Origin of the sequence: Flavobacterium sp. 316, from assembly GCF_000967805.1 — a bacterium.
In the GTDB taxonomy this organism is placed as follows: domain Bacteria; phylum Bacteroidota; class Bacteroidia; order Flavobacteriales; family Flavobacteriaceae; genus Flavobacterium; species Flavobacterium sediminilitoris.
Genome location: NZ_JYGZ01000005.1, coordinates 127,834 through 173,370, shown reverse-complemented (window position 1 = coordinate 173,370; position 45,537 = coordinate 127,834). Strand labels below are relative to the sequence as shown.

The 45,537-nt window shown below is 29.4% G+C and carries 36 protein-coding genes and 1 pseudogene; 19 read left to right on the top strand and 18 right to left on the bottom strand.

The annotated features are described in order from the left end of the window. Nucleotides 1-301 precede the first annotated feature (301 nt). The 8 genes from SY27_RS11870 to SY27_RS11835 all read left to right on the top strand — a co-directional run bounded on the left by SY27_RS11870 (nucleotide 302) and on the right by SY27_RS11835 (nucleotide 8,611). Nucleotides 302-1,027, top strand: coding sequence for a metallophosphoesterase family protein (locus SY27_RS11870; protein ID WP_045970560.1), 726 nt, complete (start codon nucleotides 302-304; stop codon nucleotides 1,025-1,027). Nucleotides 1,028-1,062: 35 nt separating this feature from the next. Continuing rightward, the gene (locus SY27_RS11865) at nucleotides 1,063-1,554 is read left to right on the top strand and encodes a DUF6646 family protein (protein WP_045970558.1); all 492 of its coding nucleotides are present in this window, start codon (nucleotides 1,063-1,065) and stop codon (nucleotides 1,552-1,554) included. A 2-nt stretch (nucleotides 1,555-1,556) separates the two neighbouring features. Continuing rightward, nucleotides 1,557-2,129, top strand: a complete 573-nt coding sequence (locus tag SY27_RS11860; RefSeq protein ID WP_045970556.1) for an alkylphosphonate utilization protein — start codon at nucleotides 1,557-1,559, stop codon at nucleotides 2,127-2,129. Nucleotides 2,130-2,436: 307 nt separating this feature from the next. Continuing rightward, nucleotides 2,437-4,461, top strand: coding sequence for a hypothetical protein (locus SY27_RS11855; protein WP_045970554.1), 2,025 nt, complete (start codon nucleotides 2,437-2,439; stop codon nucleotides 4,459-4,461). 50 nt (nucleotides 4,462-4,511) lie between these two features. Beyond that, nucleotides 4,512-4,940, top strand: a complete 429-nt coding sequence (locus SY27_RS11850; RefSeq protein ID WP_045970552.1) for a hypothetical protein — start codon at nucleotides 4,512-4,514, stop codon at nucleotides 4,938-4,940. 21 nt (nucleotides 4,941-4,961) lie between these two features. After that, nucleotides 4,962-7,106 (top strand): hypothetical protein, encoded by a 2,145-nt coding sequence (locus tag SY27_RS11845; protein WP_045970550.1) that lies wholly within the window; start codon nucleotides 4,962-4,964, stop codon nucleotides 7,104-7,106. Nucleotides 7,107-7,115: 9 nt separating this feature from the next. Next, a complete protein-coding gene (locus SY27_RS11840) occupies nucleotides 7,116-7,781 on the top strand; it encodes a hypothetical protein (protein WP_045970548.1) in 666 nt (221 codons plus the stop codon). Nucleotides 7,782-7,792: 11 nt separating this feature from the next. Beyond that, the gene (locus SY27_RS11835) at nucleotides 7,793-8,611 is read left to right on the top strand and encodes an N-acetylmuramidase family protein (protein WP_045970546.1); all 819 of its coding nucleotides are present in this window, start codon (nucleotides 7,793-7,795) and stop codon (nucleotides 8,609-8,611) included. Here the strand turns inward: SY27_RS11835 and SY27_RS19105 are convergent. The 5 genes and pseudogenes from SY27_RS19105 to SY27_RS11815 all read right to left on the bottom strand — a co-directional run. After that, nucleotides 8,593-8,835, bottom strand: a pseudogene (locus tag SY27_RS19105) (IS1 family transposase); the annotation flags it as partial. The gene SY27_RS11835 and the pseudogene SY27_RS19105 overlap by 19 nt on opposite strands. A gap of 30 nt (nucleotides 8,836-8,865) precedes the next feature. After that, a complete protein-coding gene (locus SY27_RS19100) occupies nucleotides 8,866-9,222 on the bottom strand; it encodes an IS1 transposase (protein WP_052705310.1) in 357 nt (118 codons plus the stop codon). A 255-nt stretch (nucleotides 9,223-9,477) separates the two neighbouring features. After that, nucleotides 9,478-11,031 (bottom strand): aldehyde dehydrogenase family protein, encoded by a 1,554-nt coding sequence (locus SY27_RS11825; protein ID WP_045970544.1) that lies wholly within the window; start codon nucleotides 11,029-11,031, stop codon nucleotides 9,478-9,480. 98 nt (nucleotides 11,032-11,129) lie between these two features. After that, complete coding sequence (locus tag SY27_RS11820; protein ID WP_045970542.1) at nucleotides 11,130-11,660, bottom strand: 3-hydroxyanthranilate 3,4-dioxygenase; 531 nt, start codon at nucleotides 11,658-11,660, stop codon at nucleotides 11,130-11,132. A 103-nt stretch (nucleotides 11,661-11,763) separates the two neighbouring features. Continuing rightward, nucleotides 11,764-12,870: an endonuclease gene (locus tag SY27_RS11815; RefSeq protein WP_045970540.1), complete on the bottom strand. Its 1,107-nt coding sequence runs from the start codon at nucleotides 12,868-12,870 to the stop codon at nucleotides 11,764-11,766. Between the two features lie 139 nt (nucleotides 12,871-13,009). Between SY27_RS11815 and SY27_RS11810 the strand changes: the two genes are divergently transcribed. The 4 genes from SY27_RS11810 to hflX all read left to right on the top strand — a co-directional run bounded on the left by SY27_RS11810 (nucleotide 13,010) and on the right by hflX (nucleotide 19,147). Beyond that, a complete protein-coding gene (locus SY27_RS11810; protein ID WP_045970537.1) occupies nucleotides 13,010-15,859 on the top strand; it encodes a TonB-dependent receptor in 2,850 nt (949 codons plus the stop codon). Between the two features lie 11 nt (nucleotides 15,860-15,870). Beyond that, nucleotides 15,871-16,503: a choice-of-anchor J domain-containing protein gene (locus SY27_RS11805; RefSeq protein ID WP_045970536.1), complete on the top strand. Its 633-nt coding sequence runs from the start codon at nucleotides 15,871-15,873 to the stop codon at nucleotides 16,501-16,503. Between the two features lie 3 nt (nucleotides 16,504-16,506). Next, complete coding sequence (locus tag SY27_RS11800) at nucleotides 16,507-17,820, top strand: DUF5689 domain-containing protein (protein WP_045970534.1); 1,314 nt, start codon at nucleotides 16,507-16,509, stop codon at nucleotides 17,818-17,820. A gap of 103 nt (nucleotides 17,821-17,923) precedes the next feature. After that, the gene (gene hflX / locus SY27_RS11795) at nucleotides 17,924-19,147 is read left to right on the top strand and encodes a GTPase HflX (RefSeq protein WP_045970532.1); all 1,224 of its coding nucleotides are present in this window, start codon (nucleotides 17,924-17,926) and stop codon (nucleotides 19,145-19,147) included. A gap of 48 nt (nucleotides 19,148-19,195) precedes the next feature. Here hflX and SY27_RS11790 read toward each other — a convergent pair whose 3' ends face one another. The 12 genes from SY27_RS11790 to SY27_RS11735 all read right to left on the bottom strand — a co-directional run bounded on the left by SY27_RS11790 (nucleotide 19,196) and on the right by SY27_RS11735 (nucleotide 29,801). Continuing rightward, nucleotides 19,196-20,107, bottom strand: a complete 912-nt coding sequence (locus SY27_RS11790; protein WP_045970530.1) for a DUF3078 domain-containing protein — start codon at nucleotides 20,105-20,107, stop codon at nucleotides 19,196-19,198. A gap of 89 nt (nucleotides 20,108-20,196) precedes the next feature. After that, entirely contained in the window at nucleotides 20,197-20,709 is a 513-nt protein-coding gene (locus SY27_RS11785; protein WP_045970528.1) for a DUF2480 family protein, read from the bottom strand. 8 nt (nucleotides 20,710-20,717) lie between these two features. After that, entirely contained in the window at nucleotides 20,718-22,553 is a 1,836-nt protein-coding gene (locus tag SY27_RS11780) for an ABC transporter ATP-binding protein (RefSeq protein WP_045970526.1), read from the bottom strand. Between the two features lie 76 nt (nucleotides 22,554-22,629). Next, complete coding sequence (locus SY27_RS11775) at nucleotides 22,630-22,953, bottom strand: SUF system Fe-S cluster assembly protein (RefSeq protein ID WP_045970524.1); 324 nt, start codon at nucleotides 22,951-22,953, stop codon at nucleotides 22,630-22,632. Between the two features lie 56 nt (nucleotides 22,954-23,009). Beyond that, entirely contained in the window at nucleotides 23,010-23,429 is a 420-nt protein-coding gene (locus SY27_RS11770) for a SufE family protein (protein WP_045970522.1), read from the bottom strand. Between the two features lie 2 nt (nucleotides 23,430-23,431). Beyond that, on the bottom strand, nucleotides 23,432-23,941 hold the full coding sequence (locus SY27_RS11765) for a hypothetical protein (RefSeq protein ID WP_052705308.1): 510 nt from the start codon (nucleotides 23,939-23,941) through the stop codon (nucleotides 23,432-23,434). Nucleotides 23,942-23,959: 18 nt separating this feature from the next. After that, a complete protein-coding gene (locus SY27_RS11760; RefSeq protein WP_045970520.1) occupies nucleotides 23,960-25,180 on the bottom strand; it encodes an aminotransferase class V-fold PLP-dependent enzyme in 1,221 nt (406 codons plus the stop codon). Between the two features lie 149 nt (nucleotides 25,181-25,329). Then, entirely contained in the window at nucleotides 25,330-26,646 is a 1,317-nt protein-coding gene (gene sufD / locus SY27_RS11755; RefSeq protein ID WP_045970518.1) for a Fe-S cluster assembly protein SufD, read from the bottom strand. Nucleotides 26,647-26,768: 122 nt separating this feature from the next. Continuing rightward, nucleotides 26,769-27,518: a Fe-S cluster assembly ATPase SufC gene (gene sufC / locus SY27_RS11750; protein ID WP_045970517.1), complete on the bottom strand. Its 750-nt coding sequence runs from the start codon at nucleotides 27,516-27,518 to the stop codon at nucleotides 26,769-26,771. Between the two features lie 10 nt (nucleotides 27,519-27,528). Next, on the bottom strand, nucleotides 27,529-28,014 hold the full coding sequence (locus SY27_RS11745; protein WP_045970515.1) for a flavodoxin family protein: 486 nt from the start codon (nucleotides 28,012-28,014) through the stop codon (nucleotides 27,529-27,531). Beyond that, nucleotides 28,014-29,462, bottom strand: coding sequence for a Fe-S cluster assembly protein SufB (sufB, locus tag SY27_RS11740; RefSeq protein WP_045970513.1), 1,449 nt, complete (start codon nucleotides 29,460-29,462; stop codon nucleotides 28,014-28,016). The genes SY27_RS11745 and sufB overlap by 1 nt, the downstream gene beginning before the upstream one ends. A 9-nt stretch (nucleotides 29,463-29,471) precedes the next feature. Next, a complete protein-coding gene (locus SY27_RS11735) occupies nucleotides 29,472-29,801 on the bottom strand; it encodes an iron-sulfur cluster assembly accessory protein (RefSeq protein ID WP_045970510.1) in 330 nt (109 codons plus the stop codon). 164 nt (nucleotides 29,802-29,965) lie between these two features. On the opposite strand from SY27_RS11735, the gene SY27_RS11730 reads away from it, so the two are divergent. The 3 genes from SY27_RS11730 to SY27_RS11720 all read left to right on the top strand — a co-directional run bounded on the left by SY27_RS11730 (nucleotide 29,966) and on the right by SY27_RS11720 (nucleotide 34,457). Further along, nucleotides 29,966-30,826, top strand: coding sequence for an MBL fold metallo-hydrolase (locus tag SY27_RS11730; RefSeq protein WP_045970508.1), 861 nt, complete (start codon nucleotides 29,966-29,968; stop codon nucleotides 30,824-30,826). Nucleotides 30,827-30,904: 78 nt separating this feature from the next. After that, nucleotides 30,905-32,497, top strand: coding sequence for a S8 family peptidase (locus SY27_RS11725; protein WP_045970506.1), 1,593 nt, complete (start codon nucleotides 30,905-30,907; stop codon nucleotides 32,495-32,497). 76 nt (nucleotides 32,498-32,573) lie between these two features. Continuing rightward, nucleotides 32,574-34,457, top strand: coding sequence for a M1 family metallopeptidase (locus SY27_RS11720; RefSeq protein ID WP_045970504.1), 1,884 nt, complete (start codon nucleotides 32,574-32,576; stop codon nucleotides 34,455-34,457). Between the two features lie 58 nt (nucleotides 34,458-34,515). On the opposite strand, the gene SY27_RS11715 is transcribed toward SY27_RS11720, so the two are convergent. Continuing rightward, nucleotides 34,516-35,214 carry a helix-turn-helix transcriptional regulator gene (locus SY27_RS11715; RefSeq protein WP_045970502.1) on the bottom strand — a complete coding sequence of 233 codons (699 nt, stop codon included), beginning with the start codon at nucleotides 35,212-35,214 and terminating at the stop codon, nucleotides 34,516-34,518. A 186-nt stretch (nucleotides 35,215-35,400) separates the two neighbouring features. Between SY27_RS11715 and SY27_RS11710 the strand changes: the two genes are divergently transcribed. From SY27_RS11710 to SY27_RS11695, 4 genes are all read left to right on the top strand, one after another. Next, entirely contained in the window at nucleotides 35,401-37,521 is a 2,121-nt protein-coding gene (locus SY27_RS11710) for a tetratricopeptide repeat-containing sensor histidine kinase (RefSeq protein ID WP_045970500.1), read from the top strand. Nucleotides 37,522-37,536: 15 nt separating this feature from the next. Continuing rightward, a complete protein-coding gene (locus SY27_RS11705; protein ID WP_045970498.1) occupies nucleotides 37,537-38,178 on the top strand; it encodes a response regulator transcription factor in 642 nt (213 codons plus the stop codon). Nucleotides 38,179-38,932: 754 nt separating this feature from the next. Beyond that, nucleotides 38,933-42,862: a hypothetical protein gene (locus tag SY27_RS18700; RefSeq protein WP_152640757.1), complete on the top strand. Its 3,930-nt coding sequence runs from the start codon at nucleotides 38,933-38,935 to the stop codon at nucleotides 42,860-42,862. A 55-nt stretch (nucleotides 42,863-42,917) separates the two neighbouring features. Continuing rightward, the gene (locus SY27_RS11695) at nucleotides 42,918-45,491 is read left to right on the top strand and encodes a hypothetical protein (RefSeq protein WP_235270965.1); all 2,574 of its coding nucleotides are present in this window, start codon (nucleotides 42,918-42,920) and stop codon (nucleotides 45,489-45,491) included. Nucleotides 45,492-45,537: the final 46 nt, after the last annotated feature.

Below are 45,537 nucleotides of genomic sequence, written 5' to 3'. Positions count from 1 at the left end.
CTATTTGCTGATCATACTCGTCTGTTGTACATGATGTCATTAAAATGGAAAATCCAAATAACATTCCGATAAATAAAATAGCTTTTTTCATAATACTAAAAATTTAAGTTTGTTTATATCATTTTTTTTATTACTTTCTACACTTATTTCAGTTTTTACAAAGTGAAGTAATTTGTAACACCTTATTTTTGCTATTTCAAAAATAAGGTGTTACAAGTTCTAAATTTTACAACAATTCTGCCGATTTTGTTAAAGTTTAAAAACGCATAAAATACTGAATATTAAATATTTAAATAAAAAAATGCAAAAATTCGTTATTGGGGACATCCATGGAGGTCTAAAAGCTTTAATCCAAGTACTAAAAAAAATAAAAATTTCAGAAAAGGATTTATTAATTTTTTTAGGTGATTATGTAGATGGTTGGAGCGAATCTCCAGAAGTAATTAATTACTTAATTACACTAAAAAATAAATATAATTGTATTTTTATAAAAGGAAATCATGATGATTTACTTTTAAACTATTTAAAAACAAAAAGCTTTAATAAAGAATGGCTTATTCATGGAGGATCATCAACAATTAAAGCTTATGAAAAAATCAATCAAGATATTATAAACAAACATATCTCATTTTTAGAATCTCTCAAAGAGTATTTCATTGACGAAGACAATAGATTGTATATTCATGCAGGTTTCACAAATCAAAAAGGAGTAGAGTATGAATATTTTAAACCTTCATTTTACTGGGATAGAACATTATGGGAAACAGCTATTTCATTAAATCCAAATATTTCTTTTGATGACATTTTATATCCTAATAGATTAAAGATATACAAAGAAATCTATATTGGACACACTCCTGTTACAAAAATCAACAAAACAACTCCACACCAAGCCTCATCTGTATGGAATGTAGATACAGGCGCTGCTTTTACTGGTTCACTCTCTATTTTAAATGTAGATACTAAAGAATTTTGGCAAAGTGATTCCCTACCATTGTTATATCCTAATGAAAAGGGAAGAAATTAAGTTATATTTTTATATTTGTATAAAATTTATTAATCATGAAAAAAATTTTATTTCTAACTATATTATTTTCTAGTATAGTAAATGCGCAAGTTTTTACAGGAAAAGGAGATCAAAAATTTCAAGTTGGTGCTAATTTTCAAAACAAAGGAACTGGAATAATTGCAACTTTCGATAAAGGAATTGGAAAAAACATGTCCTTTGGCTTCACTTCATCTTATCTATTAGGGATTGAAGAAGTATTAGGTGAAAAACCTAATTTCGATGATCGTTTTGATATAAGAGCAAGATTTAGCGCAAATATTGCTGACATATTCAATATTGAAGAAAAATTAGACTTCTATCCTGGTTTAAATATTGGAATAAAGAATTTTGGAGCCCATTTAGGTGCTCGTTATTTTTTCTCAGAAGGATTTGGAATTTATTCTGAAATACAATTTCCAATAGCACAATATGACAATGATCCTGTAGGATTTGAAAAATATAATAATCAATTTAACTTCTCAATTGGAGCAAGTTTCAACTTATAAATATGAGCGTAATAGAAAAAAAATTAAAAGACAGAAGCAATTCAAAATGTGAATTATGCAGTAATGAATATGATTTAAGCGTTTTTAACGTAGCTCCTAATACTGAAGAAAATTTAGACCAATCTATATTAGCCTGTAAAGTTTGCATTGACCAAATTGAAAATCCAGAAAATACTGACGTTAATCATTGGAGATGTTTAAATGACAGTATGTGGAATGAAAATCTTCCTGTTCAAATTATTTCTTGGAGAATGCATGCTAGATTAAAAAATCATGACATGTTAGATATGATGTATTTAGATGAAGAAGCACTAGAATGGGCAAAAGCTACAGGTGAAGGAGAGGAAGAAGAGGGAAAAATCATACACAAAGACTCTAACGGAAATATTCTTCAAGATGGAGATTCAGTCGTTTTAATTAAAGATTTAGATGTAAAAGGAGCAACATTTACTGCAAAACGTGGAGCTGCTGTCCATAATATCAAATTAGTTTGGGACAATGCAGAACAAATTGAAGGACGTGTAGAAAATCAACATATCGTTATTTTAACACAATATGTCAAGAAGACAAAATAATACATCATTCTTACTATAAAAAAAGGATTCGCAATGCGAATCCTTTTTTTATACCCTTACTTTAAAAAGGGTATTTCCCCATACTTTCACTCTTTTTTCACTTTCAATCATCCTGAAAAAAACTCAAAAAAATCAGGTAATATGCTCTTTTACAAGATTTTAATTAATCTCAATTTTACAAAGTTTTAAAAATCAAATCATAACAACTAAGAAAAAGATATTGATTTATTAATTCCAAAAAAATTAAGTAAAAGGCGAAATCCGAAAAGCCTTAATAGAGTAGGAAAAACCACAAAATTATATAATTATGGCAAAAGTAACACCTCTAGGTTATCCTCATTCAGGAGCAGGAAGAGTAGAAATCTTATTAGAAAACGAAGATGGCGCCAATTTTTCATTATTGTTTTCTCCAGATCCAAACAACATCTTATTAAGAGAGAGTGGACAAGCAATGCAGTTTTATTACTACCCAAAAGAACCAAGACTAGCTAAAGAGCCAGGGAAAGATGGAAAATTTAAATTCTCAATGCAAGTTTTTAAATCCGAAGGTGATTCATCAACTGTTATTGGAGCAGAAGGATTAGAAGAAGAAGCAGGAGCTTATACATCGTTAACCACAACGATAGATGTACCTGAAGCATTATTAAAAAAAGCAATTGACAAACTAAAAACACACTTACATAAAGAATATCAAAACAATAGAGAATCCAAGCTTTTAGGTCTTTTCTCTTATAAAAAAGGAGTAGATAGAGATTTTGATGAAACCAATGTAAGACCTATCCAATTAGTTGAAAACAATATTTCAATGCACGTTGTAGGAGAAAAATCACCAAATAACCCTTTTGGCGGTGCAAATCCTTGGACATTTAATATTCAAGGAGAAGGAGCTGGTACAACATTCGGTTTAGGAGAAAATGCCTTTTCAATTTTAATGGGAAGAAACAGTGCTTCAATAGTTAAAGATGCTTTACAAAACGGAACTAATAACCTAGTTGTAGAAAACCGAATTAAATATAAAGCTTATTTACCTACTACAATAATCAAAACTACAGTAAATGCGAAAAGAGTTCACACATACTTTTCAGCTAAAGCATCTGTAGGATGGAGCGGTGTAAATTTAGATTGGGAAAGTGAATATGAAAAAATCATAACAGATGGAGGAATTGTATCTGAAATTATAACAGATAACCAATTTACAAATGAAGAAAGAAAGCAATTTGAACATGAGCTAATAACAAAACAAAGAGAATTTGCTTTTCAATTACTCCAAAAAGAAATTTTTGACAAGCCAGAAAAAGAATTCACTCCTGCCAAAGATGCTGAAAGACCAAGTTCTTTTTGGAGAATTCTATTTGGTGGTGCAAGTGTAGGTGTAAGCTTAAAACATGGAAAACAAATTAGACAAGTTAACTTCACAGACGAAATTAAATTTTCTGCTATTGAAGTTATGGACTCTAAAATAAGTGGAAACTTAACACCGTTAACTTCGAAATCTGGAGCAGCCGCAAAAGAAGATTTAAAAAATTATATCACAGAAGTTCGTCTAGATGAAGATTTCCAAAAAGTTCAAGTAATTGCTTCTCTAAATGGAGGATTAATAAAACTAGACAAAGAAGGAGATATTCTAAATGATAGTCCAGTAAGTCAAGTATCTATTGAAGTAGGTTATCCAGATTCAAAAGGAAATACTGTATGGAAAAGTTCAGGAAGAATGATTGCTCCAGAAGGAAGTCCTTATGTAAAAACAACCTCAAAATCAGGTAAAGAAATCGATGCTATTTTTCCCGCTACATGGGTTGACAAATCAAAAGAGAAAAATGCTTTTGTATTTGATTTTGTAAAAAACAGTACTCCTAGCAAAATTAAAGTACGTCAAAATGTAATGTATGAAAAAGATAAAAGAATAAAACTAAAAGACACTGTTAATGAATATGAATTTGACGGAACTAAAGTATTCATTCCTCTTCCTATCCAAAACATGATTAATTATACTTTATCTACAGAACAATTACTTCAATGTGATACACTTGAAGTTACTTTAAAAGTAGATAAAATGTCAACTAAAAAATTCAAATTTACTTCTGAGAATTTTGAAGATTTAATTCCGTATCGTTCTTGGTATGAGATGGATTACACTATAAAACCTACAAAATACAAGATAAAATACACTTGTAAAGGAAAAATAGGTTCAAAATCTAAAAAAGTATCTGTTTCAACTAACTACATTGAATTAGACTATCAAGAAGGAGACGTTTTATTTGAAATCCCATCAGGAACTGATGCTCAAAATAAAGATATCGAAAAAATTAGAGCTGCATTTTTAGATGAATAATATAAACCTACAAAAGGGGAAAATTTCCCCTTTTGTTTAATACAAAAATTATGACAACAGATTATCCATTTAAAAAAATTCAAGTTAAAGTTTCATTAAAAGAAAACAATGATCCTTCTGCTCAAATTGTATCTATTGAAGTAGGTTATCCAGATTCAAATGGAAACTATTCTTGGAAAAGCTCTAGTAGATTATTAGATAATAAAAGTCTACTTTTTCTGAAAACAAAAAGCAAGAGTGGAAACGAAATAGATTCAATAGTTCCAAGTACTTGGTATGATATAAGTGATAAATCAAAATCTTTTGTTTTTGACTTTGTAAAAAATGAAATTCCTAGCAAAATTAAAATTAGAGAACAAATTATTTCAGTTAAAAACACAAACGAAATAAAAGAATATGACCTATTAGAAACAGATGAAACATTTTCTATTTCTAATTTAGAAATTACAATTTCTGAAAAAGTGATTGGTACAGATTAACAAATTAGCACAAAAACAATTATGCCAGATTTAAAAACACTAAAATTACAAGGAACTAAATTAGTTCCTGTAAATAGATTCAATCTTGAAGCATCAAAACCTAGTACATCATTCAAAGGAACTAAAGCTTCAAATTTCAAAGTTATAAGACACCCTATTATTAATTCTATACAAATAAAACCATTAATAATTAGACCGTTAATGACTAAAGAATATTTTCCTATTATCGAAAATAGTCAATCTATTAGAGAAAACTCAACCTTTAAAGATTTTACAGATTCCAAAATCAACTTATACTTTCCTGAAATAGAAGTTATTCCAAACAACAATACTCTTTTTTATTATGAAAACATACTAGATAGCAAAGGTCAAAATAGTGATTTAATAGGTCGAATAACTTTAAAATATATTGAAAAAAACAAACCATCAACTCCTACACAACAAAACATTGCATTAAATTTAAAGCAAGTCGTACTAAATCTAAAAGTTAGTGATCGAGTTATAACAATAAATGGAAATGTTGATACTGTTAAAAAAGAAATTACATTTCACTTAATAGGTGAGGCTGTAAAAATTGCCTTTTCTAATTTAGTAACTGATATTGATCGATTTAAATGTAATCTAGACTTATTTTTCGATTTCAAAGGATATTCTAAATTTAAAAGAAACTTCATTTTTGCTAAAGATTTCAAATTCAACAGACAGCTTCTTAACCTAAAACCCACAGAAAAGAGCAATATAAAAAGAAAAATGATTATTGAAGCTCCTCTTATTGTAAGAAAAGGTACTGCCAAAAACAATATTAAAAATGACATCAGAGCCATTCAAGTTGAAAAAAAACTTACTGCAAAGAATGAAAAAATAACACCTGATTTTGTAAAAAGTACTTTCCTTCTTAAAGTAAATAAAACTATCAATTATCCATTACCTAATGATCCTTCAAAAAGCCTTTATAAAACTATTGGCGGTGGATTTATTAATCATCCTTTTAACCTAAATGAAGATTTTTCTCAATATCAACAAATTTTTGTTCCAGGTGTAAATTTTGACAGTCTTTCCATTTATAAATCGACTACAACAGCGAATGAATTTTTATTAATACCTAAAAAATATCACATTAGTAGAGATACTGACACCATGAAACCATGTATTGAAACTATTTTTCACGCGTATGAAGAAGGAACAGGTTTAACAGAAGACATTTCTAAAATTAATTTTCAGTTTGCAATTGGTCCTAATTTATCTGAATTTGACTTAGCAAAACTCAAAATTGATCTCAAAAAAAATAACTTTCTTGATGGAAACAGCATTAATTATTTAACCGATGTTCGATTTATTTATCCTAATGAAATTAATTCTGAATATGAAATTAATGGAAATCATTTATTACAAAATGCAGAAATAACAGTAGATGGAAAACATTTTTTAATTTCTCTTAATACAGAAAATCTTAATGAAGCTAGTATTCTTATAAATGCAATTAACAACTCTATTTCTCAATATGCCAATATAAATTTTAAACATAAAGAGATTAAAGACACTGCTGTAATTGATATAAATTTAGAAAAAACAATAGGTGAGATAATTGAAATCATTTTTGACGAAGAATCAAAAAAAATAAACCTCACAAATGTTTCCATTTCACAATGTAAATTAAATTCTGTTTTAACAATTGATAGCAATAATAACATTCATTATAATAGTTCTCTTTTTTCCAACTATCCCTTGTTAGACGGAGGACAGTCAGTTGAATTACTTCATACTCAATTAAACTCTAATCTTACGTCAAAACCACTTAAAGATGTTTATTTTGATTTTGAGAGCATTGAAAATATTAGCGACGAATTTAGTCAAATAGTCTCTTCGTCTACAAATTACAATAGATACATACAAGTTCAAATTCAAAAACAAGAAACCGATATTAATAAAATACAAATAAAACTAACTGTTAACGACACAGGAAGTGTATTCATTATTGAAAAACTAAAAGATGACTTTAGAAAACCTATCCTTTTTAATTTTATTATTAAAAACAGTACTTCTTTAAACACAACTATCGGATATGAAGTAAATTATTTTGATATAGACAATAACATCATCTCATCAAAAAATTTTGGTTTTGATTTTTCAACCTCTTCCACAATCTATATACCAAATCACAATTAATTTAACATCATGCAAAAAAGTATAGAAACAAGATGGTTATTAAATTTTAATGAATTTAAAACTATAGAACATTGGTTTAAACAAAAAGAGACTTCTTTTAAGAATAAAGATCTATTTCCAAGACAAGATTACTATTTAAAATTAGTTAAAAGTACAAATCTTGGTATAAAAATAAGAGAACCCAAATTAGTTAACAACGAGCAAAAATCAAAACTAGAAGTTAAACTTTTAATCCAAGATAATGGAATCTATAAATTTAACAATAACAACCATGGTAATGTAAACACATGGCTAAAGTATAGCTTTGAAACAATCGGAAATGAAATTGAAACAGCTAGAATACTCAATCTTTTTACAAACCAAAACACACAAGAACCTTGGATTAAAATAGATAAAGATAGAATTCTAGTAAAATTTGACACAAAAGAAAAACAACTAGTTTCTGGCGATACAATTATAGATGAAGGAAGCGGAATAGAATTAACAAAATTTAAAATTAACAATACAATATACTATTCCTTAGGTATTGAAACCTTTTCATCATCAAACATTGAAACAAATAATTTCGATGAAACAGTAGATTTCTTTTTTAAAGAAGTTAAAATTTCAAATCTTAATACCTTAAAATCACTTTCATATCCTGAAATAATTAGCAACCATTTTCTGGGTTATTAAATCAAAAAAATATGAGAACTATAAAATACAACAATAAAGCACCTGAAGTCACTACACTGTGCGATTTACTTTCAAAATTAGGTTATAACTTAATTGTTTCAGATTCATTTACACTTCAAGTAGATGCAGCAGTTAAAGACTTTCAATATAAAAACAACTTAGTTGTAGACGGAATAGTTGGCATAAAAACATGGTCAAAACTATTCGAATTAAGCAATATTACAACACATAATGATAAATTATTATCTGAGCGAGATTTAATGGAATTTGCTAATGAATTTCAACTTGAATTAGCTTGTGTGAAAGCAGTAAATGAAGTAGAAAGTAGAGGAAAAGGATTTTTAGTAAGTGGCAAGCCTAAAATATTATTTGAAGGACATGTTTTTTGGAGAGAATTAAATAAAAGAGGTGTCAACCCTAATCAATATTCAAATGCAAATACAGCTAATGTCTTATATCAATCTTGGACAAAAAAACACTACTTAGGTGGAGATGGAGAACATGCCCGCTTACAAAAAGCAATACAAATAAACCCTAGTCAAGCATTTCAAGATGCTGCATATTGTGCCACTTCATGGGGTTGTTTTCAAATTATGGGATTCAATGCTGTCCCTATTGGCTATAATTCTATTGAAGAATTTGTCCAAAAAATGCACCTAAACGAAAAAGAGCATCTAACCGCTTTTGGCAAATTTCTAAAAACAAATAATCTTATTCCTTATTTACAAAATAAAGATTGGGCTGGTTTTGCATATCGATATAATGGTTCTGGGTATAAAGCAAATAAATATGATGAAAAATTAGCTAATGCTTATAAAAAATATTCTTGAGAAGAATACAACTTTTCAACCCAAAAATAGATTCTTAAAACACATTGCAACAAAATAAAACTTCCAGAAAAACAAATTGTTTTTCTTTGTAGTCTTTTTAAATGAGTTCGCATAGAAAGATTATTTCTTTCAATAACATTTATGCCAAAACGGTTTACTTTATGAAGTGCTTTAACTATTAATGATCTATAATGGAATAATCCATCAGTATAAATACTTTTTGGTGAAGCTAAAGCTAAAGAATTGGTTACATCTTAAATAGTTCTTTTAGTTCTTCTACCTAGACTAAAACTAACTACACGTTTTGTTTTTCTTTCTAAAGCATACACAATCCATATAGGTTTTTCTTTTCGTTTTAAATAGCAACGCATTTCATCTACTTCATAACTTTTATTTTTGTAGAAAATAGGGTTAGGAATCTTTTTTGCATTAGTTGTTAATTTATAAGCTTTGTAACAATAAAAATCAATCCATCTTTTATGGCAATTTTTACAATAAAACTGTTGCTTTTTGTTTTTTGTAAAGCCATTCTTTATTAAGTTTTTAATTTTACAGTTTGGGCAAATTAAGCTATCACTAATTCTGATACACAAAGTCGACTTTTTTATCATTTTCTTCGTTTTTAAGGCTTTATATAATTAGGAAAAGGAACGCAATATTACGTTCCTTTTCTATGCTTTTCTTCAATTAAACTTTGATTTTCAATGGATTAGCAACTATAAAAACAGGTATCACTAACTTTGAAACATTACCAATAATCTTAGCAACATTAAAATCAAAAAAAAACCTGCAAATAAATTATTTACAGGGTTTTGTATAAATAAAGTAACCATTCACTAATTACTTGTCACTTTTTACTATAAAAACTACAAATCAAATTTTATTCCTTGCGCTAAAGGTAATTGATCAGAATAGTTTATCGTATTCGTTTGTCTTCTCATATACACTTTCCAAGCATCAGAACCCGATTCTCTTCCTCCACCAGTTTCTTTTTCTCCACCAAAAGCACCACCTATCTCCGCACCAGAAGTACCAATATTTACATTGGCAATACCACAATCAGAACCTGCAAAAGACAAGAATTTTTCAGCTTCTTTCATACTATTAGTCATAATAGCCGAAGACAACCCTTGAGCTACACCATTTTGTAAATCAATTGCGTTTTCAACTTCTCCGCTATACTTCATTAAATATAAAATAGGCGCAAAAGTTTCATGTTGTACAATTTCAAAATGATTTTCAGCTTCAATAATCGCTGGTTTCACATAACAACCACTTTCATATCCTTCACCCACTAAAACACCTCCTTCTACTAATACTTTTCCACCTTCCGCTTTCGCTTTTTCAATAGCAGCTAAATAAGTATTAACAGCATCTTTATCAATAAGTGGCCCTACGTGTTTCGTTTCATCTAATGGATTACCAATTTTAATTTGACCATAAGCCCCCACAATAGCATCTCTAACAGTATCGTAAACCGATTCATGAATAATTAAACGTCTGGTAGAAGTACAACGTTGTCCACAAGTTCCTACAGCTCCAAAAACAGCTCCTGGAACAACCACTTTTAAATCAGCAGTTGGAGTAATTATAATGGCATTATTTCCTCCTAACTCTAATAAAGACTTACCAAAACGTTCTGCTACTTTTGCACCAACAATTCTTCCCATACGAGTAGATCCTGTTGCAGACACTAAAGGAATTCTAGTATCTGATGTCATCATCTCCCCTACTTTATAATCACCATTAATAATACAAGAAATACCCTCTGGTAAATTATTTTCTTTTAAAACCTCAGCTATAATATTTTGACAAGCAATAGAACATAAAGGTGCTTTTTCCGATGCTTTCCATACGCAAACATCTCCACAAATCCATGCAAGAGCTGTGTTCCAAGACCAAACAGCTACTGGAAAATTAAAAGCAGAAATAATACCTACAACTCCTATTGAATGCCATTGTTCTCGCATTACATGTCCTGGACGCTCTGAAGGAATTGTCTGTCCATTCAATTGACGCGATAGTCCAACTGCAAAATCACAAATGTCAATCATTTCCTGAACTTCTCCATAACCCTCTTGCAAAGATTTCCCCATTTCATACGAAACTAATTTCCCTAGAGGCTCTTTTAGTTCCCTTAATTTATTTCCAAACTGACGTACAATTTCTCCCCTTTGCGGAGCTGGTATAGCTCTAAAAGTTTTAAAAGCCTCAGTTGCTTTTTGCATCACGCGTTCATAATCTTCTTTTGTAGTAGTTGTAACAGATCCTACTAACGTTCCATCAACAGGTGAAAAACTATCTATTTTATCACCATTTGAAAACCACTCACTTCCTGTTGAAGTCCCTTGATTAATCTCTTTTACTCCTAATATTTCCAATGCTTCTTGCATTCCGAATTGTTGCGATATTGTTGACATTGTAACTTTTTTACTTGTTTTTGTTATATTTCTACAAATGTATGAAATTGATTTTAATTTTTTTATTTTGACAAATAGGAAAAAACCTGACTATATTTTTATATAAATTTAGGGTTCGTTTCCATAATACTTCCACAATTACTACACGTTCTTTTTTCAATAGAAGTGTAAAACGCTTTAAAATGGCTTAAAAAATCCTTTTCAATATCATTAAGTTTAAAATAAACCTCATATAATTTATGATTACAAGTATCGCAATACCACAACAATCCATCTTTAACAGGTAAGTCTTTCCTTTTTCTTTCAAAAACCAACCCAATAGAACCCTCTTCCCTATTAGGAGAATGCGGAATTTTAGCAGGATGTAAATACATATCACCCGCACCTAGCTTCATTGATTTTTTCTTTCCATCTTCTTGAACATGAATTGTTATATTGCCTTCTAATTGATAGAACAACTCTTCTGTTTCATTATAATGATAATCTTTTCGAGCATTTGGCCCTGCTACAATCATTACAATAAAATCTCCTGAATCAATATATAAATTTTTATTTGCAACTGGCGGTTTTAACAAATGTCTATTCTCCTCTATCCATTTAGTTAAATTGAAAGGTTTTTGTATACTCATTTTAAAAAAATTAAATGTAAAGTTAATAAAAAAAGAAAAGGTTAGTTTGCAATATAAAAATTACCTACTAACCTTTTCTTTTAAAAAAAATTAAAAACCGATTTTAATTCACTTGTTTTATAAGATACAAATAAACAGGAAGGTGATCACTAAATCCTGGAACCCCATTCGAATTTCGTTTAGGATACCCTTTCCATCTTCCTTCGTTTTGAATTAAATAAGGCTTCTTAAAAACTTGAGCTTTCCAATAAGTCCAAGTAGTATAATCTTTTCTAACTAATGGTTCTGAAACAATCATTTGGTCAAATATATTCCAAGAATCTCTATAGCCCAATGTTCCTATTCCTTGCTTGTGCATCTTCTCCATTGGGTTATACATATCAAAGGCTTTCAAGTCTTCTTTTCTCCCAATAGCCTTTATTCCTTTTTTCACACTCTTATTAGTAGGATCATCATTTAAATCCCCCATCGTAATAATCTTTGCATTAGGATTTATTTTATAAAGAGAATCTATTATTTTTCTATTTAATGCTCCTGCAGCTTCCCTATTAGGACTGCTTTTTTTCTCTCCTCCTGAACGAGATGGCCAGTGATTAACAATAAAGTTAATCTCTTCCCCTTCTAAATAACCTGTAACTAACAATTGATCTCGTGTATAAATTCTTTTAGTTTTAGAATCTACTTCTACATTGTCATCTGTATCTTCAGTTATTTCTTCTTTCTCTTTTTTGTTGTTTTTTTCTCCATTCTCATATATATAAAGAGGAACGTTTATATAACTAGTAGGTGTGAAATATTTTTCCTGATACAATAAAGCTACATCAATACCCCTTTTGTCTGGAGAATCAAAATGTACAATTTTATATCCCTTGTCAACTATCTTTGGCATTTTTACCAAATCTTCTAGCACACGTCTATTCTCAATCTCACATGCTCCAATTACAACTGGAGAATTTGTAGGATTTTCATCAGTTCCTAACTCAATAATTACTCTTGATAAATTTTCTAATTTCTTTTTATAATTTCCATGAGTCCAACCATTAGAAGGAGTATACTCTTCATCATAAGTTATAGGATCATTTATTGTGTCAAACAGATTCTCAAAATTATAGAATGCAACCGTATGAATTTTAAATTTCTTTTCTTGCGAAAAAGATTGGTTAATTGTGAAAATCACAAAAAAAGCAGCTAAAAATTGTTTAATTTTCATATAATGAATGTTATGTTACCATCAATTTTAATACAAATCGGGTGCCAAAGGTAAATAATATTATTAAAAGTTATACATTTGTAGGCTGTTAAGTTTAAATTACTTGGCCTTTAAATTATTATTAATTTTTATCCATTCTATGAAAAAACTTGTATTAAGTACATTATTAGTACTACAAGCTGTTTTTGTTTTTGCTCAACAAAACCCTGCCTTAAAAGGTTCAGTAGTTGATTCCAAAACTCAAAAACCATTACAAAACGTTGTTGCTACAATCCAAAGCACAAATCAATCAGTAGTTACTGATTTTGAAGGGAATTTTTCTTTCAAAACATTACCTTCAGGTAAACCTGTGCTATTTATTAGCTCAACTGGTTACAAAACGCAAACCTTTGCACTAGAGCCTACAGAAGGTGAGACTTTAGATTTAGGTATTATTGTTCTTGAAGAAGATATTACTACTGAGCTTCAACTAAGTTTAGTAACAATAACTGAAAATGATTTAGGAGATGACAACACTGGTTCAGAAAGTACCTCTGGTTTATTACAAGCCTCAAGAGATACTTATCAACAGGCGGCAGCTTTTAATTGGGGGCAAGCTCGTTTCAGAATTAGAGGTTTAGACAATCAATATGGAAATACAATGATTAATGGTATTTCTATGAACAAAATTTATGATGGAAGACCACAATGGAGTAATTGGGGTGGTTTAAATGATGCTACTCGTAATCAAGAATTCACAATGGGTTCTACTCCTTCTGATTATACTTTTGGTAGTATATTAGGAACGCAAGAAATCAATACAAGAGCTTCTTTTTACAGACCTGGAAACAGATTAACAATGTCTGGGACCAATACAAATTATAGCTGGAGAGCAATGGCAACTCATGCATCTGGTTTAGACAAAAACGGATGGGCTTTCGTAGTCTCTGCATCAAGAAGATGGGCTCAAGAAGGTTATTTTGATGGTACCGATTATAGCGCAAATTCACTTTTCGCAAGTGTTGAGAAAAAATTCAATGATAAACACAGTTTAAACTTCACTTCTATCTACGCTCAAAATAGCCGTGGAAAATCATCACCAAACACACAAGAAGTTACCGATATAATGGGAGTTAAATATAACTCTTATTGGGGATGGCAAGATGGTCAAAAACGTAATTCAAGAGATAAAGACATTGCAGAACCAATTAACATGTTATCTCATTATTGGAAAATTACTGAAAAAACAACTTTAAATACAAATGTTGCTTACCAAACAGGAACAATTGGAAATACAAGAATTGATTTTCAAAATGCAAATAATCCAGACCCTACTTACTATAGAAACTTACCTAGTTACTTTTTAAATCAACCTCAATTATGGAATGATCCAGTAACAGATGCAAATGGAAACCCAGTACTAGACGGAAATGGAAATCAAGTTTACCAAAATCAAGATGCAATAAATGCCTTATCTTATTTTAAAGCCAATCCACAAATTAACTGGAATGCAATGTACATTGCAAATCAAAATTCATCTAATGGAGGAAGAAGTGTTTATGCACTTTATGAAGACAGAACAGATGATTCTCAATGGAGTGCGAACTCTATTATTAATTCAAGTTTATCAGATAACATAAGTTTAAATGGAGGAGTAAATTTCAAAAGATTAAAATCTCATAATCACCAAAACTTATTAGATTTAATGGGTGGAGAATATTTCTCTGATATTGATCCTTTTTATACAGGAAGCAATGCTCAATCTGACTTAAACAATCCAAACAGACAAGTTCGTGAAGGAGATACTTATGGATACAACTATAATCTATTTGCTACTATCTTAGATGGTTTTACTCAATTCAAATTTAACTATAACAAGTTTGATTTTTATTTAGCTCAAAGTTTTTCAAGAACTGAATACCAAAGAGAAGGATTATACAGAAATGGAATTTATGCTGATAATTCATATGGAAAAGGAGACAAAGTAACCTATGAAAACTTTGGTTTTAAAGGAGGTTTAACTTATAAAATAAATGGTCGTCATCTATTAGACTTTAATGGTTTATATATGACAAAAGCACCAATAATGCGTAATGTATTTTCTAACGCACGTTTAAACAATAATATTACACCTAATTTAACTAATGAAGATATTGTAGCTGCTGATGCAAGTTACATCATAAGAACACCTAATCTTAAAGCTAGATTAACTGGATTCTATAACAAAATCTCAAATAGCTCTGAAATTTCATTCTTTTATGCAGAAAGTATAGGAGATGTTTCAGGTGATGAAGATTCTTTCGTAAGTGAAATCGTAACTGGACTTGACAAACAATCAATTGGTGCAGAATTAGGTCTTGAATATCAATTAACTTCTACAATTAAAGCAACTGCTTCTGCTTCATACGGTCAATATATTTATTCTGACAATGCAAAACTTGTAACAAATGATGATGGAAGAGCTGCAAACGGTTTAAATCCACTAAAAGATTTTGGAACAGTTTATATTAAAGATTATCGTCAACCTGGAGTTCCTCAACAAGCTTATTCATTTGGTTTAGAATATCGTGACCCTCACTACTGGTGGATTGGAGCAAATGTAAACTACCTATCTGATAGTTATATCGATGTTTCAAGTATATTAAGAACAAATAATTTCGTTATTGATCCAGATCCAAATAATACAAATGGTTATAGTTTCCCAGGAGCAACAGAGCCAAATGTTAGAAATATTTTAAAACAAGAGAAGTTTGATGGATTTACATTAGTAAACGTTGTTGGTGGAAAATCTTGGAGAATTAGTTCTAAAAACAGAAATACTTTTGGTTTTTTCGCCTCAATAAACAACATATTTGATGTAACTTATAAGACTGGTGGCTTTGAACAATCAAGAAAAGCAACATATCCTGATTTAGTTGCAGATCAAGCAAATGGAACTCCTTCATTTGGATCAAAGTATTTTTACGGATATGGAAGAACATTCTTTGTTAATTGCTATATTAATTTCTAAAAAAATTGATTATGAAAAAAATATTTAAAAACATATTCATTGCAACTGTAATACTAAGCATTACTACAAGCTGTGTAAAAGATGATGATTATGATGTTGTTACAGATTATATTCCTGTATTAGTAGGAAATAATTTTGAAAATGAGAGCAGAGGAAGTGGTTCTAATGAAGTTGCAGTAAATTTATCTGGATGGTTAAACGTAGCTGTTGAAGGTTCAAGATTATGGCACGTTAGACAATTTGATGGAAATCAATATGCTGAATTTTCTTCCTTTTTTTCTTATAATGACCCAAATGATGATATTTGGTTAATTACTTCAAAAATGGATTTCGCAGCTACTCCTGATTCTGAAAGTCTAACTTTTGACACAAAGAAAAGAATTTCAAATTCTGCTGAATTTAAAGTTTTAATTTCTACTGATTTTGATGGAAACAAAGATAACATCTCAACTTCAACATGGGAAGAATTAGATTTTATCTCACCTGATTCTGACGATGTTTTCGTAAATAGCGGAATAGTTAATTTATCCGATTACCAAAACAGCAACAATGTTTATGTCGCTTTTCGTTATATCGGAAGCAAAGCTAATGGTGCAACTACAACATTTCAAATAGATAATATTAGAATTTTTGAAAATAAATAAACTATGAAGAAGTTTAAAATAATTTTAACAACGGCTCTATTCACAACACTATTTAGTTGTGTAAATGGAGATGATTATGGAACACCTGATTTATCAAATGAATGTGTTACCCTAACAACAACTAAAGAAGTGATTGATATTACTTCTACATCTCAATCTAATCATCAAGAATGGACAGGAGAAGATATTATTGAAGCTTATGTAACATCAAGTGATGAAGGTGGAAACTTCTATAAATCAATATCATTAGTTTCAACTGATGGAAATATTGGATTTAGTATTCCAGTTGATGCATATAATTTATATACAAAATATGAACCAGGAAGACTTGTATATATTAACATGAAAAATCGTTATTACCAAATAGACAATAGCGCTACAGTTATTGGTTCATTATATGACGGTGGTGATATAACTAATCCAAACAATGATGACGTTGGTAGAATATCGGGTGTAGAATATGAAGATATTATACTACGTTCATGTTCAAATGTAAATGAAGATGATTTAGTAAATCACGTTACAATTGCACAAGCATCAAGTAATCAATATATTAATAAATTAATTGAGTTTGATAACGTTCAATTTACTGATGCTTCATTAAATCAAAACTATTATGATACTGATGTATTTACAATAGGTGGCGGAACAAATCATCAAATAACAGATGAATTTGGAAACACAATAACAGTACGTGTAAGTGAGTTTGCTACTTTCGCAGGAGATCAAATACCTAGCGGAAATGGTAAAATAAGAGGTGTATTAACAAAATTTGGTAACACTTGGCAGTTTATGATAAGAACCCTAAACGATATACAACTTAACAATCCTAGAATTGTTCCATTATTTGAGGAATCTTTTGATACTAATTTTTCTAATTGGACAAATTATAGCGTATCAGGAGCACAACAGTGGTACTTAGCTACATATGGAAATCCAGCTCCTTCTGCAGCTATTAGTGGTTATAGTGGTGGAGCTAATAATGCAAATGAAGATTGGTTGATTTCACCTGCAATAGACTTAAGTACTGTTTCAACTGCAACTCTTACTTTTGAAACAGCTTCAAGATATAGTGGAAACTTATTAGAAGTAAAAATATCAACAAATTATGCTGGATCTGGTAATCCGAACTTGGCAACTTGGTCAGATTTATCAGCTACTTTAGACACAAACACTGGGAGTTTTATTTGGACAAACTCAGGCCCAATTAACCTTTCTTCTTATACAGGAAGCAATATTTATTTAGCTTTTAAATATACTTCTACTGCATCTGCTTCTAGAACATGGGAAGTTGATAATATTAAAATAGAAGAATAAATTATTTTTATCCTCCTTAAATAATTGTATAAAAAAACGCCCAGAAATTCTGGGCGTTTTTTTATGCTAAATAATTGTACTTTTGTAATCATAAAGAAAGACTATGTTAGAAATAGAAAAACATGAATTTGAGAAAACAGCCATCGTAGGTATTGTTACTCAAAACCAAGATGAAGAAAAACTAAGAGAATATCTAGATGAATTAGAATTCTTAACCTATACTGCTGGTGGAGAAGTTGTAAAACGTTTCTCTCAAAAAATGGACAAACCAAATCCAAAAACGTTTGTAGGAACTGGTAAATTAGATGAGATTAATTACTACATAAAAGACAATGATATCAAAACAGTAATTTTTGATGATGAATTGTCTCCTTCTCAATTAAAAAACATTACAAAAGAATTAGACTGTAAAGTTTTAGACAGAACTAATCTTATCCTAGACATTTTTGCACAACGAGCTCAAACCTCTTACGCAAGAACACAAGTTGAATTAGCACAATGTCAATATTTACTACCTCGTCTTACAGGAATGTGGACACACTTAGAACGTCAACGAGGTGGAATTGGAATGCGTGGTCCTGGAGAAACAGAGATTGAAACAGATAGACGTATTGTAAGAGACCGAATCTCCTTATTAAAAGAAAAAATAAAAACGATAGACAAGCAAATGTCTGTTCAAAGAGGTAACCGTGGAGCAATGGTTAGAGTAGCCTTAGTAGGTTATACTAACGTTGGAAAATCTACTTTAATGAACGCTATTGGAAAAAGTGATGTATTTGTAGAAAATAAATTATTTGCAACATTAGACACAACTGTTCGTAAAACCGTAATAAAAAATTTACCTTTTCTTTTAAGTGATACTGTTGGTTTTATTAGAAAATTACCCACTCAATTAGTAGAATCTTTTAAAAGTACTTTAGATGAAGTAAGAGAAGCTGATTTATTACTTCATGTAGTTGACATTTCTCATCCTGATTTTGAAGATCATATTTCTTCTGTAAACGACATCTTAAAAGAAATTAAAAGTGATAATAAACCAACTATAATGGTTTTCAATAAAATTGACGCTTACAATCCTATATATTTTGATTATGATAATTTAGAGATTGAAAAAGAAGCAAAGCATTATACATTAGATGAATGGAAACAAACTTGGATGAATAAAATAGGCGAAAATAACGCCTTGTTTATTTCTGCTACAGATAAATTAAATTTTGAAGAATTTAGAGAAAAAGTATATGAAGCTGTTAGAGAAATTCATATTACACGTTTCCCTTATAATAAATTTTTATATCCTGAATATAAAGAAGCAATGGACACCGAATAAAAAAAGACCTCAATTGAGGTCTTTTTTTTAGATATAATCTATTTTCTTTTAAAATCCGTAGTTGAACCCTAAACCAAATACTTCTCTGATTTGAAAAGCTCCAATTGCATTATCATCATAAATAGCTTGAAAAGCAACATTAGTAGATATATATTTATTAATTTTCATTACTAAATTCATTTGATAATCAATATCAACATTTTGAGGGTTATCTAAATAATTAGAATATAAATTTAATATGTTTTCCATTGAAACATTTTCCATAATATTAAATTTATAATATGCATTTACAGCCGCACCAAATTCAAAACGAGATGTTTTCCCTTGATCAACACCAAATGCAGAACCAAACTCTGTAAAATGTTTATGAACAAATATTAAACGTGAAGTAGCTGGAGCTAAATTTACTTTTAGATTATCACTTTTTTTCCATAACATACCTGGTCCAGCTTGTAAATATGCTGGAGAGAAAAAATGAGATATTTTTGTATAAGTAGTAACATTTGTAACTGCATCTGTTTCTTGAAGAAAACCAGAGTCCATTTGAGTTTTAAAGTTTAAAAAACCTGAATAAAACCAATATCCTTTTGCTTTCTTACCTATTAAAGAAGTAAATTCTAAACGATCATCTGATTTTGTTGTAGGTTGATCTTTTAATTTGGTTAAACCATAAGCAGCAATAAATTTATTATCCCAAATCATTTCAGGAGTTTTATAATTAAAGTCGTAATTTAATCCTGCATTCCCTGCAACATTACTTGTTCCTCCTCCAAGCCATTCATTATTAAAAGCTGATTGATTAAAAAGCAAAACAAAATTACCGGCCTTCTTCCATCCTACATAAGATGTATCTACTGCTTTTTTAGCAGCTTCGGACGTAACATTAATTAGTTCACCTTCTGTTTTTTGAGCAAAAATATTTACTGAAACAAAAATTAATAATAATAAGATTTTTTTCATACGTTGTCTATTTATAAATTTTAATTTTCAAATTAAAATCAAAGATTATGCCAACAAAAGTACGAATATTTGAATAAAAGAATAACTATTTACTTCAAATTAGATTTATACAAAGGCACGGCAGAACAAGCTTCACCAAACATTACACTCTTTGAAAAAGGATATAATTTTTGAATTGCCAATGTGTAAATTGCATTTGGAACAGGTTTTTTAGAACATCCTTTTAAAATAACTGGTTTATCTTGATAATTTGAAAAATCAATTGATTCTAAAACTTTATTATAATGAAGTAATAAATAATCATGCTCATTTCCGTGTATAATTTGTTTGGCAAAAGGAATTAAATATGAAGCTACTAAAGCAAAAGTCCATGCAGGTAATATTGCATCTGTACTACAAAAAAGAACTATTCCTTTTTCTGAATAAATTGACCAATCAAATGATTTTAATAGCTCTCGAAAATCTTTTTCTTTCAAAATAAAACCTTCATAAAGCCACTGAGAAATATCTATAGTAACGATTTCTTCTTTTGGAAAATAATCTTCTAAATCAAAAACTTCAAGCTTACTATTTGCTACTTTATTTATAATATCTTTTTCCATACTATTTTTTATTGATATCCTTCTGCTTGAAGGGTAAATAATTCTGCGTACAATTTATTATTTTTCATGAGTTCTTCATGGGTTCCTGCTTCTAAAATTTTACCGTTTTCTAAAACTAAAATTCTATCTGCTTGACGAACAGTACTAAAACGATGTGATATAATTACACTTGTTTTATTTTCAATTAAATGTATAAAGCGTTCAAAAACTTCACTTTCTGCTTTTGCATCAAGAGCCGATGTTGGCTCATCTAAAATCATTACCTCAGCATTTTTCATATATGCCCTTGCTAATGCAATTTTTTGCCATTGTCCACCAGATAATTCCTGACCTTTTACAAAACGTTTTCCTAATTGTTGTTCATAGCCTAAAACTAATTCAGAAACTACTTCATCTGCCAAACTAAGTTTTGCTGCTTTTTCAATTCGTTCAATATTTTGAATTTCATCAATCTTTCCAATTGCAATATTTTCTTTAACCGTAAATTCGTAACGAAAAAAGTCTTGAAATAAAACACCAAAAAAAGCTTGATAATCGCTTTTATTATATCGATTTATATTGACTCCATCTAACAAGATTTCTCCTGAAGTAGGTTCATAAAAACGAAGTAATAACTTTGTTAAAGTTGTTTTTCCTGCTCCATTTTGTCCAACAAATGCAATTTTTTCTCCTGCATTTATAGTAAAACTTATATCTTTTAATATTTGATGTTCTGATTCTGGATATGCGAAATAAACATTTTTAAACTCAAATCCTTTCTGAATTGTTTTTGGCAACGGAATATCTTCGCTATGCTTTGGTTCGGAAGAAATATCGATAAAATCAAAATAATCTTTTAAATATAAGGCGCTTTCAGAGATTCTAGTAAACTTTGAAAAAAAGTCTTGCAAACTTTTCATTAATCGATTAAAACTTCCTGATAAAAACGTTAATTCACCTAATGTAATTACACCAGATAAAACACGATAGATAATAAAAACATAAGCAGCATAATAACTAATAGAACCTAAAACATTAAATAAAAAACCATAACTTGATCTTTTAATAACTAATTTTTTATTTAGATTAAAATACCTATTCGCTAAAACTTGAAAGCGTTCGACTACAAAATCAGTCAACCCAAAAAGTTTTATCTCTTTTGCTGTTTTATCATTAGCTCCTATAAACCGAAGATAATCTAATTCCCTTCTTTCAGTTGTCCAACTTCTGGCTAATGAATATTGTTGTTGACTAAAGCGTACTTCATTAATAAATGATGGAATAATACTCAATATTAATAAAATAATTAAATACGGTTCAAAATAAATTAACCCTGCAATTAAGGTAATAATCGAAATTGTTGTTTGAGCCTGACCTAAAACATTTGACATTAAATCAACACGACCCATTGTTTGAGTTCTTGCTCTTTCTAGTTTGTCATAAAATTCAGAATTTTCAAGAAGGCTAATATCTATTTCATTAGTCTTTTTAATAATTTGAATTGAAGTTTGAATGTTATACTGATCTCCTAATATTCCATCTGTTAACGAAATAGCTCTACTAACTAAATCTGACAAAACAATCAGAATAAACTCTATTACAACATACTTCCAAAGTTCTGAATAATCTGTTTCTGAATTTGTTGTAATTCTTATAATTTCATCAATTATAATTTTACCAATCCATAGAATTATTACTGGAAGAAGAGCAGCAATTAGTCTACAAAAAGCAGATGCAAAAAACAATTTTTTATTTGTCTTCCAAATTTCTTTAAAAAAACGAGGTATAAAAAAAAGCGAATTAAAAGTAGATTTTAATCCGATTTTTTGATTGTCGTTTAAAGATTTTGGTTGAAAACGTGCCATTTTTAGTATTCAGTAATAGTGTTCAATACTCTCAACAACAAATGTTAATGGAATACAGAACACTATTCTCTGGATTTTAAAGCATTCCTAATTCTAATTTTGCTTCTTCACTCATTAAATCTTTACTCCATGGTGGATCAAAAGTGATTTCTACTTCACAAGTTTTTACCTCATCAATAGATTTTACTTTTTCTTCAACTTCTAAAGGTAATGATTCTGCAACAGGACAATTAGGTGATGTTAGTGTCATTAATATTTTTACATCATTATCTTCATTAATCATCACATCATAGATTAATCCTAATTCATATATATCAACTGGAATTTCTGGATCATAAATGCTTTTCAAAACCTTTACAACGTTTTCTCCTAAATTAATTGTATCGTTAAATTCTTCCATTTTTTATTACTTTCAATATTTAGAAATAATTTCTAAATTACATGTTTTTAAATTAATTATTGTTTTGCTTGAAATGCTAAAGCGTACATTTTTATTTGCTTTATCATTGATACTAATCCGTTAGCTCTTGTTGGAGATAAATGTTCTTTTAACCCTATTTCATCTATAAAATTAGTATTTGCTTCTAAAATTTCTTGAGGTGTTTTATTAGAAAAAACACGAATCAAAATAGCTATAATTCCTTTTGTTAAAATGGCATCACTATCAGCAGTAAAAACGATATTTCCATCATTCACTTCTCCATGAACCCAAACTTTAGATTGACATCCTTTAATAATATTTTCTTCAGTTTTATATTGTTCATCAATTAATGGTAACGTTTTTCCTAATTCTATTATATATTCATAACGTTGCATCCAATCATCAAACATAGAAAATTCATCTATAATTTCTTCTTGTATGGCTTCTATTGTCATCCTTATTTATTTTTATTAGCTATTTCTAATATTGTATTTACTAGTTTTTCAATATATTTAGGTGGAGAACCTCCATCAAAATCTGGTGTTTGATAAACTTGGTCACCTCTTGTTATTTTTAAATTTGTCATTGGAGCTCCATCAAAAAAACGCTTTTCTGTAGGTGCTTTTAAATTCGGTAATTCTTCTAAATCAATTTCTTTATAGGCCGCTTCTAATGCTTGAATATCTTCTGCACTTAATACTGAAGAAACGGGTTTTCCTTCTGAAGAATTTTTAACATAAAGCTTAGTTGCATCAACTGTTATCTTATTGAAATAACCTCTAGACATTGATTCATACTCAAATAACGGTAAACTCTGAATTGTAGTCATTTCACTGTTTTTTTCTAATTCTATTTCTTTTTCAGTATTTTCTTTTCCTGATACCAAAGTAGCTTCTGTTGCTTTCTTCTGACAATTACAACTTGATAGTGTAATTATTAATGCTGATAGAATAGTAATTGCTTTCATGTTTTATTTGTTGTTTGTTTATGATAACATCATTTTTGCTTTTTTTACGGCTTCTACAAATATATCAATTTCTTCCTTAGTATTATAAAATGCAAAACTAGCCCTTATTGTACCTGGTATTTTGTAAAAATCCATTATAGGCTGCGCACAATGATGTCCTGTGCGCACCGCTATACCTAGTTTATCTATAATCGTGCCAATATCATAAGGGTGAATTCCATTAATATTAAATGAAATTACGGATGCTTTCTTTGTTAAGTCTTTTGGTCCATAAATAGTAACTCCTTCAATTTCTTGAAGTTTCTCTGTTCCATGTACTAATAATTCATGCTCATAAGCCGAAATATTATCAAACCCAATTGCATTCATATAATCTATAGCTGCACCAAAAGCAATTCCACCACAAATATTTGGTGTTCCTGCTTCAAATTTATGAGGCAAATCTGCATACGTTGTTTTTTCAAACGTTACAGTTGCAATCATTTCTCCTCCACCTTTATAAGGAGGTAATTTTCGCAACCATTCTTCTTTTCCATACAACATTCCAACACCTGTTGGACCACACATTTTATGAGCAGAAGTCACGTAAAAATCAACATCTAATGCTTGAACATCTGGTTTCAAATGAGGACAAGCTTGTGCTCCATCAATTAAAACAGCAGCACCAACTTCATGTGCTTTCTTTATAATATATTCTATTGGATTTAAAGTACCCAAAGCATTTGAAATATGATTACAAAAAACTAGTTTCGTTTTATTTGAAAGTAATTTATCATATTCCTCCATAATTAATTCACCTTCTAAACTCATCGGAATCACTTTCAAAATAGCACCTGTGTTTTCACAAATCATTTGCCAAGGCACAATATTACTATGGTGTTCCAATGCAGAAACAATAATTTCATCTCCTTTTTGTAAAATTGATGCAAAGCCATTCGCAACCAAATTTATACTTTCTGTCGTTCCAGAAGTTAGAATTATTTCGTAGTTATGCTTTGCATTAAAATGCTTTTGAATTTTAAAACGTGCTTCTTCATAAGCGTCTGTTGCTAATTGACTAAGTGTATGCACTCCACGATGAATATTAGCATTATATCTTGAATAATAATCAACAATAGTATCTATTACTACTTGAGGAGTTTGAGAAGTGGCACCGTTATCGAAATATATTAAAGGTTTTCCATTTACTTGCTGAGAAAGAATTGGAAAATCAGTTCTTATTTTTTGAACATCAAACATGTTAAATCAATTTGAGTACAAATTTACAACTTGATTATTTAAAATTGGAATAAATAAAGGTTAAAAAACAAATATCACAATTATAAAATAAAAAGTGTTTCCTAGTTTAGGAAACACTTTTTATAAATATATATAATGCTTTTATTAAATTACAACTCAAATCCCATTTTAACGCCTAACTTGGTAGCTATAATTTTTGTGATTCTTTGTTTTAATTCTGGTATTTTTATACTTTCAATTACTTCATTAGAAAAAGCATACATTAACAATGCACGGGCTTCTTTTTTAGGGATACCACGTTGTTGCATGTAAAACATAGCGCCTTCATCTAATTGGCCAATTGTGCAACCATGAGAACATTTTACATCATCTGCAAAAATTTCTAATTGCGGTTTAGCATTAATTGTTGCCTTTTCACTAATTAGAATATTATTATTTTGCTGAAAAGCATCTGTTTTTTGTGCCTCTTTTTCAACATATATTTTACCATTAAACACACCTGTTGAACTATCTCCAAAAATACCTTTGTAATTTTGATGACTTTCGCAATTTGGTTGTGCATGATGCACTAAAGTAAAATGATCAACGTGTTGTTTATCTCCAATAATTGTAATTCCTTTCAAAGTAGAATCTATTCGTTCTCCTTGATGATAGAAATTCAAATTGTTTCTTGTGATATTTCCTCCAAAAGAGAAAGTATGAACAGCTACTCTACTTTCTTGTTTCTGAGCAATGTACGTATTATCAATTAAGTTAGCCGTTTGTACATCATTTTGGATTTTATAATAATCTACATTAGCTCTTTTTTGTGCAAAAATTTCTGTTACAGAATTTGTTAAAACTGGGTTCTCGTTTAAGCTTTGATGACGTTCTATTATTTGAACATGTGCATTTTCTCCAACTACAATTAGATTTCTTGGTTGTACCATTAAGGCTGCTTCTGTTCCCGTAGAAAAATAAACTATTTCAATAGGTTTATCTGCAACTTTACTTTTTGGTATATTAATAAAAGCTCCTTCTTGCGCAAATGCTGTATTTAATGACGTTAATGATTCGTCCTTTTTAGCTATTTGATTGAAATATGTTTCTAGAACTAATCTATATTTTGGTTTTGTCAACACTGATGATAACAAACAAACATCGATTCCTTCATGTGTTGTTGAAGATAAAAATGAGCTGAATTTACCATCAATAAACACTAATTTATAAGTATCTATTTCGTGAAGAAAATATTTTTTTACTGCTGGAAATTCAATTGCATTTTCATGTTTCGGAAAAACAGAAAAATCATTTTTCAACACAGCATTTAATGAAGTATACTTCCATTCTTCTTCTTTTTTAGTAGGAAATCCTTTAGCTTCGAAGTTTTTTATAGCTTGGTTACGTACATCATGTAAATTAGAATCCATGTCTATTTTTTCTTCTAATGCAATGTATGACGAAAGTAATTTATCTTTTAAATCCATTTTTTTTGTCTTAAAATTGAAAGTCTTTTTTAAAAATTTGGGTTTTCAGTAATTTCATGATTTTTCTTGCTTTTAGTCAAGAACTATTCCTTCAAATTATCGAACCTCTCCTTTTTGAGACTTTACACTAATTCTGCTTTTATCCAGTCATATCCTCTTTCTTCCAACTCTAAAGCTAAAGAAGCATCTCCAGATTTAACTATTTTTCCATCCATTAAAACATGAACAAAATCAGGAACAATATATTCTAATAATCGTTGATAATGCGTAATTACAACAACAGCATTATCTTTACTTTTTAATTTGTTAACTCCATTTGCAACAATACGTAAAGCATCAATATCTAATCCAGAATCCGTTTCATCAAGAATAGCTACTTTAGGTTCTAACATTGCCATTTGAAAAATTTCATTACGTTTCTTTTCTCCTCCAGAAAACCCTTCATTTAAAGAACGAGAAAGGAATTTTTTATCCATTTCTAACAATTCTGATTTTTCACGTATTTTCTTCAACATTTCATTAGCAGGCATATCTTCAAGTCCTTTTGCTTTTCTACTTTCATTGATAGCTGTTTTGATAAAGTTAGTTACCGAAACACCTGGAATTTCAACAGGATATTGAAAAGACAAGAAAATCCCTTTATGTGCTCTTTCTTCTGGTGCTAATTCTGATATTTCCTCATCATCAAGAAAAATTTCCCCTTCAGAAACTTCATAATTTTCATTTCCAGCTATAATAGAAGATAGCGTTGATTTTCCAGCACCATTTGGTCCCATTATAGCATGTACTTCGCCTGCCTTAACTTCAAGATTTATACCTTTTAATATTGCTTTATCTTCAACTGAAGCGTGTAAATTTTTAATTTGTAACATTGTCTTTATTTTATATAAAAGCTAATTCTAAATTTTGTTTTTCTTTTGGCGTATCTGCATTAAAATGTTTTTCGCCTAAATATTTCATTCCTAAATAATCTGCTGATTTTTGAAAAGGAATATAAAAATCATTTTCTAATTCGTCATCATGTGAATTTGAAATGACTGCCATGTTTTTTCCTCTTAATTTTCTGCCTGTTTCTTTTTCAATTCGCAATAAATCGGAAAAGCGGTCAAAAAACACTTTCATTATTCCACTCATACTATACCAATATACTGGTGTTGCAAAAATCAAAGTATTGTACTTTTCAATTATACTTTTTATTAGTATGAAAAAATCATCATTTTTATTTTTACTTTCATAATCATAATAAGAAAAATTATAATCACTCAAGTTTATTATATCTATATTATATTGGTCAGCAATCGCATCAGCTATTCTTGTTGTATTTCCATTTTTACGAGACGAACCAATTATAATTACTGATTTATTCATTATCCAACTGAACCTTCTAATGAAATTTCCAATAGTTTTTGAGCTTCAACAGCAAATTCCATTGGTAATTTATTTAAAACTTCTTTACTGAATCCATTTACAATTAGCGCAATCGCTTTTTCTGTTGGAATTCCTCTTTGATTGCAATAAAAAACTTGATCTTCTCCAATTTTTGAAGTAGTTGCTTCATGTTCTATTTTTGCAGATGCATTTTTACTTTCAATATAAGGAAAAGTATGTGCTCCACATTCATTACCCATTAACAAACTATCACATTGAGAAAAGTTTCGTGCATTTTCAGCTCTTGATGAAATTTGCACTAACCCTCTATAGCTATTTTGCGACTTCCCAGCAGAAATTCCTTTTGATATAATAGTAGATTTAGTGTTTTTCCCTAAATGTACCATTTTTGTACCAGTATCTGCTTGTTGGTAATTATTAGTAACTGCAATTGAATAAAACTCACCTATTGAATTATCTCCTTTCAAAATACAAGAAGGATATTTCCAAGTTACTGCCGAACCTGTTTCTACTTGTGTCCAAGATATTTTTGCGTTTTTCTCACATATACCTCTCTTGGTTACAAAATTATAAACACCGCCTTTTCCTTCTTTATTACCAGGAAACCAATTTTGAACAGTTGAATATTTTATTTCTGCATTATCTAAAGCAATTAATTCTACAACCGCTGCGTGCAATTGATTTTCATCACGACTTGGAGCAGTACAACCTTCAAGATATGAAACATAACTTCCCTCGTCAGCAATTACTAGTGTTCTTTCAAACTGTCCAGTTCCTCCTTGATTAATACGGAAATATGTTGATAATTCCATTGGACAACGAACTCCTTTTGGAATATAACAAAAACTACCATCTGAAAAAACAGCTGAATTTAATGCTGCATAAAAATTATCCTTTTGCGGAACAACTGTTCCTAAGTATTTACGAACTAATTCTGGATATTCCTGAATTGCCTCAGAAATACTCATAAAAATAATTCCTTTTTCTGCTAGTGTTTTCTTAAAAGTTGTAGCTACTGAGACAGAATCAACTACAATGTCAATAGCAACATTGTTTATTTTTTTCTGTTCGTCAACTGAAATCCCTAACTTTTTATACATTTCTAAAAGTTCTGGATCAACATCATCTAACGTTTTATTTGGATCTGCTTTTTTAGGTGCAGAATAATACGAAATAGCTTGGAAATCAGGTTTAGTATAATGCACGTTTGCCCATTCTGGTTCTATCATTTCTTCCCAAGCTCTATAAGCTTCTAATCTCCAGTCTGTCATCCACTCTGGTTCATTTTTCTTTTTTGATATTGCCCTAACTATATCTTCATTTAAACCAATAGGAAACGTTTCCGATTCTATATCAGTATAAAATCCGTATTCGTATTCTTTGTTTTGTAATTCGACTTTTAAGTCGTCTTCAGTATATTTATTCATTTTTTAAATTTAAAGTGAAAAAGATTCTCCGCAACCACAAGTACGTTGTGCATTTGGATTATTAAAAACGAAACCTTTTCCGTTTAAACCTCCTGAAAATTCTAATATTGTTCCAACAAGGTATAAAAAACTTTTTTTCTCTACCGCTATCTTAATATTATTATCTTCAAAAACCTTATCATTTTCACCTAATTCTTTGTCAAATTTTAATTCATAAGACAAACCAGAGCAACCACCACTTTTAACACCAACTCTAACATAATCTTGAGTAGCATCAAAGCCGTCGTCTTTCATCATTTCAACTATTTTTTTGCTAGCTGTATCAGATACTTTAATCATACTTATTTTGATTTTGTCTAAATTAACTGCAAATATAATTCATATAATGCTTATTACAAGGCTTCATAACATTTTTATAACTTATTCTTTCATAATTTTTATTTATAACTACCATAAAATCTATATTCATTCCAAATTTTGTAAATTGCGTAAATTTTAAAAAAATGAATCTTTACCCTATTGAATCTGGTAATTTCAAATTAGATGGTGGTGCCATGTTTGGTGTTGTACCAAAAACTATTTGGAATAGAACAAATCCTGCCGATGAAAATAACTTAATTGACATTGCAGCTCGTTGTTTATTAATTGAAAATGGAAATCGATTAATTTTAATTGATACTGGAATGGGGAACAAACAATCTGATAAGTTCTTCGGATATTATTCTTTATGGGGAAATCATTCTCTTGATAAGTCTTTACAAGAAAAAGGGTTTCATAGAGATGATATTACAGATGTTTTCATGACACATTTACATTTTGATCATTGTGGAGGAAGTGTTATATGGAATAAAAACAAAACGGGTTATGAGGCTGGATTCAAAAATGCTAAATTTTGGACAAATGAAAATCACTGGGATTGGGCAACAAATCCAAATTCTCGTGAGAAAGCTTCATTCTTAAAAGAAAACATTTTACCTATTGAAGAAAGTGGTCAATTAAACTTTATTTCAAGAGCAGAAAATGGATTTTTAGAAAAAAGCGATTTAGGATTTGGCATATTCTTTGCCGATGGTCATACTGAAAAACAAATGATTCCAATGATTAATTATAACGGAAAAACTATTTGTTTTATGGCTGATTTATTACCAACTTTAGGACATATCCCTCTTCCATACGTTACTGGTTATGATACTAGGCCTTTACTATCAATGAATGAAAAAGATATTTTTTTAAAGAAAGCTGTAGAAAACAATTACTATTTATTTCTAGAACACGATGCTCATAATGAAATTATAACAGTTCAAAACACAGAAAAAGGTGTTCGGTTAAAAGAAATTTTCACATGCGATGAAATCTTAAAATAGTGTTAATACATCAATGAAATGTAACTTTTTAAATTGATTTTTGTCAAATAAAATTAATAGAATAATAAAACTATATAAATGAGAAATTTAAAACCAATTTATTTATCAACTGCTTTAGCATTAGTTTTAGCTAGTTGTGGTGGTGCAAAACAAATAATCTCTACTCCAGTAGAAAATATTGATACTTTACCTTTAAAAGTTACTCCATTAGCTGAGAATGATTTAAAAAGATGGAGTCATTTAGATTTAGTAAGAGATACTGTTCCTGGAATGAGTGTTGACAAAGCATACTCTGAATTACTAAAAAACAAAAAAGGTTCAACTGTAATTGTAGGAATTGTTGATTCAGGAGTAGATATTCGTCATGAAGATTTACAAGGTGTAATTTGGGTTAATCCAAAAGAAATTGCTGGAAATGGAATAGATGATGACAAAAATGGTTACATCGATGATATTAATGGATGGAATTTCCTTGGAGACAGCAATAATGAGCAATTAGAAATGACTCGTATTGTTAAAAAAGGACCTGGAACTCCAGAATACGACAAAGCAAAAGCTCAACTAGAAGAGGAATTAGCTGGCATAATGCAAACTAAACAGCAAATTGATATGATTGTTGCTGCTGATAAAGCTATAAAAGAGCATCTAAAAAAAGACAATTTTAACTTAGATGATGTTAAAGCTATAGAAACTTCAGATGAAAAGTTATCACAATACAAAGCTATATTTACACAAATTTTATCAGGAACTTCAAAAGAAGATTTTGATAAAAGAATAAAAGCAGGAGTAGACTTTGTTTATGGGCAATTAAACTACAATTTAAATGTAGATTTTGATGGTCGTTCTATAGTAGGAGATAACCCAGAAGACATTAAGGACACTAAATATGGTAACAATAATGTTATTGGACCAGATCCTGAAGATGCAAAACATGGTACTCACGTATCTGGAATTGTTGCACAAGTAAGAAACAACAACAAAGGTGGTGACGGTGTTGCTAATAATGTTAAAATTATGGCCGTTAGAGCTGTTCCAAATGGCGACGAATATGACAAAGATATTGCTCTAGGAATTCGTTACGCTGTAGATAATGGTGCAAAAGTAATCAATGGTTCATTTGGTAAGTATTACTCTCCAAACAAAGAATGGGTTCAAGATGCATTAAAATATGCTGCTAAAAAAGACGTTTTAGTAATCTTTGCCGCTGGAAATGATTCTAAAGACTTAGATGTAGAAAACAAATACCCAAGTGATTCTTACGATGGTTCTCCTGAAATTTCAAACAATGTTTTAATTATCGGTGCATTAGCTCCAAGTTATGGTATAAATGAAGTAGCTGGATTTTCAAATTATGGAACTAAAAATGTAGATATTTTTGCTCCTGGTGTTCAAATTTATGCTACTACTCCAAATCAAACTTATGAGTATTTACAAGGTACATCTATGGCTTCACCAAATGTAGCTGGAGTTGCTGCTTTAATTCGTTCATATTATCCAAAGTTATCTGCTTCTCAAGTAAAACAAATTATTATGGAAAGTGGAACTCCATTAAAAAACGAAGTAAAAGTAGGAGAAGATCAACATAAAGCAAATTTTTCAACTATTTCTAAAACAGGAAAAATTGTAAATGCTTACAATGCTTTATTAATGGCAGAACAAATGTCAAAATAATAAAACTTAAATTATGTATAAACAAACCACAAAGCAAACTGAATAGTCACTTTGTGGTTTTTTAATTTTTTAAAGAATGAAAAAAATACTTTTATTTACCTTATTTTCTATTTTAAGTTTTGGGCAAAACAACCCAAATCCTGGCTATTGGCAACAACATGTCGATTATAAAATGGAAATTGACATGAATGTAAAAAATTATCAATATAAAGGAAAACAAGAATTAGCATATACTAATAATTCTTCAGACACCCTTTATAAAGTTTTTTATCATTTATATCCTAATGCCTTTCAACCAGGAAGTGAAATGGATAGTCGTTTAAAAACAATTGCTGATCCAGATAAAAGAATGGTTCGTACTTTTAAAGTAGCTGAAAAAGAAGTTAAAGAAAGTAGAATTGAAACTTTAAAACCAGACGAAATTGGATATCTAAAAATCAACAATTTCAAACAAAATGGATCAGAAGCTAAAACAAGAGTTGTAGGTACTATTTTAGAAGTTACATTAAACCAACCTATTTTACCTAATCAAAAAACTGTTTTCACTCTTGATTTTGATGGTCAAGTACCTTTACAAGTACGTCGTTCAGGAAGAAATTCTGATGAAGGTGTTGCATTATCTATGACACAATGGTATCCTAAAATGGCTGAATATGACTTTGAAGGCTGGCATGCAGATCCATATATTGGTAGAGAATTTCATGGTGTTTGGGGAAATTTTGATGTAAAAATTACAATTGACAAAAATTATACAATTGGAGGAACTGGATATCTTCAAAATAAAAACGAAATTGGTCATGGTTACCAAGATAAAGGAATAGAAGTAAAACATCCTAAAAAAACAAAAACATTAACTTGGCATTTTATAGCTCCAAACGTTCATGATTTTGCATGGGGAGCAGATGATAATTATATTCACGATATGATTTTAGGTCCAAATAATGTCGAATTACACTTCTTCTATAAAAACAAAGCAGAAATTTTAGAAAACTGGAAAAATTTACAACCAAAAACTGCTGAAATCTTAGACTATCTTAATAAAAGTGTAGGAGAATATCCATACAAACAATATTCTGTAATTCAAGGTGGAGATGGTGGAATGGAATATGCAATGTGTACTCTTATTACAGGAAATAGAAGTTTTGGAAGCCTTGTAGGTGTAACAGCTCATGAATTTGCACACTCTTGGTTTCAACATATCTTAGCATCTAATGAATCTAAACATGAATGGATGGATGAAGGATTTACCTCATTTATTTCAGATTTAGCAATGCAAACAGTACTTCCTTCAAAAGAAGGTGAAGAAGAAAATCCTTTTGAAGGAGCTTACAGTAATTACCGATATCTTGCAAAAACAGGTAAAGAACAACCATTATCTACTCATGCTGATAGATATGATATAAATATGGCTTATGGTATTTCAGCATATAGTAAAGGTGAAGTTTTCTTAGCTCAATTAGGATATGTTATTGGTATTGAAAATTTAATGAAGACATTAAAACGTTATTATAGTGATTACAAATTCACACATCCAACACCAAATGATATAAAAAGGACAGCAGAAAAAATTTCTGGAGCAAATTTAGATTGGTATTTAGTAGATTGGACACAAACTACAAATACAATTGATTATGCAATAAAAGAAGTAATAGAAAATAACAAGAAAACAACCATCTCTTTAGAAAGACTTGGAAGAATGCCAATGCCTTTAGATATTTTAGTGGTTTATAAAGACGGAACACAAGAAACGTTTTACATTCCAAATACATTAATGCGTTGGGAAAAATCAAATCCATATCAAACATTATCAAGAACCTCTTTAAAAGGATGGGACTGGGCATATCCAACATATTCGTTCGAAATTGAAAAATCAAAATCAAACATTCAAGCAATTGTAATAGATCCAAGTGGATTGATGGCTGATGTAGAACTTGAAAATAATGTATTTGAAAATGAGTAATTAAATCTTATTTTCTTCATAATAATATTAAAAAAGAGAACTCAAAAAGTTCTCTTTTTTAATGCATAGAATTAATCCTTATACTCGCTTTTACAAGTGCTAATGCTTTAATCTTGGACATTTCCACATCTTTATCTTGATGGTGTTTATTTTGACTAACCAATTTCACAAACCCAATTTGTTCCGACTTTTGAATGTATTTAACCGTAATATATTCTTCTCCACTCATGTCCATACTTAACAAATACATTTCCCCCCAAAAAATTTCATTCTTTATGTCATTTACCTCTTTATACAAAACAATATCACCGCTTTTTAAAAGCGGATACATACTATCTCCTGTTACATAAACAGCTCCATCACATTTTGGCAATCTTGGAATAGAGATGTAATCTAATGGTGTCTGAGTAGTTCTATCTTGAAACAAAGGAACTAATCCGGCTACAGCTTCAATATCATATAAAGGAATTTGTTGACTATCTATATTCTTATCTGTACTTAAAGAAAAAGCATCAACACTTTTATTAAGTAAAAACTCTTCATCTTCCTTAAACATTGTCCCTGTTCCAGTTAGTAACCAAATAGGATTCAAATCAGAATATATTGAAAGAATATTTTCTATAACATTTGACCCAATACTTTTCCCTTCTTTTACGGCTTTAGAAATACTTCCTCTACCTGCTCCAAGACTGTTTTCAAAAGCATAAAAGCTAAATCCTTTTTTTTCTATATAATGACCTAAACGTTCTGAAACCATGGCTAAAAATTTATTTTACAGCAAAGTTATGAAAATTTTCATTAAAAATAACGTTTGATTGATTTTTTTCTAATACATTATAATTGATTTATCTAAACTTAAATAATGTAGAATAGATTTTTTTATTTTATTTTTGACATTCTTCAAAAACTGATAAAAAAATATTAGCTCTAACTTACAGTCTCAATGCAATTTTTTTTAAGAAAAAACAGTTATTCACTTCTCTTTTACTTCTTTACATTCATTATAAATGCTCAAGAAGAAAATAAGAAAAATAATTATAAAGATTTAGTAAAACAAGAAAAAATTGAAATCGAGAACCTATTTCCATTATTAAACAACAAAGACGATTTGAAAGCATATAGTAATGCTCACAAACTTGTAAAAAAAATAAAAACAAAAGAATCCATTACTCGTTTAAATCTGTTTTTTGCTAATTATTTCAATAAAAAAACCATATTAGATTCTACTTTTTTTTATGCCAACAAAGCTCTTAAAAGCTCTGATTTTATTGCTAATGACTCTTTAAGAAGAATACTAGCATCTAGTAGTTATAACTTAATCGGTTTATACAACAATAAAAAAGGCCTTATAGAGGCCAGTAAAAAATCACATTTAAAAGGAATTGAAATTGTTCAAAATCAAAAAAAAGGATATCCATATTATGTAAACTTACATGGTCTTGCAAATATTTATTTAAAACAAGGCGATTATACAAATGCTTTAAAATACTTCAAGCAATGTTTAGAATATAAAGACGTTGATGATGAAATAAGTATTGGTAGCAATATAAATATTGGTATTATTTATGGGGAATTTAAAAACTATGAATCTTCTATTGTTTATTTAAAAAAAGCTAATCTTATTTGTAAAAATAATGAGAATATAAACTGTCAAGCGATAACAGCAATAAATATAGGAGAAAATTACAAAGATCTTGGCAACCATAAAGAAGCTTTAAAATATTATGATGAAGGATTAAAACTTGCAAAACAGAATAAACTTTATCAAACAGAAGCTTTTGCTAATGAATATATTGGCTCTATTCTATATGAGCAAAAACGTTATGCAAATGCCAAGCTTTATTATATAAATGCATTAACAATTTCGTTACAACACAACTTCTTAAGCAACCAAAGAGATTTATTTCTTAAACTAAAAGAAATTGCAATAGTAGAAGGTGATTACACAAACGCTTACGAACTTCTAAATAGATATTCTAAAATAAAAGACTCTATAAACGTTTTAGAAAAGGATAAAGAAATAAATGAATTAGACATAAAGTTTAAAACATTACAAAAAGAAAATGAAATAAGAGATTTAATGTTAGAGAACAACAACAAAATTCTTATTTTAAATAACCAAGAAAAGACAATTGAAAACCTCAACTTACAAAAAGCAATTGAAAGTAAAAAAAATGAAAATAAATTATTAAAACTAAATGAGTCTTCCCAAAAAAAAGCCAATCAGATAAAATTATTAAAAAAAGAACAACAACTAAAAGATTCTGAAATATTAAGACAAAAAGAAACTAGAAAAATTATTTTTATTGGGTTTCTTATCATTCTTATTCCTATCATAGCATTATTAATTGTTTACTATCAAAAACAGAAAGCTCAAATACTAATCAATAACAAGCAAAAAGAGATTAGCGAACAAAAAAACAAAGCCCTATTAAAAGATCAAGAATTAAAACTTATTAAAGCACAAATAGAAGGACAAGATAAAGAACGCTTGAGAATAGCTCAAGAACTCCATGACAGCGTTGGTGGAAACTTAGCTGCAATAAAACTACAACTTAGCAATTCTAATTTTGGAAAAGAAAGTGAAATTAAAAACATCAATCATCAAATAAACGAAACCTACAATCAGGTTAGAAACTTATCACATAATATGTTACCTAAAAAATTTAACCAAAGTAAATTTTGTGATGTATTAGAAGAATATCTAAATAAACTAGCGGAAGTAAGTCAATTAACACCTTCATTTGTTGCATATCCAAGGAAAGAAATAAACAATTTAAACGAAAATATTCAAGTGGAAGTTTACACAATTGTTCAAGAGTTAATTACAAACACTATAAAACACGCTAAAGCCAATAAAATTGAACTTCAACTTAACTTAATTGAAAACTCATTAAATATTATATTTGAAGATAACGGAATAGGTTTTAATATTAAAAACAACAAAGAAGGAATAGGTTTTATAAACATTAAGAATAGAATAAACAATTTAAAAGGAAGCTTACATATTGATTCCACCATGAATAGAGGTTCCATTTTTAACATTGAAATTCCAATAATTTAAATCCACTTATTAAAAATGAATACAACAAAAATAATTATTGCTGATGATCATACTATGTTTCTTGAAGGAATTACGTCTTTATTAAACAATGTTTCAGAAATAGAAATAGTCGGAAAAGCTGTTAATGGCAAAGAAGTGCTACTTCTTTTAGAGAAAACAAAAACAGACATTATAGTACTTGATATTAGTATGCCTGAAATGGATGGAATTGAAGTAACAAAAATTATAAAAAAGAAATATTCTAATTTAAAAATACTTATTTTAAGCACACATAGTAATTCCCAAATGATTGCTAAACTAATCAGAATAGGAATTGATGGCTATCTTCTAAAAAATGCAGAAAAAGACGAATTATTATATGCTATTCAAAAAATTAATTTGGGAGAAACTTATTTTTCTAAAGAAGTAACTATTATTCATAATGAATACGAAACTAACTTTAAACAAAACCTTGCAACCACTACAGAATTAAGCAATAGAGAAAAAGAAATTCTTATATTAATTGCAAAACAATATACGGCCGCAGAAATTGCCGAAAAAACTTTTATAAGTCTTAATACTGTTAATACTCACAAAAGAAACTTATTATCCAAATTAAATGTAAAAAATACTGCTGGTTTAGTTAAATATGCAATAGAGCTAGGGTTACTTGATTAATTTTTTGACTTTTTAAACTCTAAAAAACACCATACAATTATTATAATTGCATGATGTTTTAACTAATTATTCAAAAAATATCTTACTCCATTTTGAATAATTAAAATGAAATTCATGTCTGTAATTTGTTTATAATAAAAATACTAGCTATACCTTTTTAACAAAAAATCATCGTCTTAAAACACTTTACTAACTCTCTGTTTGATTTCTATCTTGTTAAAAATTTATAGTGCAAATCTAAGGTTCATTCATACATTAAAAATCATCATAAATAGTGATTTTTAGAAAATTACCTGTGATTATAACTCTATACTTCCTTATAAACAAAAAACCATTTATAAGAATAATTTCTACAATTAATAAACAGAAGTAATCTCCTTCCTTTTTTAAAAACTAATTTAATCTACACATTTTAGTATACTAAAGAGTTTAAATCATTCCAAAAAAACATATTACAAAAAGCTAAAATAAACACAAAATCAACTACTTACACACCAAAAACTACATATAGCAATTTATCTAAAGACAAAGAATAAAATTTAATCAGATTATTTTCTCAAAAACATCCTGCAAATCAACAAAACACAAATTAATTAGATTATTTTCTTTTTTACATTTGTTAATGCGATTATTTTCTTTTATATTTGCATTGTAATTATGAAATAAAACATATTTACTAAGAATATATTCTTTTTTTTAATGGGGTGCGCAACCTTTTAAAGCAATTTTCACCTAATTAAATTTATTTATTAAAATGAGTACACAAATTAAAAACACGCTTTTCAAGTTTGTAAACATGAGAGCCCCTGAATTGTCTAGTGAAGACAATCAAGATGAAAAATTTATATTTAGAAATAAAGAATTAAAAGGACTGTATGATGAAGTAGTTGCTGGAAAACCAGAAGGTTTTACTAAATGGGAAGCCATGAAAGAGGCGTCATCAACATTTTCATATTTAACTTTAGAAAACATAAAAAGTATAAATCCAAAATTATATCAACTTTCTACATGGATTGCTAAAAACCGTACCTCTTTTAAAATAGAAGAACTTAATACCAAAATTGATGGAGTTGTAGCAATAAACGATAGTACTACATTAATGTTGTTATGGAATAATTTATTTTATCAAACCATCACACAAAAAGATTTTTATGCAAAAGAAATCATAATCCAATTACTTCTTGCAAATCATTTTATTACAAAATATGATGTAAATACTCCAAAAGTAGAACATGCAAAAATGTTATTAAATGCTAAAGTTGTATTGCCTAAATCTCTTTTTGTAGAAGACAAAACAACAACATCTACAAATCAAAATGCTCGATTAGCAACAACAGAATCTACAACAAAAGCGACTGTGGCTTCTGATGACATGGTAAAACAGCAAATTATTGCTCAAACTTCATTTCAAAATGAACAACTTGAACAGTTAGTTAAAGAATTAAAAATAATTGAGAAAAATCATCAAAAAGAATATAATGCTTCATTTACATTAGCTGAAAAAGCCCATCAAGTAAAAATCAAGCCTATTTTAGATGAATACAACACTCATGTTGAACAAACACGTAAAGAATGGTGTAGTGTAAGAGATCCACAAGTTGTATATGATCCAAAAGATCCTTGTAATCAACAACCAAGTATTCCTAAACCTGAACTGCCTGAATTTAATTTTACTTTCAGAGACGAACTAGATATAAAACATTTAGAATCAAAGCTTAGTAAAACCAGTTATGATACTTTATTGGAAATTACTAATAATAGTAATAACTCTACATCAACAGTTGAGAGAGGTATCAGTGTATCAATGCTTAGTTTATCTGAAGAATTTGAAACAATTGGTGGTCTTAATGGACACATAACAAATCTTATTTCTAACAATAATGAAATCATCAATAATAATATTTCTATTAATGAAAATAGTTTAGTTAGCATTGGAGGTGTTTTAGTTCCAATAACAGTTCCTGTAGTTAATCCTTTTAGCTTTCAAATATGTTCAAAACCTACAACAATAAATGCTCTTGCAAGTAAAAAATATAATTCAGACTTGTCATTTGTTGTACCAGATAATACTTGGAATGTGTCTAGTTTTAATTATACTTTGGAAAAAACAACAGAGAATTACACAAATGGAGGTCAACCACTCTATACTGTTACTAAAGTTGGAAACAAGATATTCTTAAATAATATTTTCATTGGTTTTCCTACATTATTAGAAGAATCAGACATAACATCTTTTAAAGGAGAAATTACATTTACTAATGGAACAAAAATGTCTTTTATCGTTGAAGGTTTTAATCTTCATCAATGTTTCACTGGTAAACTTAAAAAAGAAATAATAGATCTTGGCGGAAATGAAGACCCTAATGATTCTATAACTATTCCTCCTAAAGAACAAGAAGTATTTATTCCAAGTGGTTTTGGTATAAAACAATTAGGTATTGCTGACTATCAAAAAGTAGAACAAACAACTCAAAATTATATAGAAGGAGAAGTAGCTCATATTGAAAACATAATGGCAAGAGAGTTTAAAGAAAGAACTACTCGAAAATTACGTCGATCTGACATCACTAATACAAGCTCATCTGAAAGAGAAAAAGAGCAATTAACAGATACAAGCTCAACATCACGTTTTGAAATGCAAAATGAAGTAGCGCAAGTATTACAAGAAAATAAAGATTTCTATGCTAATGCCAATGTAAGTTATGAGCCTAAAGGGATTCCGTTAAAACTAGGGGCTTCAACTGGTTTTGCAACGAATAGTTCTAAGGAAAACAGCACACACCAAGCCATTACAGAAGCTAAAGAAATTACAGAAAAAGCTTTAGATCGACTGGTAACTAAAGTAAAGCAAGAACGTATTGAAAAAATAGTTGAAGAGTTTGAAGAAAGCAACACACACGGTTTTGACAATAGAAAAGGAGACAAACATGTAGTAGGTGTCTATCGCTGGGTTGACAAAATATATAAAAATCAAATTTTAAACTATGGAAAACGTTTAATGTTTGAGTTTATGATTCCACAGCCTGCAAAACTACATATACTTGGCATGACAGGAAATGATAGTAGTACAAAATTAATAGAACCTACAGATCCAAGAGTATATAACATAGAAGATAAAAGCTTCAATTCTTTAAACTTAAGTGATTATTCAAAAATTAATGATAATACTATCAAATATTGGGGAAGTAAGTATAATGTGGAATTAGAAATAGCTCCTGCTCAAACAATTTACATAGGGAAATCATTTTCAAACAATACTGTCTCTTCAGGAGGTTTTCAAAATGGACATGAAACTTTTGATACTAAAGAAAATTTAAAAATTCCTGAAGGCTATTATACTAAGAATGCAGAAGTTACTTGGGCTAGTATGGAAGATGGAGACTATAGACAAGGTCATGGAATGCACGTTGGAATAGGAAACTTACGCTTTTTAGATAAAACCACTGGATTCCCACAACCTAATGGACAAGGAATCAATAAACAATTAAAAAAATTTGAAGGAGAAATTCCATTATCTGCTTACTATTTAAACAGTTTTGTTTTTAATGCTACAGCAACAATAGAGTGTGAAAGAACTCCTGAGTACTATAAAAAATGGCAACAAGAAACCTTTAAGGCTATAATTGATGCTTACGAAAATGCATTAAAAGATTATAACCAGAAAATAGCAGAACAAAAAGAAATAGGCGTTCAAATCAAAGGAACAAATCCAGGGTTTTATCGTGAATTTGAAAATAAGATTCTACGCAAAAACTGTATTTCTTACCTTATTAGTCAAAATCCGGAAGCTAAAAAAACATACGGCAAAGACAATATGTTTAAAAGAATTGGGGCTGACATTATTGAAACATTTGGAAATACCGAAGTAAATATAAACCAAGAGTTAGATGACTATGCAGCATTTGTTAAGTTTATAGAACAAGCCTTTGAGTGGGATATTATATCCTATCATTTATATCCATATTATTGGGGAAATCGTACAGATTGGAATAGTTTATATCAATATGATGATACTAACGATCCTTTGTTCAGAAACTTCATGCAAGCAGGTATGGCTAAAGTAGTTGTAACTGTTCGTCCAGGATTTGAAGATGCTGTTAGATACTATATGCAAACAGGTCAAATATGGAATGGAGGAGAAATTCCTGTAATTGAAGATGAACTATATTTATCTATTATCGATGAACTTCGTGCTCCTGAAGGTGAAAAAACAGGTAAAGCATGGTGGACAAGAGTTCCTACTGCTATGACAATATTACAAGCTCAAAGCATTGGATTAAAAGTTGACAAAGCACTCCCTGAGAATGGTAATTTATCTGATTTTGAAGATCCAGACACCGTGCCACAATCTAATGCCCTTGAATTTACAGATGCCGAATTAGGTGGTTCTCAAACTCCTACAAAAACTGCCCGATTAATAGGAATTATTGAAGGTAGCGAAGGAATTAATGCTAAAATTATTTTAAAAAGAATTGACGGCAGTATCCAAGACCTTACTTATTGTGATGAAAATGGAAAATGGGAACTAAATCATTTGCCAGCAGGTAGATATGAATTATTATTAGATGCTGAAAACGATTTTCCAAATGATGCATATATTGTTACCGAAGGAAGTAAAGAACAAGTAGTAGAGCTCGTAAACGACCAAACAGTAGAGGCAAAATTAGTAGTCAAAAAAGTATAATTCTTAATGTACAACCTTAAACCCCAACAATTGTTGGGGTTTTTAAACTAATTTAATGATGAGCGATTTCAAACAAATAATAAATTATTTAAAGTTTTTCAGACGATCAGATGAAGCTGCTTTAAATAACAAATATAAAGAAGCAATTATTGTAGATGAGAGTTATAAGCACAATGGGATACCTCACGAGGACAATTTTATTTTTGTAGAAAAAAAAGCTGTAGAAAATCAAAATGGATATATTTATTTAGGTCATGAAATTGAAGACACTTTGTACCTGCAAAGACAACCCAATGGAATAATTGAATATTATATTAAAAAAGATTTTCAAATTAATAATGAAACCATTGCAAAATATAAAAGAATCCCTTTTTATTTTACTGATATTTGGGAAGAAAAAGAAGGTGAAACATTTACAGCAATAGAAACCCCAGGAAACTATTATTATAGTCAAGCTATAGATAAAATTATAGAAATTTCGCTCGACGATGTTTTTGTATTCCCAGATTATTTTGTGTATCATCCAAATAACATACAAGACATTACAAATGGAGATTATCGTTTTAATTATAAAGACGAAGAAGGCTATACAAGCGACAATAGTGATCTAGCATTAAGAGCTTTACTTTCTACCAGTTATAATTTAGTGAGTTCGGAAACAAAAAGAACCGTTGGTTTTCACAAAAACGACAAAGCTGGTTTTGTGTTTCTCTTACCAAAAATAAGTCAAAGAGGAGCAAAATACTATTTAGAATATACCTATTACCAAAAAGGAGTATCCTATAACAGTTTTATAACCGAAACCGCAATACGCCTAGAATTCAACTATTTTGGAGCTCTTTTGGAGTTTCTAAACCAAACGGTTTTTTATGGCTTAGACGGTTTAGACGCATTTAATAGTAACGCAAAAAAGTTGTTTTTAGAAGATTACACCATTTTTCTAGAAAACCTACTCCATTTTTCTAGTGGCACTAAAATTCTAGAAACCCTCTATTTTGTGCCTATCTTCTTCTTTAAAAAAATAGATCCTAACTTCCTATTGTATGTTTTAGAGAAAACTCTAGAAAATAGCGTTACAAACATTGGATTAAATATAGAAGACATCGTTTTGCGCATATTAGAAGGTATCTATGAAAGCTCAAAAAGTGACACAATTTTTCTTCAAGAAATTGTAAACAAAAGAACCAAAAGTAAAAAATCACTCCTCCATGAATTAATTCATAGTGTAGATGGCGATAATTTTAAAAAAATGCTACAATTTTTGTGGAATATCTGGAAAAATTCCGATTTTAGCACAATAGATCCAGAAAAAAACAAGTTCATTGATATAACCGATAAAAATCCTGTTTTAATTGATTATCGTTCCAATAAAAAACTAGGTTTTCATACAGATAACGCTGCTATAGAATGGAAACTAAACAGCAATAGCATAGCGCTAAGGGTAGTTTCTGGCACAGGTATTTATAAGAAAATTACTGTACGTACTGCCGATGGAAACGATACCCGATTCGTTGAGGAGAAAATAACGCATGATTATGATTATCACCCACTATCTCCTTTAGCAATAATCGAGGCAGACAATCCTACTTTTATTCTCAAAGATGAAGAACAACAAGAAGATAGTAAATTTACAATTTTACCCGCCTTTGTGCTATATGCTAATAACGAAAGTGCTTTTTGGGAAAATATAATGACGGGTGGTGAATATGCTATCGATGTGCTAACAACACTTTCTGGAGTAGGAAATATTTTAAAAGTAGGTCGTTTAGCCAAAATACTAAAAGCAGGACATTCACTTATTGGCAAGACTAAAGCTGTTACTACTGCTTATCAAGGAGCAAAAGTAGTGGCTGGTGTAGTAGAAGTGACCGCTGGAGTAGGAAATGCACTATTAAAACTACTAGATCTTAACGACACCGAACTAGGCAGGGAAATAGCAAGGTATTTGTTTTATTTAGAAATGCTTTCTTTATCGGGAGAACTTTCTGTAGTTTTGTATAGCAAGTTGCAAAATACAGCTCGTAAGATTGTTGCTAAAAAAGAACTTTTAGTAAAAACTGCTAAAAATGCAGATGAAGCTAAGCAGATAGATGAGGTAATTGAGCATTTATACAAGTTGAATGACCATGGCACTGCATATAATAGTTCGAAATATGCTACTAAAGTTAGTAAACTAAAAGATAAAGCATCAAGACAAATAAAAGATTTTGAAATAATTCACTCTAACTCAAGTTTAGAAAATGCATTGATATACAATCCAGAAACAAAATTAGCCGATTTTTGGACATCAAATTTACCAGATAAGATTAATTTTCCACAAAAACTGATAATGAAAATGCGTAAAGCTGTGGTAACACATAATCACCCTGGAGGAAGTGGATTAAGTATTTCAGATATAGAAACATTCTTACAAGGGAACTTACATGAAATAAGAGCTGTTACACCAGACGGTAGTGTTTTTAGCATAAAAAATAAATCATTAAATAGTAAAGAAATGCGAAGTATTTTAATTTATATAGACGATATCAAACTAGATTATGCCAAAAAAGGTGGTTCTCGACAAGATGAATTTGATGAAATATATAATTTAATTAAAGATAAAATAGAATATTTACATTATATAAATTAAAAAAAGAAAATTATGAATATAGATTTTGAATTAGATTTCTTTTACT

Bases quoted from the DNA above. Each gene is read 5' to 3' on its own strand.
- SY27_RS11765 (WP_052705308.1), bottom strand. From the start codon at position 23,941: ATGAAAGCAATTACTATTCTATCAGCATTAATAATTACACTATCAAGT.
- SY27_RS11865 (WP_045970558.1), top strand. From the start codon at position 1,063: ATGAAAAAAATTTTATTTCTAACTATATTATTTTCTAGTATAGTAAAT.
- SY27_RS11805 (WP_045970536.1), top strand. From the start codon at position 15,871: ATGAAAAAAATATTTAAAAACATATTCATTGCAACTGTAATACTAAGC.
- SY27_RS11780 (WP_045970526.1), bottom strand. From the start codon at position 22,553: ATGGCACGTTTTCAACCAAAATCTTTAAACGACAATCAAAAAATCGGA.
- SY27_RS11820 (WP_045970542.1), bottom strand. From the start codon at position 11,660: ATGAGTATACAAAAACCTTTCAATTTAACTAAATGGATAGAGGAGAAT.
- SY27_RS19100 (WP_052705310.1), bottom strand. From the start codon at position 9,222: ATGATAAAAAAGTCGACTTTGTGTATCAGAATTAGTGATAGCTTAATT.
- SY27_RS11785 (WP_045970528.1), bottom strand. From the start codon at position 20,709: ATGGAAAAAGATATTATAAATAAAGTAGCAAATAGTAAGCTTGAAGTT.
- SY27_RS11850 (WP_045970552.1), top strand. From the start codon at position 4,512: ATGACAACAGATTATCCATTTAAAAAAATTCAAGTTAAAGTTTCATTA.
- SY27_RS11770 (WP_045970522.1), bottom strand. From the start codon at position 23,429: ATGACAATAGAAGCCATACAAGAAGAAATTATAGATGAATTTTCTATG.
- SY27_RS11735 (WP_045970510.1), bottom strand. From the start codon at position 29,801: ATGATTAAAGTATCTGATACAGCTAGCAAAAAAATAGTTGAAATGATG.
- SY27_RS11695 (WP_235270965.1), top strand. From the start codon at position 42,918: ATGATGAGCGATTTCAAACAAATAATAAATTATTTAAAGTTTTTCAGA.
- sufD (WP_045970518.1), bottom strand. From the start codon at position 26,646: ATGGATTTAAAAGATAAATTACTTTCGTCATACATTGCATTAGAAGAA.
- SY27_RS11840 (WP_045970548.1), top strand. From the start codon at position 7,116: ATGCAAAAAAGTATAGAAACAAGATGGTTATTAAATTTTAATGAATTT.
- hflX (WP_045970532.1), top strand. From the start codon at position 17,924: ATGTTAGAAATAGAAAAACATGAATTTGAGAAAACAGCCATCGTAGGT.
- SY27_RS11870 (WP_045970560.1), top strand. From the start codon at position 302: ATGCAAAAATTCGTTATTGGGGACATCCATGGAGGTCTAAAAGCTTTA.
- SY27_RS11745 (WP_045970515.1), bottom strand. From the start codon at position 28,014: ATGAATAAATCAGTAATTATAATTGGTTCGTCTCGTAAAAATGGAAAT.
- SY27_RS11855 (WP_045970554.1), top strand. From the start codon at position 2,437: ATGGCAAAAGTAACACCTCTAGGTTATCCTCATTCAGGAGCAGGAAGA.
- SY27_RS11705 (WP_045970498.1), top strand. From the start codon at position 37,537: ATGAATACAACAAAAATAATTATTGCTGATGATCATACTATGTTTCTT.
- SY27_RS11845 (WP_045970550.1), top strand. From the start codon at position 4,962: ATGCCAGATTTAAAAACACTAAAATTACAAGGAACTAAATTAGTTCCT.
- SY27_RS11835 (WP_045970546.1), top strand. From the start codon at position 7,793: ATGAGAACTATAAAATACAACAATAAAGCACCTGAAGTCACTACACTG.
- SY27_RS11800 (WP_045970534.1), top strand. From the start codon at position 16,507: ATGAAGAAGTTTAAAATAATTTTAACAACGGCTCTATTCACAACACTA.
- SY27_RS11775 (WP_045970524.1), bottom strand. From the start codon at position 22,953: ATGGAAGAATTTAACGATACAATTAATTTAGGAGAAAACGTTGTAAAG.
- SY27_RS11760 (WP_045970520.1), bottom strand. From the start codon at position 25,180: ATGTTTGATGTTCAAAAAATAAGAACTGATTTTCCAATTCTTTCTCAG.
- SY27_RS11815 (WP_045970540.1), bottom strand. From the start codon at position 12,870: ATGAAAATTAAACAATTTTTAGCTGCTTTTTTTGTGATTTTCACAATT.
- SY27_RS18700 (WP_152640757.1), top strand. From the start codon at position 38,933: ATGAGTACACAAATTAAAAACACGCTTTTCAAGTTTGTAAACATGAGA.
- SY27_RS11725 (WP_045970506.1), top strand. From the start codon at position 30,905: ATGAGAAATTTAAAACCAATTTATTTATCAACTGCTTTAGCATTAGTT.
- SY27_RS11715 (WP_045970502.1), bottom strand. From the start codon at position 35,214: ATGGTTTCAGAACGTTTAGGTCATTATATAGAAAAAAAAGGATTTAGC.
- SY27_RS11860 (WP_045970556.1), top strand. From the start codon at position 1,557: ATGAGCGTAATAGAAAAAAAATTAAAAGACAGAAGCAATTCAAAATGT.
- sufC (WP_045970517.1), bottom strand. From the start codon at position 27,518: ATGTTACAAATTAAAAATTTACACGCTTCAGTTGAAGATAAAGCAATA.
- SY27_RS11730 (WP_045970508.1), top strand. From the start codon at position 29,966: ATGAATCTTTACCCTATTGAATCTGGTAATTTCAAATTAGATGGTGGT.
- sufB (WP_045970513.1), bottom strand. From the start codon at position 29,462: ATGAATAAATATACTGAAGACGACTTAAAAGTCGAATTACAAAACAAA.
- SY27_RS11710 (WP_045970500.1), top strand. From the start codon at position 35,401: ATGCAATTTTTTTTAAGAAAAAACAGTTATTCACTTCTCTTTTACTTC.
- SY27_RS11825 (WP_045970544.1), bottom strand. From the start codon at position 11,031: ATGTCAACAATATCGCAACAATTCGGAATGCAAGAAGCATTGGAAATA.
- SY27_RS11790 (WP_045970530.1), bottom strand. From the start codon at position 20,107: ATGAAAAAAATCTTATTATTATTAATTTTTGTTTCAGTAAATATTTTT.
- SY27_RS11810 (WP_045970537.1), top strand. From the start codon at position 13,010: ATGAAAAAACTTGTATTAAGTACATTATTAGTACTACAAGCTGTTTTT.
- SY27_RS11720 (WP_045970504.1), top strand. From the start codon at position 32,574: ATGAAAAAAATACTTTTATTTACCTTATTTTCTATTTTAAGTTTTGGG.